The sequence below is a fragment of the Pseudomonas sp. RIT288 genome (assembly GCF_000631985.1).
Taxonomy (GTDB): Bacteria; Pseudomonadota; Gammaproteobacteria; order Pseudomonadales; family Pseudomonadaceae; genus Aquipseudomonas.
Window position 1 is genome coordinate 1 of the sequence record NZ_JFYN01000016.1, and the last position, 56,453, is coordinate 56,453.

The 56,453-nt window shown below is 61.3% G+C and carries 61 protein-coding genes (1 of these 61 running past the window's edge); 15 read left to right on the forward strand and 46 right to left on the reverse strand.

Going from position 1 to position 56,453, the window contains the following annotated elements; all coding sequences use genetic code 11:
• The 8 genes from gcl to BW33_RS15810 all read left to right on the forward strand — a co-directional run.
• On the forward strand, positions 1–1,773 hold a 1,773-nt coding region (gene gcl / locus BW33_RS15775; RefSeq protein ID WP_236645223.1), incomplete at its 5' end, for a glyoxylate carboligase.
• A gap of 156 nt (positions 1,774–1,929) precedes the next feature.
• Complete coding sequence (gene hyi / locus BW33_RS15780; protein ID WP_047599944.1) at positions 1,930–2,712, forward strand: hydroxypyruvate isomerase; 783 nt, start codon at positions 1,930–1,932, stop codon at positions 2,710–2,712.
• 200 nt (positions 2,713–2,912) lie between these two features.
• Complete coding sequence (locus BW33_RS15785; protein ID WP_047599945.1) at positions 2,913–3,803, forward strand: 2-hydroxy-3-oxopropionate reductase; 891 nt, start codon at positions 2,913–2,915, stop codon at positions 3,801–3,803.
• A gap of 179 nt (positions 3,804–3,982) precedes the next feature.
• On the forward strand, positions 3,983–5,257 hold the full coding sequence (locus tag BW33_RS15790; RefSeq protein WP_047599946.1) for a glycerate kinase type-2 family protein: 1,275 nt from the start codon (positions 3,983–3,985) through the stop codon (positions 5,255–5,257).
• Positions 5,254–6,669 (forward strand): pyruvate kinase, encoded by a 1,416-nt coding sequence (gene pyk / locus BW33_RS15795; RefSeq protein WP_047599947.1) that lies wholly within the window; start codon positions 5,254–5,256, stop codon positions 6,667–6,669. Before BW33_RS15790 ends, pyk begins: the two co-directional genes overlap by 4 nt.
• 209 nt (positions 6,670–6,878) lie before the next feature.
• Complete coding sequence (locus BW33_RS15800; RefSeq protein WP_047599948.1) at positions 6,879–7,793, forward strand: urea transporter; 915 nt, start codon at positions 6,879–6,881, stop codon at positions 7,791–7,793.
• Positions 7,794–7,814: 21 nt separating this feature from the next.
• Positions 7,815–8,639 (forward strand): ion transporter, encoded by an 825-nt coding sequence (locus BW33_RS15805; protein ID WP_047599949.1) that lies wholly within the window; start codon positions 7,815–7,817, stop codon positions 8,637–8,639.
• Between the two features lie 111 nt (positions 8,640–8,750).
• A complete protein-coding gene (locus tag BW33_RS15810) occupies positions 8,751–9,749 on the forward strand; it encodes a sulfate ABC transporter substrate-binding protein (RefSeq protein WP_047599950.1) in 999 nt (332 codons plus the stop codon).
• A gap of 159 nt (positions 9,750–9,908) precedes the next feature.
• Here the strand turns inward: BW33_RS15810 and BW33_RS15815 are convergent, their stop codons facing one another.
• Positions 9,909–10,529, reverse strand: a complete 621-nt coding sequence (locus tag BW33_RS15815; protein ID WP_047599951.1) for a DUF5666 domain-containing protein — start codon at positions 10,527–10,529, stop codon at positions 9,909–9,911.
• A gap of 243 nt (positions 10,530–10,772) precedes the next feature.
• Here BW33_RS15815 and BW33_RS15820 point away from each other — a divergent pair, with 243 nt between their 5' ends.
• Positions 10,773–11,960, forward strand: coding sequence for an MFS transporter (locus BW33_RS15820; RefSeq protein WP_047599952.1), 1,188 nt, complete (start codon positions 10,773–10,775; stop codon positions 11,958–11,960).
• A 68-nt stretch (positions 11,961–12,028) separates the two neighbouring features.
• Here BW33_RS15820 and BW33_RS15825 read toward each other — a convergent pair whose 3' ends face one another.
• Positions 12,029–12,433: a type II toxin-antitoxin system HicB family antitoxin gene (locus tag BW33_RS15825; RefSeq protein WP_047599953.1), complete on the reverse strand. Its 405-nt coding sequence runs from the start codon at positions 12,431–12,433 to the stop codon at positions 12,029–12,031.
• Entirely contained in the window at positions 12,433–12,645 is a 213-nt protein-coding gene (locus BW33_RS15830) for a type II toxin-antitoxin system HicA family toxin (protein WP_047599954.1), read from the reverse strand. Before BW33_RS15830 ends, BW33_RS15825 begins: the two co-directional genes overlap by 1 nt.
• A 307-nt stretch (positions 12,646–12,952) precedes the next feature.
• Between BW33_RS15830 and BW33_RS15835 the strand changes: the two genes are divergently transcribed.
• The 3 genes from BW33_RS15835 to BW33_RS15845 all read left to right on the forward strand — a co-directional run bounded on the left by BW33_RS15835 (position 12,953) and on the right by BW33_RS15845 (position 14,963).
• Entirely contained in the window at positions 12,953–13,840 is an 888-nt protein-coding gene (locus tag BW33_RS15835; RefSeq protein ID WP_047599955.1) for a LysR family transcriptional regulator, read from the forward strand.
• A gap of 83 nt (positions 13,841–13,923) precedes the next feature.
• Positions 13,924–14,391, forward strand: a complete 468-nt coding sequence (locus BW33_RS15840) for a helix-turn-helix domain-containing protein (RefSeq protein ID WP_047599956.1) — start codon at positions 13,924–13,926, stop codon at positions 14,389–14,391.
• Entirely contained in the window at positions 14,388–14,963 is a 576-nt protein-coding gene (locus tag BW33_RS15845; protein ID WP_047599957.1) for a PIN domain-containing protein, read from the forward strand. Before BW33_RS15840 ends, BW33_RS15845 begins: the two co-directional genes overlap by 4 nt.
• Positions 14,964–15,021: 58 nt before the next feature.
• On the opposite strand, the gene BW33_RS15850 is transcribed toward BW33_RS15845, so the two are convergent.
• The 10 genes from BW33_RS15850 to ccmA all read right to left on the reverse strand — a co-directional run bounded on the left by BW33_RS15850 (position 15,022) and on the right by ccmA (position 22,404).
• Positions 15,022–15,426 carry a hypothetical protein gene (locus BW33_RS15850; protein ID WP_047599958.1) on the reverse strand — a complete coding sequence of 135 codons (405 nt, stop codon included), beginning with the start codon at positions 15,424–15,426 and terminating at the stop codon, positions 15,022–15,024.
• A 27-nt stretch (positions 15,427–15,453) separates the two neighbouring features.
• Complete coding sequence (gene ccmI / locus BW33_RS15855; protein WP_047599959.1) at positions 15,454–16,656, reverse strand: c-type cytochrome biogenesis protein CcmI; 1,203 nt, start codon at positions 16,654–16,656, stop codon at positions 15,454–15,456.
• Positions 16,653–17,123 carry a cytochrome c-type biogenesis protein gene (locus BW33_RS15860; RefSeq protein ID WP_047599960.1) on the reverse strand — a complete coding sequence of 157 codons (471 nt, stop codon included), beginning with the start codon at positions 17,121–17,123 and terminating at the stop codon, positions 16,653–16,655. Before BW33_RS15860 ends, ccmI begins: the two co-directional genes overlap by 4 nt.
• A complete protein-coding gene (locus BW33_RS15865) occupies positions 17,120–17,656 on the reverse strand; it encodes a DsbE family thiol:disulfide interchange protein (RefSeq protein ID WP_007961670.1) in 537 nt (178 codons plus the stop codon). The genes BW33_RS15860 and BW33_RS15865 overlap by 4 nt, the downstream gene beginning before the upstream one ends.
• A complete protein-coding gene (locus BW33_RS15870; RefSeq protein ID WP_047599961.1) occupies positions 17,653–19,641 on the reverse strand; it encodes a heme lyase CcmF/NrfE family subunit in 1,989 nt (662 codons plus the stop codon). Before BW33_RS15870 ends, BW33_RS15865 begins: the two co-directional genes overlap by 4 nt.
• A gap of 3 nt (positions 19,642–19,644) precedes the next feature.
• Positions 19,645–20,100, reverse strand: a complete 456-nt coding sequence (ccmE, locus tag BW33_RS15875) for a cytochrome c maturation protein CcmE (protein ID WP_007961672.1) — start codon at positions 20,098–20,100, stop codon at positions 19,645–19,647.
• Positions 20,097–20,273: a heme exporter protein CcmD gene (gene ccmD, locus BW33_RS15880; RefSeq protein ID WP_047599962.1), complete on the reverse strand. Its 177-nt coding sequence runs from the start codon at positions 20,271–20,273 to the stop codon at positions 20,097–20,099. Before ccmD ends, ccmE begins: the two co-directional genes overlap by 4 nt.
• Complete coding sequence (locus tag BW33_RS15885; RefSeq protein ID WP_047599963.1) at positions 20,270–21,025, reverse strand: heme ABC transporter permease; 756 nt, start codon at positions 21,023–21,025, stop codon at positions 20,270–20,272. Before BW33_RS15885 ends, ccmD begins: the two co-directional genes overlap by 4 nt.
• 78 nt (positions 21,026–21,103) lie before the next feature.
• Complete coding sequence (ccmB, locus tag BW33_RS15890) at positions 21,104–21,772, reverse strand: heme exporter protein CcmB (protein ID WP_003222942.1); 669 nt, start codon at positions 21,770–21,772, stop codon at positions 21,104–21,106.
• Positions 21,769–22,404 (reverse strand): cytochrome c biogenesis heme-transporting ATPase CcmA, encoded by a 636-nt coding sequence (gene ccmA / locus BW33_RS15895; RefSeq protein WP_047599964.1) that lies wholly within the window; start codon positions 22,402–22,404, stop codon positions 21,769–21,771. Before ccmA ends, ccmB begins: the two co-directional genes overlap by 4 nt.
• A gap of 197 nt (positions 22,405–22,601) precedes the next feature.
• Here ccmA and fliK point away from each other — a divergent pair, with 197 nt between their 5' ends.
• Together fliK and BW33_RS15905 are read left to right on the forward strand one after the other, a co-directional pair.
• Positions 22,602–24,182, forward strand: coding sequence for a flagellar hook-length control protein FliK (fliK, locus tag BW33_RS15900; protein WP_047599965.1), 1,581 nt, complete (start codon positions 22,602–22,604; stop codon positions 24,180–24,182).
• Positions 24,179–24,508, forward strand: coding sequence for an EscU/YscU/HrcU family type III secretion system export apparatus switch protein (locus BW33_RS15905; RefSeq protein ID WP_047599966.1), 330 nt, complete (start codon positions 24,179–24,181; stop codon positions 24,506–24,508). The genes fliK and BW33_RS15905 overlap by 4 nt, the downstream gene beginning before the upstream one ends.
• Before the next feature lie 92 nt (positions 24,509–24,600).
• Here BW33_RS15905 and BW33_RS15910 read toward each other — a convergent pair whose 3' ends face one another.
• From BW33_RS15910 to flhA, 14 genes are all read right to left on the reverse strand, one after another.
• Positions 24,601–24,993 (reverse strand): DUF2802 domain-containing protein, encoded by a 393-nt coding sequence (locus BW33_RS15910; RefSeq protein ID WP_007961680.1) that lies wholly within the window; start codon positions 24,991–24,993, stop codon positions 24,601–24,603.
• Positions 24,994–25,479 carry a chemotaxis protein CheW gene (locus BW33_RS15915; protein ID WP_003222936.1) on the reverse strand — a complete coding sequence of 162 codons (486 nt, stop codon included), beginning with the start codon at positions 25,477–25,479 and terminating at the stop codon, positions 24,994–24,996.
• 90 nt (positions 25,480–25,569) lie between these two features.
• Entirely contained in the window at positions 25,570–26,532 is a 963-nt protein-coding gene (locus tag BW33_RS15920) for a CheW domain-containing protein (protein WP_047599967.1), read from the reverse strand.
• A 148-nt stretch (positions 26,533–26,680) separates the two neighbouring features.
• Complete coding sequence (locus BW33_RS15925) at positions 26,681–27,469, reverse strand: ParA family protein (RefSeq protein ID WP_003222933.1); 789 nt, start codon at positions 27,467–27,469, stop codon at positions 26,681–26,683.
• A 43-nt stretch (positions 27,470–27,512) separates the two neighbouring features.
• Positions 27,513–28,403 carry a flagellar motor protein MotD gene (gene motD, locus BW33_RS15930; protein ID WP_007967837.1) on the reverse strand — a complete coding sequence of 297 codons (891 nt, stop codon included), beginning with the start codon at positions 28,401–28,403 and terminating at the stop codon, positions 27,513–27,515.
• A 15-nt stretch (positions 28,404–28,418) separates the two neighbouring features.
• On the reverse strand, positions 28,419–29,159 hold the full coding sequence (locus tag BW33_RS15935; RefSeq protein WP_007967839.1) for a flagellar motor protein: 741 nt from the start codon (positions 29,157–29,159) through the stop codon (positions 28,419–28,421).
• Entirely contained in the window at positions 29,159–30,301 is a 1,143-nt protein-coding gene (locus BW33_RS15940; RefSeq protein WP_003222928.1) for a protein-glutamate methylesterase/protein-glutamine glutaminase, read from the reverse strand. The genes BW33_RS15935 and BW33_RS15940 overlap by 1 nt, the downstream gene beginning before the upstream one ends.
• Positions 30,302–30,350: 49 nt before the next feature.
• Positions 30,351–32,630: a chemotaxis protein CheA gene (locus BW33_RS15945; protein WP_047599968.1), complete on the reverse strand. Its 2,280-nt coding sequence runs from the start codon at positions 32,628–32,630 to the stop codon at positions 30,351–30,353.
• Positions 32,631–32,684: 54 nt separating this feature from the next.
• Positions 32,685–33,473, reverse strand: a complete 789-nt coding sequence (locus BW33_RS15950) for a protein phosphatase CheZ (protein WP_027613919.1) — start codon at positions 33,471–33,473, stop codon at positions 32,685–32,687.
• A 17-nt stretch (positions 33,474–33,490) separates the two neighbouring features.
• Entirely contained in the window at positions 33,491–33,862 is a 372-nt protein-coding gene (locus BW33_RS15955; RefSeq protein WP_024012118.1) for a chemotaxis response regulator CheY, read from the reverse strand.
• Positions 33,863–34,028: 166 nt separating this feature from the next.
• Positions 34,029–34,769, reverse strand: a complete 741-nt coding sequence (gene fliA, locus BW33_RS15960) for an RNA polymerase sigma factor FliA (protein WP_003222919.1) — start codon at positions 34,767–34,769, stop codon at positions 34,029–34,031.
• Positions 34,766–35,596, reverse strand: coding sequence for a flagellar synthesis regulator FleN (gene fleN / locus BW33_RS15965; protein ID WP_003222917.1), 831 nt, complete (start codon positions 35,594–35,596; stop codon positions 34,766–34,768). Before fleN ends, fliA begins: the two co-directional genes overlap by 4 nt.
• A gap of 116 nt (positions 35,597–35,712) precedes the next feature.
• Positions 35,713–37,053: a flagellar biosynthesis protein FlhF gene (gene flhF / locus BW33_RS15970; protein WP_047599969.1), complete on the reverse strand. Its 1,341-nt coding sequence runs from the start codon at positions 37,051–37,053 to the stop codon at positions 35,713–35,715.
• Between the two features lie 11 nt (positions 37,054–37,064).
• Positions 37,065–39,194, reverse strand: coding sequence for a flagellar biosynthesis protein FlhA (gene flhA / locus BW33_RS15975; protein WP_047599970.1), 2,130 nt, complete (start codon positions 39,192–39,194; stop codon positions 37,065–37,067).
• A gap of 523 nt (positions 39,195–39,717) precedes the next feature.
• Between flhA and BW33_RS15980 the strand changes: the two genes are divergently transcribed.
• On the forward strand, positions 39,718–40,077 hold the full coding sequence (locus BW33_RS15980; RefSeq protein WP_047599971.1) for a DUF6124 family protein: 360 nt from the start codon (positions 39,718–39,720) through the stop codon (positions 40,075–40,077).
• A gap of 143 nt (positions 40,078–40,220) precedes the next feature.
• On the opposite strand, the gene flhB is transcribed toward BW33_RS15980, so the two are convergent.
• The 19 genes from flhB to BW33_RS16075 form a co-directional block, all read right to left on the reverse strand.
• Positions 40,221–41,360, reverse strand: coding sequence for a flagellar biosynthesis protein FlhB (flhB, locus tag BW33_RS15985; RefSeq protein ID WP_047599972.1), 1,140 nt, complete (start codon positions 41,358–41,360; stop codon positions 40,221–40,223).
• A 3-nt stretch (positions 41,361–41,363) separates the two neighbouring features.
• A complete protein-coding gene (gene fliR, locus BW33_RS15990) occupies positions 41,364–42,149 on the reverse strand; it encodes a flagellar biosynthetic protein FliR (RefSeq protein ID WP_047599973.1) in 786 nt (261 codons plus the stop codon).
• Positions 42,150–42,152: 3 nt separating this feature from the next.
• Positions 42,153–42,422 carry a flagellar biosynthesis protein FliQ gene (gene fliQ / locus BW33_RS15995; RefSeq protein ID WP_007920026.1) on the reverse strand — a complete coding sequence of 90 codons (270 nt, stop codon included), beginning with the start codon at positions 42,420–42,422 and terminating at the stop codon, positions 42,153–42,155.
• Complete coding sequence (fliP, locus tag BW33_RS16000; protein ID WP_003222895.1) at positions 42,419–43,177, reverse strand: flagellar type III secretion system pore protein FliP; 759 nt, start codon at positions 43,175–43,177, stop codon at positions 42,419–42,421. Before fliP ends, fliQ begins: the two co-directional genes overlap by 4 nt.
• Positions 43,177–43,629: a flagellar biosynthetic protein FliO gene (fliO, locus tag BW33_RS16005; RefSeq protein WP_047599974.1), complete on the reverse strand. Its 453-nt coding sequence runs from the start codon at positions 43,627–43,629 to the stop codon at positions 43,177–43,179. The genes fliP and fliO overlap by 1 nt, the downstream gene beginning before the upstream one ends.
• The gene (gene fliN / locus BW33_RS16010) at positions 43,630–44,088 is read right to left on the reverse strand and encodes a flagellar motor switch protein FliN (RefSeq protein ID WP_003222891.1); all 459 of its coding nucleotides are present in this window, start codon (positions 44,086–44,088) and stop codon (positions 43,630–43,632) included.
• A 56-nt stretch (positions 44,089–44,144) separates the two neighbouring features.
• The gene (fliM, locus tag BW33_RS16015) at positions 44,145–45,113 is read right to left on the reverse strand and encodes a flagellar motor switch protein FliM (protein WP_003222890.1); all 969 of its coding nucleotides are present in this window, start codon (positions 45,111–45,113) and stop codon (positions 44,145–44,147) included.
• A 9-nt stretch (positions 45,114–45,122) separates the two neighbouring features.
• Complete coding sequence (gene fliL, locus BW33_RS16020; RefSeq protein WP_047599975.1) at positions 45,123–45,626, reverse strand: flagellar basal body-associated protein FliL; 504 nt, start codon at positions 45,624–45,626, stop codon at positions 45,123–45,125.
• A gap of 304 nt (positions 45,627–45,930) precedes the next feature.
• The gene (locus BW33_RS16025; protein WP_047599976.1) at positions 45,931–47,325 is read right to left on the reverse strand and encodes a flagellar hook-length control protein FliK; all 1,395 of its coding nucleotides are present in this window, start codon (positions 47,323–47,325) and stop codon (positions 45,931–45,933) included.
• A gap of 105 nt (positions 47,326–47,430) precedes the next feature.
• On the reverse strand, positions 47,431–47,778 hold the full coding sequence (locus BW33_RS16030; RefSeq protein ID WP_047599977.1) for an Hpt domain-containing protein: 348 nt from the start codon (positions 47,776–47,778) through the stop codon (positions 47,431–47,433).
• Between the two features lie 37 nt (positions 47,779–47,815).
• Positions 47,816–49,513, reverse strand: coding sequence for an ATP-binding SpoIIE family protein phosphatase (locus BW33_RS16035; protein ID WP_047599978.1), 1,698 nt, complete (start codon positions 49,511–49,513; stop codon positions 47,816–47,818).
• 5 nt (positions 49,514–49,518) lie between these two features.
• Positions 49,519–49,824 carry an STAS domain-containing protein gene (locus BW33_RS16040; RefSeq protein ID WP_047599979.1) on the reverse strand — a complete coding sequence of 102 codons (306 nt, stop codon included), beginning with the start codon at positions 49,822–49,824 and terminating at the stop codon, positions 49,519–49,521.
• 158 nt (positions 49,825–49,982) lie between these two features.
• Positions 49,983–50,432, reverse strand: a complete 450-nt coding sequence (gene fliJ, locus BW33_RS16045; protein ID WP_007966242.1) for a flagellar export protein FliJ — start codon at positions 50,430–50,432, stop codon at positions 49,983–49,985.
• A 6-nt stretch (positions 50,433–50,438) separates the two neighbouring features.
• The gene (gene fliI / locus BW33_RS16050) at positions 50,439–51,797 is read right to left on the reverse strand and encodes a flagellar protein export ATPase FliI (RefSeq protein ID WP_047599980.1); all 1,359 of its coding nucleotides are present in this window, start codon (positions 51,795–51,797) and stop codon (positions 50,439–50,441) included.
• Entirely contained in the window at positions 51,787–52,593 is an 807-nt protein-coding gene (fliH, locus tag BW33_RS16055) for a flagellar assembly protein FliH (protein WP_047599981.1), read from the reverse strand. Before fliH ends, fliI begins: the two co-directional genes overlap by 11 nt.
• Before the next feature lie 4 nt (positions 52,594–52,597).
• Entirely contained in the window at positions 52,598–53,617 is a 1,020-nt protein-coding gene (gene fliG / locus BW33_RS16060) for a flagellar motor switch protein FliG (RefSeq protein WP_007920042.1), read from the reverse strand.
• Complete coding sequence (gene fliF / locus BW33_RS16065) at positions 53,610–55,397, reverse strand: flagellar basal-body MS-ring/collar protein FliF (protein ID WP_047599982.1); 1,788 nt, start codon at positions 55,395–55,397, stop codon at positions 53,610–53,612. Before fliF ends, fliG begins: the two co-directional genes overlap by 8 nt.
• A 15-nt stretch (positions 55,398–55,412) precedes the next feature.
• Positions 55,413–55,742, reverse strand: coding sequence for a flagellar hook-basal body complex protein FliE (gene fliE / locus BW33_RS16070; protein WP_025111944.1), 330 nt, complete (start codon positions 55,740–55,742; stop codon positions 55,413–55,415).
• Positions 55,743–55,992: 250 nt separating this feature from the next.
• Positions 55,993–56,453 carry the 3' end of a sigma-54-dependent transcriptional regulator gene (locus BW33_RS16075; protein ID WP_047599983.1) on the reverse strand. It continues 931 nt past the right edge of the window, so the window shows 461 of its 1,392 coding nt (coding positions 932–1,392); the start codon falls outside the window, past its right edge — the gene reads right to left on this strand; it ends in the stop codon at positions 55,993–55,995.

Below are 56,453 nucleotides of genomic sequence, written 5' to 3' on the forward strand. Positions count from 1 at the left end.
GCAAAAATGAGAGCAATCGAAGCCGCCGTTCTGGTGATGCGCCGTGAAGGGGTTGATACCGCTTTTGGCATTCCAGGTGCTGCGATCAACCCGCTGTACTCCGCCCTGCAGAAAGTCGGTGGCATCGATCACGTCCTCGCTCGCCACGTCGAAGGCGCTTCGCACATGGCCGAGGGCTACACCCGCACCAAGGCCGGCAACATCGGCGTGTGCATCGGCACATCCGGCCCTGCCGGTACCGATATGGTCACCGGGCTCTACAGCGCCTCGGCCGACTCGATCCCGATCCTGTGCATCACCGGCCAGGCGCCACGGGCGCGCATGCATAAAGAAGACTTCCAGGCCGTCGACATCACCAGCATCGTCAAGCCCGTGACCAAGTGGGCGACCACGGTTCTTGAGCCGGGCCAGGTGCCTTACGCGTTCCAGAAAGCTTTCTACGAAATGCGATCCGGCCGCCCGGGCCCGGTGCTGATCGACCTGCCGTTTGACGTGCAGATGGCTGAAATCGAATTCGACATCGACGCCTACCAGCCGCTGCCGCTGGCCAAGCCAACCGCGACCCGCGTTCAGGTCGAGAAGGCTCTGGCTTTGCTGGATCAGGCCGAGCGCCCATTGCTGGTAGCCGGCGGTGGCATCATCAATGCCGACGCCAGCGACCTGCTGGTGGAGTTCGCCGAGCTGACCGGTATTCCGGTGATCCCGACCCTGATGGGCTGGGGTACCATCCCGGACGACCACCCGCTGATGGTCGGCATGGTCGGCCTGCAGACTTCGCACCGCTACGGCAACGCGACGATGCTCAAATCCGACGTGGTGCTGGGCATCGGTAACCGTTGGGCCAACCGTCACACCGGTTCGGTCGACGTCTATACCGAAGGCCGCAAGTTCATTCACGTCGATATCGAAGGCACGCAGATCGGCCGCGTGTTCACGCCGGATCTGGGCATCGTTTCCGACGCGGCTGCCGCGCTGACCGTGTTCATCGAAGTCGCCCGTGAATGGCAAGCCGCCGGCAAGCTGAAGAACCGCAGCGCCTGGCAGCAAGACTGCCAACAACGTAAAGCCAGCCTGCACCGCAAGACCCACTTTGACAACGTGCCGGTCAAGCCGCAGCGCGTTTACGAAGAGATGAACCAGGTGTTCGGCAAAGACACTTGCTACGTCAGCACCATCGGTCTGTCGCAGATTGCCGGCGCGCAGTTCCTGCACGTCTACAAACCGCGGCACTGGATCAACTGCGGCCAGGCCGGCCCGCTGGGTTGGACCATTCCGGCCGCACTCGGCGTGGTCAAGGCTGATCCGACGCGCAAGGTCGTGGCGCTCTCGGGCGACTATGACTTCCAGTTCATGATCGAGGAGCTGGCGGTGGGCGCGCAGTTCAAGCTGCCGTACATCCACGTGGTGGTGAACAACTCGTACCTGGGGCTGATCCGTCAGGCTCAGCGCGGTTTCGACATGGACTACTGCGTGCAGTTGTCTTTCGACAACCTCAACGCTCCAGAACTCAACGGTTACGGCGTCGACCACGTCGCGGTCGCCGAAGGCCTGGGTTGCAAGGCGTTGCGGGTGTTCGAACCGGCTCAGATCCAGCCTGCGCTGCGCAAGGCTCAGGAGCTGATCGAAGAGTTCAAGGTGCCGGTGATCGTCGAGATTATTCTGGAGCGTGTGACCAACATTTCCATGGGCACCGAGATCAACGCCGTCAACGAATTCGAAGACCTGGCACTGGTCGGCAACGACGCACCGACGGCGACTTTACTGCTTGACTGATCTGCCAGGATTTGATGGCCGCGGTTACTCCCCTGTAGGAGCTGCCGCAGGCTGCGATCTTTTGATCTTGGTTTTTCAGGATCAAGGTCAAAAGATCGCAGCCTGCGGCAGCTCCTACACAAAGCCATCATCATTAATTCGCAACAGGAGACCACCATGCCGCGTTTCGCAGCCAACCTGTCCATGCTGTTCACCGAACAGGATTTCCTTGCCCGTTTCGACGCCGCCGCCAAGGCCGGTTTCAGTGGTGTGGAATACCTGTTCCCGTACGATTTCAGCTGCGCCGAGATCAAGGCCAAGCTCGATGCCAACGGTCTGACCCAAGTGCTGTTCAACCTGCCGGCCGGTGACTGGGCCAAGGGCGAGCGCGGTATCGCGTGTCTGCCGGATCGGGTCGAAGAGTTCCGCGCCGGGGTCGATCTGGCGATTGCCTACGCGCAAGTGCTGGGCAACACCCAGGTCAACTGCCTGGCCGGTATTCGTCCGCAGGGCATTGATGACGCAACCGTTGAGAAGACCTTCGTCGCCAACCTCAAGTACGCCGCCGACAAGCTACAAGCGGCCGGTATCAAGCTGGTGATGGAAGCAATCAACACCCGCGACATCCCGGGCTTCTACCTGAACAACACGGCGCAAGCCCTGTCGATTCGCGAGCAGGTCGGCAGCGCCAACCTGTTCCTGCAATACGACATCTACCACATGCAAATCATGGAGGGCGATCTGGCCCGCACCCTGCAATCGCACCTGGGCGAGATCAACCACGTGCAGCTCGCGGACAACCCGGGGCGCAACGAGCCGGGCACCGGTGAAATCAATTACCGCTTCCTGTTCGAACACCTGGACCGCATCGGTTATCAGGGTTGGGTGGGTTGCGAATACAAGCCGCTGACCACCACTGAAGCGGGCCTGGGCTGGTTGAAAACTCACAACGCAATTTAAGAACACTGCAACACCCTTGTGGCGAGGGAGCTTGCTCCCGCTCGGCTGCGAAGCAGTCGTAAATCCTGCAAACCGATTTTGTCTGACACACCACAGTGGCTGGTTTTGGGGGGGCTTCGCCCCCCAGCGGGAGCAAGCTCCCTCGCCACACAGTGTGTTCGGCAGATTATTTGGCTACACAAAAACAAGAGGATTTTCTCATGGCTAAAATCGGATTTATCGGCACCGGCATCATGGGCCACCCAATGGCTTCGAACCTGCAGAAAGCCGGTCACAGCCTGTTCCTGTCGGCGCACCACGACGCCGCTCCGGCCGATCTGGTTGCCGCTGGCGCCGTCGCCCTGGCCAACCCGCGCGAAGTGGCGCAGGAAGCTGAATTCATCATCGTCATGGTGCCGGACACCCCGCAGGTCGATGACGTGCTGTTCCGCGCCGACGGCGTCGCGGCAGGCATCGGCAAAGGCAAAGTGGTGATCGACATGAGCTCGATCTCGCCGACCGCCACCAAAGCCTTCGCGGCAAAGATCAACGAAAAAGGCGCGCAGTACCTCGACGCCCCGGTATCCGGTGGTGAAGTCGGCGCCAAGGCCGCGACCCTGAGCATCATGGTCGGCGGCGATGCCGATGCCTTCGAACGCGCCCTGCCGCTGTTCCAGGCCATGGGCAAGAACATCACCCTGGTCGGTGGCAACGGTGACGGTCAAACCGCCAAAGTGGCGAACCAGATCATCGTCGCACTGAACATCCAGGCCGTGGCCGAAGCCCTGCTGTTCGCCTCGAAAAACGGTGCCGATCCAGCCAAGGTGCGTGAAGCGCTGATGGGCGGTTTCGCTTCGTCGAAGATCCTCGAAGTGCACGGCGAGCGCATGATCAAAGGCACCTTCGATCCAGGCTTCCGCATCAGCCTGCACCAGAAGGACCTGAACCTGGCCCTGCAAGGCGCCAAGGAACTGAACATCAACCTGCCAAACACCGCCAACGCCCAGCAAGTGTTCAGCACCTGCGCGGCGATCGGTGGCAGCAACTGGGATCACTCGGCGCTGATCAAGGGCCTGGAACACATGGCCAACTTCTCGATTCGCGATAAGTAGGAGCTGCCGAAGGCTGCGATCTTTTGATCTTCAGCCCGACCGCTCACCGCATGACCCGCTAAAAGATCGCAGCCTGCGGCAGCTCCTACCGGACCCGGTTCATCCAGTTAAAGGGATGTTCCATCCAGAGCTTGCCCAGGCTGCTTTCCTTCCAATAACAAGAATTCCGGGAGCCCGCCATGTCGGTCGATCCGCAACAACTGCTGCGCGAGCTGTTTGCCACAGCCATCGACGCGGCCCATCCGAACCAAGTCCTCGAAACCCATTTGCCTGCCGATCGCAGCGGTCGGGTGATCGTCATCGGCGCCGGCAAGGCCGCAGCCGCCATGGCGCAGGTGGTCGAGCGCTGCTGGCAGGGTGAAGTATCCGGTCTGGTGGTGACCCGTTACGGTCACGGTGCTCCGTGCGAAAAAATCGAAGTGGTCGAAGCCGCGCACCCGGTACCGGACGCTGCCGGTCTGGCCGTGGCCAAGCGTGTGCTGGAGCTGGTCAGCAATCTGACTGAAGACGACCGCGTGATCTTCCTGCTCTCCGGCGGCGGTTCTGCCCTGCTCGCCCTGCCGGCAGAAGGCATTACCTTGGCTGACAAGCAGTCGATCAATAAAGCCCTGCTCAAATCCGGCGCGACCATCGGCGAGATGAACTGCGTGCGCAAGCACCTCTCGGCGATCAAGGGTGGCCGCCTCGGCAAGGCCTGCTGGCCTGCCACTGTGTATACCTATGCGATTTCCGATGTACCGGGCGACCTCGCCACGGTCATCGCCTCCGGCCCGACCGTGGCCGACCCGAGCACTTCAGCCGATGCGCTGGCGATCCTCAAGCGCTACGGCATTGAGGTCCCGGCCTCGGTGCGCAACTGGCTGCAAAGCCCGGAATCGGAAACCGTCAAACCCGGTGATCCGAGCCTGGCCCGCAGCCATTTCCAGTTGATCGCCCGCCCTCAGCAATCGCTGGATGCCGCAGCGGTGAAATGCCGCCAGGCCGGTTTCAGCACGCTGATCCTCGGCGACCTGGAAGGTGAGTCCCGCGAGGTGGCGAAGGTTCACGCCGGCATCGCCCGGCAGATCATTAACCATGGGCAGCCACTCGCTGCGCCGTGCGTGATTCTCTCCGGCGGCGAAACCACGGTGACCGTGCGCGGCAATGGCCGTGGCGGACGCAACGCCGAATTCCTCTTGAGCCTCACCGACAGCCTCAAGGGCCAGCCCGGCGTCTACGCGCTGGCCGGTGACACCGACGGCATCGACGGTTCGGAAGACAACGCCGGCGCGATCATGACCCCGGACAGCTACGCCCGCGCCGCCGCCCTCGGTTTGAGCGCCAGCGACGAACTGGATAACAACAACGGTTACGGCTACTTCGAAGCGCTCGACGCGCTGATCGTCACCGAGCCGACCCGCACCAACGTCAACGACTTCCGCGCCATCCTGATCCTTGAGAACTGCAAATCATGACGCCTGATAAAAAGGTCAAAATCCTCGCCACCCTCGGGCCTGCCGTCGATGGCATCGAAGACATCCGTGAACTGGTCGAGGCCGGGGTCAATATCTTCCGCCTGAACTTCAGCCACGGCGATCACGCCGACCACGCCAAGCGCTATCAGTGGATCCGCGAAGTCGAGCGCCAGCTCAACTATCCGCTGGGCATTCTGATGGATTTGCAGGGGCCGAAACTGCGCGTCGGCAAGTTCGCCGACGGCAAGGTTCAGCTGCATCGAGGTCAGGCGTTTCGCCTCGATCTGGATGCGACACCGGGCGATGAACGCCGGGTGAACCTGCCGCACCCGGAGATCATCGCCGCGCTCGAAGCGGGTATGGATCTGCTGCTGGATGACGGCAAGCTGCGCCTGCGCGTGGTCAGCAAATACACCGACGCGATCGACACCACCGTGCTCAACGGCGGCGAGCTTTCTGACCGCAAAGGGGTGAACGTGCCGCAAGCGGTGCTCGACCTCAGCCCGCTGACCGCCAAGGATCGCCGCGACCTGAGCTTCGGTCTGGAGCTGGGTGTGGACTGGGTGGCGCTGTCGTTCGTGCAACGTCCGCAAGACATTCTCGAAGCCCGCGAACTGATCGGCGACAAAGCCTTCCTGATGGCGAAAATCGAGAAGCCGTCAGCGGTTGAACAACTGCGCGAAATCGCCGAATTGAGTGACGCGATCATGGTCGCTCGCGGCGATCTCGGCGTGGAAGTGCCGGCGGAAAGCGTGCCGCAGATCCAGAAAAACATCATCAGTACCTGCCGCGAACTCGGCAAACCGGTGGTGGTGGCGACGCAGATGCTCGAATCGATGCGCTTCTCCCCGGCGCCGACCCGCGCTGAAGTCACCGACGTCGCCAACGCCGTGGCTGAAGGCGCGGATGCGGTGATGCTTTCTGCCGAAACCGCGTCCGGCGAATACCCGCTGGAAGCGGTGCAGATGATGAGCAAGATCATCCGCCAAGTGGAAAACGGCCCGGATTATCAGACCCAGCTCGACGTCAGCCGACCGAAAGCCGAAGCGACGGTGTCCGATGCGATCAGTTGCGCGATCCGCCGCATCAGCAACGTGCTGCCGGTGGCCGTGCTGGTCAACTACAGCGAGTCGGGGGCCTCGACATTACGTGCGGCGCGGGAACGACCAAAAGCGCCAATTCTCAACCTGACGCCGAACCTGCAGACCGCGCGCCGCTTGAGTGTCGCGTGGGGTATTCACTCGGTGGTCAACGATCGCCTGCGTCAGGTCGATGAAGTGTGTTCAACCGCGCTGGAAATCGCCCAGGCCCAAGGCATGGCCGAGCGTGGCGATACCTTGCTGATCACCGCCGGCGTGCCGTTCGGGCAACCGGGATCGACCAACTCACTGCGGATCGAAACACTGATCTGACCCATATTTTTGATGTGAATACAAAACCTGTGGCGAGGGGATTTATCCCCGATGACTGCGCAGCAGTCACCGCTTTTAAGGGTGTGACGGTTTTCACAGAAAAACCGCACTCACCGATTGGGGGCCGCTTCGCAGCCCATCGGGGATAAATCCCCTCACCACATTTATGCAAGACCTTTTGCTTTTCCAACTGCCCAGATTTTTTCAACATGCCTGCCAATCATTTCAACACCCACTGCCCCGACTGGGCCGAGGCTTTGCTCAACGGTTTCAGTCAGATATTCCTCCAGCGCCACCCGCTGTGCGGCCTGTTGTGCCTGCTGGCGATCCTGCTCACCGCGCCGGTGCTGTTTGCCGGCGCGGTGCTCGGTGCGGTTGCCGGATTGCTCACCGCACAACGGCGCAACTATGCCAAGGCTGATCGCCAGGCCGGATTGTTCAGTTACAACGGCGTGCTGCTTGGTTTGTTGCTGAGCCTGTATTTCCCTTGGTCACCGCTGCTGCCGCCGCTGATTGTGGCGGCCGGCGGTCTCAGTGCGATGGTCACCCAGCAATGGCTCAAACACGTGTACCGCAGCCGATCGATACCGGCTTACACCTCACCGTTCGTGGCAATCGGCTGGATCCTGCTGCTGTTCGCCGAACCGTCGGCGCCGATGCCAGCGATCGAAATGAACACCCTGAATCTACTCGCCGCTGCACTCAACGGCTTCGGTCAGGTGATGTTCCTCGATCATCCGTTGGCCGGCACGTTGATCGGCATCGGTTTGTTGATCGCCGATCGCCGCGCGTTCTGCTGGGCACTGCTGGCCTCGGCCATCGGTCTCGCGTCCAGTCTGCTGCACCACGAAACCGCTGCTGCGTTGCTGGGGCTGGGCAGTTACAACGCGGTGCTCGCGGCCCTCGCCTTCAGTGCGCAACGCCAGCAACCGTGGTTGCCGCTGCTGGGCATCGTCCTCGCGCTGCTGGTCACCCCGCTGTTCGCCGCCCTCGGTCTGGCGACGCTGACCGCGCCGTTCATCCTCGCCGGCTGGCTGATCCGCGCCGGGATCCAGATGCTCGGTAAAGCGGCCGTCGACGCCACGCCTTGCGCGCAGGGGGACAATCAACCTAGGCTGCGCTGATCTTCAATTCAGGCGTTATCCATGGACAGCAGCAACAGTTGGCGTGAACGGCTTTACGTGATGATTTTCCAGAGCGACACCCTCGCCGGGCGGCGCTTCGACGGCACCTTGCTGTTGATCATCCTCGCCAGCCTGGTGGTGGTGATGCTCGACAGCATCGACAGCATTCACCAGAACTACGCCGATGTGCTGGCCTACATCGAGTGGGGCTTCACCCTCATTTTTCTCGGTGAATACATCCTGCGCCTGTATTGCTCACCAAAACCGTTGCGCTACGCCTTCAGTTTCTACGGACTGGTGGATCTGCTGGCGATCGTGCCGGGGATCCTGGCGCTGTATTACAGCGATGCGCAGTACCTGCTGATCATCCGGATCATCCGGATGCTGCGGATCTTCCGGGTGCTCAAACTCAGCCCGTACCTCAAGCAAGCCAACTACCTGATGTCGGCGCTGCGTGGCAGCAAGCAGAAGATCGTGGTGTTTCTGGTCAGCGTCTGCACCCTGGTGACGGTGTTCGGCACCCTGATGTACGTGATCGAAGGCCCGGAACATGGCTTCACCAGCATCCCCAAAGGCATCTATTGGGCTATCGTGACCCTGACCACGGTGGGCTTCGGCGACATCGTGCCGAAGACCCCGCTGGGCCAAGTGATTTCGTCGTTGGTGATGATCACCGGTTACTCGATCATCGCCGTGCCCACCGGTATTTTCACTGCAGAACTGGCCAACGCCATGCGCGGTGAACAACTGCAACACGACTGCCCGGTGTGCAAGAAAAACAGCCATGAACATGGCGCGGCCTTCTGTTCCCGTTGCGGTAATGCGCTGTTCAAGAAACTGGAATAAGCACAGAGCTTTTTAATCTTTAAAGGACTATGCGTGCCCCGTTATAGTCAGTGGCAATTAAACATCACCCCCTGCGGTAGCCCCTACACAAAACAAAACAAGGAATGCGCAGTGAAAAAACTCTTTGGCGCCTCACTTCTCGCCGCCGGTCTTGCCTTTGGCAGCGTGGCTCAAGCCGCACCGACCCTGCTCAACGTCTCGTATGACGTGATGCGCGATTTCTACAAGGACTACAACACTGCGTTCCAGAAACACTGGCAGACCGAACACAACGAAAACATCACCGTGCAGATGTCCTTCGGCGGCTCGAGCAAGCAGGCGCGTTCGGTGATCGACGGCCTGCCGGCCGACGTCATCACCATGAACATGGCGACCGACATCAACGCCCTCGCCGACAACGGCAAACTGGTTCCGGAAAACTGGGTCACTCGCCTGCCGAACAACAGTGCGCCGTTCACCTCAGCCACCGTGTTCATCGTCCGCAAAGGCAACCCGAAAGCCCTGAAAGACTGGCCGGATCTGCTCAAGGACGGCGTGCAGGTGATCGTGCCCAACCCGAAAACTTCGGGCAACGGCCGCTACACCTACCTCTCGGCCTGGGGCTACGTGCTGAAAAATGGCGGTGACGAGAACAAGGCCAAGGACTTCGTCGGCAAACTGTTCAAGCAAGCGCCGGTGCTCGATACCGGTGGCCGCGCCGCGACCACCACGTTCATGACCAACCAGATCGGTGACGTGCTGGTGACCTTCGAGAACGAAGCCGAAATGATCGCACGCGAATTCGGTCGTGATCAGTTCGAAGTGATCTACCCAAGCGTCTCCGCCGAAGCCGAGCCACCGGTGTCGGTGGTCGACAAAGTGGTCGACAAGAAGGGTACCCGCGCCGCCGCCGATGAATACCTGAAATACCTGTGGTCGCCGGAAGGCCAGGAAATCGCCGCCGCCAACTACCTGCGTCCACGGGACCCGGCGGTGCTGGCGAAGTACACCGACCGTTTCCCGAAAGTTGATTTCCTGTCGGTGGAGAAAACCTTCGGCGACTGGCGCTCGGTGCAGAAGACCCACTTCAATGATGGCGGGATCTTTGATCAGATCTATAGCGGCCAGTAAGGCTTAGGCAGTAACGAAAAAGGCGACCTCAACAGGTCGCCTTTTTTATGCCCCCCTGTAGGAGCTGCCGCAGGCTGCGATCTTTTGACTTTGATTTTAAAAACCAAAAGCACAAGATCGCAGCCGGCGGCAGCTCCTACAGGGGCCAGGTGCTGACAGTTACATCGGCGGCGTGACGCCATCCTTGCCGGCGGAAATCGATTGCGCCGTCAACGTGCCGTCGGCGTCCTGGGTAACGAAGCTGACAATCTTCACCCCCACCTTGAGCAAGCTGCGATCCCCCGGCGTCAGGTTGACGATCGGCACATCTTCCGGCACCAGGATCTTCTGCTGCCCGCCCTTGTAGTTGACGGTCAGCACCCGGCCGTTGCTGACCACCAGATCACCGACGCTGCCATTGGTCATGCTGCTGCCCTTGGCCAAATCGAACGGACGGTGGCCATCGCCGCTGCCGGCCAGCTCCGGCGGGAATACGTGCACTTCCATTGCCTTGAGCGTGCCGTCCTCCTGCGGCATGGCGGCCGAGCCGATGTAACTGCCGGGCTTGATGTCCTCGATATTCGCCAGGGTGACGGCGCGGATCCTGGTGTCCGGGTTCAACCGGATCACCACGTGTTCGCCACTGTTGACGTGGACTTTCAGCGAGTCGGCGCTGACCCCGGTGATCTCGCCGCGCACGCCGAGACGCATGCCCGGAGCATCGGCGGCCTGCACCGCAGAAGCGCCGAGCAAGCCGATCAAGGCAATCGTGGTGGTGTGACGCAGCAGCTGGCGCAACATGGCAATCCTCCGGTGATGAACAGTAAAAGCGCAGCGGTAAACATAAGCACGCTATCGAAGAAGATGTAAGTGAATGTATCATCGACGCTCCCCGGCCGGACGCAAGGTTCGCCGATGGACGACACCGCCGTTGAAGCCAATCATTCCGCAACGGAATAACTGATATCGATACAAGGCTTCTACCGCCGCTTCGGTGCGTCCCTTAGCCTCACCGCATTCCCTTTCGCTGGATCGAGAAACCTTATGAACGCCACAACTCACGCAATGACCCGAGGCATGGTGCTGCTGTTCGCCTTCTGCTGCGGCGCGATCGTCGCCAACATCTACTACGCGCAGCCGATCATCGGCCTGATCGCGCCGGACATCGGCCTCTCCGACACCATGGCCAGCTTCATCGTCTCGCTGACGCAGATCGGTTATGCGCTGGGCCTGTTCTTCCTGGTGCCGCTGGGCGACCTGCTGGAAAACCGCCGGCTGATGATCTTCACCACGATGGTGGCGATTGCCAGCCTGCTCGGTGCCGCGTTCACCAGTCAGCCGAATGTGTTTTTGCTGATCTCGTTGCTGGTGGGTTTCAGTTCGGTGTCGGTACAGATCCTGATTCCGCTGGCCGCGCATCTGGCGCCGGAAGAATCCCGTGGCCGGGTGGTCGGCGGGATCATGGGCGGCCTGCTGCTGGGCATTCTGCTGGCGCGGCCGGTGTCGAGCGTCGTCGCTGACCATTTCGGCTGGCGCGCGATGTTCATGATTGCCGCCGCGTTGATGGCAGCGATCAGCGTGGTGCTGGCGTTGACCGTGCCCAAGCGTCAACCCGATCACAGCGCTTCCTATGGCCAGTTGCTCGGCTCGCTGTGGACCCTGCTGCGCCAGCAACCAGTGCTGCGTCAGCGCGCGTTTTATCAGGGCTGCATGTTCGCCACCTTCAGCCTGTTCTGGACAGCGGTGCCGCTGGAACTGGCGCGCAACCATGGTCTGTCGCAAAGCGAGATCGCGATCTTCGCCCTGGTCGGTGCCATCGGTGCCATCGCCGCGCCGATCAGCGGACGCCTGGCTGACGCCGGCCACACCCGCATCGCTTCGCTGCTGGCCATGCTGTTCGCCAGCCTGAGCTTCCTGCCAGCCTTCATCCACCCGGCCTACAGCGTGATCGGCCTGGCCGTGACCGGCGTGGTACTGGATTTCTGCGTGCAGATGAACATGGTCCTCGGCCAGCGCGCAGTCTATTCACTCGACGCCAAAAGCCGTGGTCGCCTGAATGCGCTGTACATGACCAGCATCTTCATCGGCGGCGCCTTTGGCTCGTCGGTTGCCAGTGCGGTGTATGAGCATGGCGGCTGGTTGTGGATCGTGATTGTCGGTAGCGCGTTCCCGCTGCTGGCGTTGTTGCGGTTTTTGAGTGTTTCGCAGCGTGGTTCATTGGCAACGGCGTAGGGCGTCAAAAGCATCGCGAGCAGGCTCGCTCCCACAGGTGCTCACTGGGCCTATGGGAGCGATCACGCTTAATACCGAACCAGCTTTTCCATCGCCGCATCCGCCAGAAAGGAAGAGCGGCTTTTGACATTGTGTTCACGCACATAACGATCAATGCGCTGGATCACATAGCCTGGCAACGTCACGTTGACCTTCTCGGTCTTGCCCATGTACGGCGAGATATCCAGTTCAAGCATCCCCCAGCCCATATCGGCAAACTCCGGATTATTGCGATGCGCCGCTGCCGACGTCGGCATGGGAATCGATTCCCCGTCCGCCGCCATCTCCTGCAGCATGAGATGGGCGACTTCAACAGCGGCGTTATAGGCGTCCTCGAAGGTATCCCCAGCCGTGACGGCGCCGGGAATGTCAGGTATCTGAATGCCGATGGCGGTGTCGTCGTCACCCCATTCGATGCAGATCGGATATTGCATTATGGCTCTCCCTTGTAGCTGGCTGGCGGGTGGAGCAACCCGGCACGCCTCCTGATGCTTTTGACCGTCCCCAGCGGCAAATCCTTTTCAGGGTGAGGAACGGGAATGGTGTACGGGTTGTAATGATGCGTGAAGATGTGATGACTGCCGGTGACTCGATCCAGCGTCCAGCCTGCCTCCTCCAGCTCCTTGATCAATAGCCTGCTTTGCACCTGGCGCCTCCTTGCTCCGGCCGAATAAAAGTAACTCTAGAGTTATCTTTACTCAAGCACATAAGTCTGCAGAACGACGTTCGGTTGTTTTACCGCATGTGATTGATGGCACAGTCTTGTCCACGGATTAAACTCAGCGACTCGCAAAGCTACGTCCTGGCCAGCACCCTGTTCCCCTGTGGGAGCGAGCCTGCTCGCGAAAGCGGTCTGATATTCAACAAATGTGCTGGCTGATCCGACGCCTTCGCGAGCAAGCTCGCTTCCACAGGACTCCTCTGAACGCTTCAAGATTGCCCAAGGATCTGAGATGGACCGCCTCGCCGCCATGGAAACCTTCGTCTACGTCGTCGAAACCGGCTCGTTTTCCGCTGCCGCCCGACGGCTCAATATCGGCCAGCCAGCCGTGTCGAAAACCATCGCCCAGCTGGAAAAACGCTTGGCTGTGAGCCTGCTGCTGCGCTCGACTCGCGGCCTGACCCCGACTGAAGCCGGACTGGCGTTTTTCGAGCGGGCCAGGCGCGCCATCGATGAAGCCAACGAAGCCGATAACGCTGCCCGTGGCAGCGCCAGCGGTTTAAGCGGTAACTTGCGGATCAGCGCTGCAGTGACTTTCGGTCGCCTGCACGTCGTGCCGCAGCTGGGGCCGTTTCTCGATCAGCATCCGCATTTGAACATCGACCTGATGCTCGATGACCGTAATATCAATCTGGTCGAAGAAGGCATCGACATCGCCCTGCGCATGGGCCCGCTCAGCGACTCCAGCCTCACCGCGCGCAAAATCGCCGACTGCCGCCGCGTGGTGCTCGGCAGCCCGGCCTACTTCGCCCGCCACGGCGAGCCGGACCGCCCTGCCGATCTGGATCAGCATCAAGGTATCGTCTACAACCTCAGCGGCGGCGCCACCTGGACCTTCACTCAGGGCAGCGAACAACAGACGCAAACCCTGACCGGCCGCCTGCGGGTCAGCGCCGCCGAGGGCTTGCGTGCAGCCGTGCTGGCCGATCAGGGCCTGACCATCGCCTCGCAATGGATGTTCGCCCCGGAGCTGGCGAGCGGCGCGGTCAGGGCGGTGATGAGTGACTGGGTATTGCCGGATCAGGACTTGTGGGCGGTGTTTCCGACGGGGCGGATGGTCAGTGCGAAGGCGCGGGCGTTTGTGGAGTACATGGAAAATTTGCTGAAACACCTGACCTGAACAGGCTCTTTTTCGTTTATTGCGATTTTCGTTTAATTCGAATAACGTTTCAGCATCCTCTATTCAGAATGCTGGAATCCATTATGTCGATCGTCCTTCATCCCTCTCTCAACCTCCCGGTAGAGCGCGAAGTCAAAGCCGCAATTGAAGGCAAACGCGCGCTCGCCGCCTACCTGGCGACCCAATTCGAAACACAGCACATCCAGATTTTCGACGAACAGAACCAGGCGCATCAGGTCGAGCTGCCGACCTCGGCATTACAACTGCTGATGGATATTCTGGCGGCGCTGGCCGAGGGTAACGCGGTCAAAGTCGTACCGGTGCATGCCGAGCTGACCACTCAGGAAGCCGCCGACCTGCTCAATGTCTCACGCCCGCACCTGATAAAACTGCTGGAAAGTGGCGAGTTGTCCTACCACAAAACCGGCAAGCACCGACGTGTGCGTTTCGCCGATTTGATGGACTATAAAACCCGGCGCGACACCGCCAGCGAGCAAGCAATGGCGCTTCTCGCGGAGCAGGCACAGGCGTTAAGGACAGGATACGAGTGAGGCATTCACCTTTCACCGCTGTATACGATGCATGTGTTTTGTACCCCGCCCCATTGAGAGACTTCCTGATGTGGCTCGCGCTTTCGGGGCGATTTCGGGCCCGATGGACCCAGGAGATTCACCGCGAATGGAAACGCAATTTATTGAAAAACCGAACCGACCTCACGATAGAGCAACTGGATCGCACGTCCGAGCTTATGGACCGTGCGATCCCGGATGCCTGTGTCTACGATTTTGAAGACCTGATCACCGGACTTTCCTTACCCGATACCAACGACCGCCATGTACTGGCCGTAGCCATACGCTGTGGTGCAGGGGTGATCGTGACGTTCAACCTGAAAGATTTTCCCGATCCCTGCCTCGCCCCCTATGGCGTCGAGACCCAACACCCTGATGAGTTTGTCGAAAATCTGTTTCACCTTGATCAGGCAGTTGTTATCGCAGCAGCGCAACGGCAGCGCCAACAACTTAAATTGCCGCCGATAGCCGTTGAGCCGTTTCTGGATCTTTTGCAGCGACAGGGATTGGTTGAGTCAGTTCGGGCGCTAAGCGCCTATCGTGCGATTCTCTGAATAATCATTTTGTGAACACCAGACAAACAAACGGCGATCCAGAGATCGCCGTTTTTCATCACTGCCCGAACTGTTTTCCCAATCCCGGCGGCACGCCGTGGATGTTGGTGTCTTCCCACGGGCCGTTGGGGCTGACCGAGCGGCTCCAGCCGTTGTCCCAGCGGTAGTAGGTGCGCTGGCGGTAGAAGGTGTTGGTCTGGTCGTCGAGGACGTAGACGCCGAGTTTCTGGTCCCAGTGACTGTTGCCGCCCGGTGGCGGGGCGAAGCTGGCCGAGGTGCGTGGGACTGGCTTGGACGGTTTGGCCGGAATGCTTTTGCCCGGGGTCGGCGAGGTCGACGGGGTCGGGCTCGGTTGCGACGGCGGGATCGGCGGCAGGTTGGTGGTCGGTTCCGATCGGTGCACCGCACATGCGCTCATGCTCAAGGCCAATGTGATGACGGTGATGCGGGCGAGGCTGTGCATGGCGGTGCTTTCCTGTGGGTTCCGGGGTTATTTGTCCGGGCTGTCGATGGTCAGTGTTTGCGGCGCGGTGGTGCTGCTGGCCAGCGGGCCGCTGCGACCCACCCACTCCCCGGCGGTCGGTTGACCGGCACGGGAGACGCGCGCAACCAGTTGGACTTCAGGAAAGTTCGACAGTTTCAACTGCGGCATCATCGCGTCGGCATCGCCCAGTTCGACGGTCACCGGCAGATCCGCCACGGTCAGGCGCTTGGCCGCCAGTGGTGCCGGCGGGCCGGAAACGGCGCGGGCGAAGATGAACACGCTGTCGCCCGGTTGCACCTTGCCTTTGAGTTCGCTGGCCAGATCGACACGCACCTTGAGCAGCGCGGCAGCCTTGGCGGCTGGCGCTGCGGCGACCTTGCCGCCGCTGGCTTGCAGGCGCTCGGTGGCGCGCTCGATCCCGCCCTGCAAGGCGGCGCGGGAGTTGTCGTCCGCCGGTAGTTGCGCCAGCAGTCGGTTCCAGTAGTCGATTGCCTGCTGATAACGCTCACCCTCGAACGCGGCGATGCCGAGCAGACCGAGGCTGGTAACTTCTTTCGGATCGGCTTTCAACGCTTCATCGGTCAGAGCCTGGATCTTGTCCGACCACTTTTTGCCATCGGCAAAGTATTGCGCCTGCGCCCACTGGCCGAGCAGCTCCGGCTGGCGACCGGCAAGGTTGGCGGCGCGTTCGAACATCTTCGCCGCGTCTGCGGGACGATCCTGGGCCATGTAGGTGCGACCGAGGAAGTACAGGCCTTCCGCCGAATCCGGCTGCGCCGCAACAGCACGTTCCAGACGCTGGGTCATCTCTTCCATCGACTGCGGCGCCTGGGCGAACTCGCGGGTCAGCTCGACTTTGTCGGCAGCGCCGAAATGCAGATACAGCCCCAGGCCCAATACCGGCACCAATAGCGCCGCCAGCAGCGGCAACGGCTTGCCCAGTTTCGAGACGCGCGGAGCGGCAACGCCTTCGGTATCGGCGAGCAGCTCACGCGCAGCTTCGGCACGGCCGCTGTCCATTTGCGCCGCATCGAGTACGCCTTCAGCCTGCTGCGCTTGCAGCTCGGCGACGCGTTCCTGATACAGCGCAACGTTCAGGGCAGTTCGGTCCTCTTCACGCTGGGCGCGACGGCCACGCAAAACCGGGATCAGCAGAAAACTCAGGGCGACCAGAAGCAACAGCCCTGCGGCAAGCCAGAAATCAATCATTCTTGGTTTTTATCCAACAGTTGGTCGAGGCGCTGACGCTCTTCGGTGGACAGCGATGGCGGGGTTTCGGTGCGTTGTGCCCGGCGTCGGCGAACGATCACCGCGATCACCACCAGGCCGCCGAACAACAGACCCGCCGGGCCGAACCACAGCAAGGCAGTCTTGGCATTGAGCGCCGGTTTGTAGCGGACGAAATCACCGTAGCGATCGACCATGAAATCGATGATCTGCTGATTGTCCTTGCCCTCGCCGAGCATGCGGAAAATCTCTTTGCGCAGGTCGGCGGCAATCGGTGCGTTGGAGTCGGCAATGTCCTGGTTCTGGCACTTGGGGCAGCGCAGTTCCTTGGTCAGTTCACGAAAGCGTTCGCGATCGCCTTCCCTGGCGAACTCGTAAGTGTCGATCGCGGCATGCGCCACACCGGCCAGACTCAGGCCCAAGACCACGGCAGCAATAAAGCGCTTCATGGCTTGGCCTCATCGACCAGCGCCTGATACTTGGCTGCGAGTTTTTCGCGCCAGACCTGCTCGTCGATCACCCCGACGTACTTGTCACGGATGATGCCCTTGGCGTCGATGAAGAAGGTTTCCGGCGCGCCGTACACGCCGAGGTTCAGGCCCAGCGAGCCTTCGTCGTCACGGATATCCAGCACATACGGGTTGTGGAATTCGGCCAGCCACTTCAATGCATCGGCGTTGGTGTCCTTGTAGTTGATGCCGTAGATCACCACGCCGCGCTCGGCCAGTTTGTTCAGCACCGGGTGCTCGACCCGGCAGGAAATGCACCAGGTGCCCCAGACGTTGACCAGCGCCGGTTTGCCGAGAATGTCAGCCTTGGTCAGGGTCTTGTCGCCCTGCACGTTCGGCAGGCTGAATTCCGGGAAGGGCTTGTTGATCATCGCCGACGGCAGCTCCGCCGGATCGAGGTACAGACCGCGATAAAGAAACACCGCCACCAGCAGGAAAATCGCCAGAGGTACCAGCATCAACCAACGTCTCATGCAGCCGCTCCTTGCAGGCCGAGGGCTTCACGCACCTTGGCTTTGACCTTGACTCGATAACGCCGATCCAGTGCCGCCAGCAATCCGCCCAGGCCGGTCAGCAGACCGCCGAACCAGATCCAGCGCACGAACGGTTTGACGTGAACCCGAACCGCCCACGCGCCGTTTTCCAGCGGCTCGCCCAGTGCAACATAGAGATCGCGAGTGAAACCGGCGTCGATCCCGGCCTCGGTCATCATCGAACTCTGCACGGTGTACAGGCGTTTTTCCGGGTGCAGCACACTGACTTCCTTGCCGTCGCGGATCACCCTGATGGTGCCCCGGTCGGAGGTGAAGTTCGGCCCTTCGAAGTGCTTGGCGCCTTCGAAGATGAAGTGATAACCAGCCAGGTCCATCGACTCGCCCGGCGCCAGTCGCAGGTCGCGCTCGGCACTGTTCTGACTCGACAGCACCACGCCGAGGGCGCACACGGCGATGCCGAGGTGAGCGATCTGCATGCCCCAGTAGCTGCGGGTCAGGGTTGGCAGACCTTTGATCAGGCCCTTGTGACGAGTCTTGTCGAAGATGTCGCGCACACCGGCGAGTAACACCCACGCAGCGAGCAGGAACGTCGCGATCACCGCCCAGTTGAAATCGCCGTAAGCGACACCGGCCACCACGGCCAATGCGACGCTGCCGAGCAACACCGGGGTCAGCATGTTCGCCAGCCACTTCACCGGCGTGTCCTTCCAGCGGACGATCACGCCGACCGCCATCACCAGCATCAGCAACGCCATCAACGGGATGAACAGCGCGTTGAAGTACGGCGGGCCAACCGACAGTTTGGCGCCGCTCAAGGCATCGAGTATCAGCGGATACAGGGTGCCGAGCAGAATCATCGACGCCGCCACCACCAGCACCAGGTTGTTGCCCAACAGCAGGGTTTCCCGCGACCACAGGTTGAAGCCGACCTGGCTCTTGACCACTGGAGCGCGCAACGCAAACAGCGTCAGCGAACCGCCGACCACGAACAGCAGGAAGATCAGAATGAACACGCCGCGCTCAGGGTCCGAGGCAAACGCGTGTACCGAGGTCAGCACGCCGGAACGCACGAGGAAAGTCCCGAGCAGGCTCAGGGAGAAAGCAGCAATCGCCAGCAACACTGTCCAGCTCTTGAACACGCCACGTTTTTCCGTGACCGCCAGCGAGTGGATCAGCGCGGTGCCGACCAGCCACGGCATGAACGAGGCATTTTCCACCGGGTCCCAGAACCACCAGCCGCCCCAGCCGAGTTCGTAGTACGCCCACCACGAACCGAGGGTGATACCGATGCCGAGGAAGGCCCAGGCGACAATCGTCCACGGCCGCGACCAGCGTGCCCATGCGGCGTCGAGACGACCACCCAGCAATGCGGCGATGGCGAAGGCAAACGCCACCGAGAAACCGACATAACCCATGTACAGCATCGGCGGATGCACGATCAGGCCGATGTCTTGCAGCAGCGGATTGAGGTCACGACCGTCGGCCGGAATCTGCGGCAGAATCCGCGAGAACGGGTTGGAGGTGAGGATCAGAAACAACAGGAAACCGGTGCTGATCATGCCCATCACCGCCAGTACGCGGGCGAGCATGACTTGCGGCAACTGCCGGGAGAACACCGACACGGCGAAGGTCCAGCCACCGAGAATCAGCGCCCACAGCAGCAGCGACCCTTCGTGGGCGCCCCACACCGCGCTGAACTTGTAGTACCACGGCAAGGCGCTGTTGGAGTTCATCGCCACGTAACCGACCGAGAAATCGTCGGTCATGAACGCATAGGTCAGGCAACCGAAGGCAAACAGCAGGAACGCAAACTGGCCCCACGCCGCCGGCTGGGCCAGCCCCATCCACATGCGGTCGCCGCGCCACGCACCGAACAGCGGCACCACGGCCTGCACCAGCGCAAAACACAGCGCCAGAATCATCGCCAGATGGCCGAGTTCGGGAATAAACAGTGCAGACGTCATCGATCAACCCTCCTTCGCTTGGGTCGGTGCCGATTGACCACTGTCTTTCAGCGCTTTGGTCACTTCCGGCGGCATGTACTTCTCGTCGTGCTTGGCCAGCACTTCATCGGCCACCACCACGCCGTCGGCGTTGAGTTTGCCCAGAGCGACGATGCCCTGCCCTTCGCGGAACAGGTCCGGAAGGATCCCGCGGTAGGTGATGGTCACGGCTTTGTTGAAGTCGGTGACGACGAACTTGACGTCCAGCGAATCCGGCGAACGCTGCAGCGAGCCCTTCTCGACCATGCCGCCGGCGCGGATGCGCGTGTCGTGCGGCGCTTCGCCGTTGGCGATCTGGGTCGGTGTGTAAAACAGGTTGATGTTTTCCTGCAGGGCGCTGAGGGCCAGGCCGACGGCAGCACCGACCCCGACCAGAATCGCCAGAATGAGGGTCAGACGTTTTTTGCGCAGCGGATTCACTTGCCGTTCTCCCGGCGCAGACGACGCGCCTCTTGTTGCAGATAGCGCTTGCGGGCCGCGATCGGGGCGACCACGTTGAGGATCAGCACCGCCAGACAGATGCCGTAGGCCGACCAGACATACAGGCCATGGTGGCCCATGGCGAGGAAGTCGCCGAATGAAGCAAAATTCATCGCGCGGCCTCCAGGCTGTTCTGCACTTCTTCTTTCACCCAACTGGCGCGCGCTTCGCGCTTGAGCACTTCAAGGCGCATGCGCAACAACAGCACGGCACCGAAGAAGCAGTAGAAACCCAGCACCGTCAGCAGCAGCGGCAGCCACATTTCAGCGGGCATCGCCGGTTTTTCCGTGAGGGTGAAGGTCGCACCCTGGTGCAGGGTGTTCCACCATTCCACCGAGTACTTGATGATCGGAATGTTGATCACGCCGACGATCGCCAGCACAGCGCAGGCCTTGGCGGCGCTGTCGCGGTTGCTGATGGCATTGCCCAGCGCGATCACCCCGAAATACAGGAACAGCAGAATCAGCATCGAAGTCAGCCGCGCATCCCAGACCCACCACGAGCCCCAGGTGGGCTTGCCCCAGATGGCCCCGGTGACCAGCGCCACGGCGGTCATCCACGCGCCGATCGGTGCCGCGCATTGCAGGGCGACGTCGGCCAGTTTCATTTTCCACACCAGCCCGACCACGCCGCACACCGCCAGCATCACGTAGATCGACTGCGCCAGCATCGCCGCAGGCACGTGGATGTAGATGATGCGGAAGCTGTTGCCCTGCTGATAATCCGGCGGCGCGAAGGCCAGGCCCCAGACAACGCCAATGCTGATCAGCAGCAACGCGGCAATGCTCAGCCACGGCAGAAACCTGCTGCTGATGCCGTAGAACCACTTGGGCGAGCCGAGCTTGTGAAACCAGGTCCAGTTCATACTGTTTCCATCACGGGTGCCGCTCATCGGTGTGAGCAGTCTCAGGGTCTTTGCTGGTTAAATTTTAACCAGACCTCATTATTCGCCGACGCTGATCTTCAGGCCAGCAGCTATTGCAAAAGGTGTCAGGGTGATCGCCAGGGCGGTCAGGCTACCCAGCCACAGCAGATACCCGGTCGCCGGCATCCCTTGCAAGGCGGCCTGCAAGGCGCCACTGCCAAGGATCAACACCGGGATGTACAACGGCAGAATCAGCAACGCCAGCAACAGGCCGCCACGTTTCAAACCAACCGTCAGCGCCGCGCCCACCGCACCGAGCAAGCTCAGCACCGGGGTACCCAGCAGCAACGACAACAGCAACACCGGCAGGCAGGCGACCGGCAAACCGAGCATCAACGCCAGCAACGGCGAGAGCAGAACCAGTGCCAGTCCCGAGAACAGCCAGTGTGCCAGCACCTTGGCCAGCACCAGTAGTGGCAGCGGGTGCGGCGAAAGGACCCACTGTTCCAGGGAGCCATCTTCGAAATCACTGCGAAACAATCCGTCCAGCGAAAGCAGGACCGACAACAGCGCGGCCACCCAGACTAACCCCGGGGACAGGTTTTGCAAGACTTGAGTTTCCGGGCCGACAGCCAGCGGGAACAACGCGATGACGATGGCGAAGAAAATCAGCGGATTGGCCAGTTCCGCCGGGCGACGAAACAGCAGACGTGACTCACGGGCAACCAGCAGGCCGAAAACACTCATACTGCCCAGTTCCCCAGATCGATATCGCGATAACCGACCGGCATCCGGCTCAGCGTGTGGTGCGTGGTCAGAACCACCAGACCGCCGCGTTCGCAGTGCCCGGCCAAGTGTTCTTCAAGTTGCGCCACGCCCTGTTTGTCGAGCGCGGTAAACGGCTCGTCGAGAATCCACAACGGTGGGTTGTCCAGATACAGCCGCGCCAGCGCCACGCGGCGTTGCTGACCGGCGGACAGGGTGTGGCAGGGAACATCTTCGAAACCGCGCAATCCTACGGCTGCCAACGCTTGCCAGATCGCCTCGCGCTCGGCAGGCCGATGCAGGGCGCAGAGCCAGGACAGGTTCTCTTCCGGAGTCAGCAGGTCCTTGATCCCGGCGGCGTGGCCGATCCACAGCAGGTTGCGCGCCAGTTCGCTCGGCTGGGCGGCCAAGGGCTTGCCGTTGAGCAGCACCTGACCGCTGGTCGGCTGCATCAACCCGGACAACAGGCGCAGCAGACTGGTCTTGCCGCTGCCGTTGGGGCCGCTGATCTGCACCATATCGCCACTGGCCAGTCTTAATTCGAGATTTTCGAAGAGCAGCCGCAGGTCTCGCTCACAGGCAAGGGCAACGGTTTGCAGGACAGGACTGGTCAAGGGATCACGGGCCTTATACGGTTCAAGTCGGCTCTGGCGCGGCCGTTAAAGAGATGCAGGATAAATGCAATGACGGTGCGAACCAGAGAGCTGGATCAAACAATTGCTATGTTTTCTGAACGAAGCGCAAGACGCGCGGCATTATACATGGCGTGCCTTACTCCCAAGAGCGCAATTTCCTCAGGTTGTGTCCGCGTATGACAGGTGAAATGAACATCCTCCCGCTCCCGCCCACCACCCCGGCGAACACTCGCCCGCTGGTGATGAGCGGTGAGTTGCTCAAGCTGCTGACCCCGGTCGAAGGCTTGATCGGCGCCGGGCAAAGCGCCCAGGCCGAGGTGTTGTCACTCAAACAGGCGGATCAGACCTTTCAACTGCTGCTCAAGGTGACCGTCGACGGCGGCCGGCAGACCACCGTGCAGGCCACCAGCACACTGCCGTTGCCGACCGGCACCAACCTGGCCGTCACCCAGCCATCGGCGGGCAATCTGGCGATCACCGTGCAACAGGCGATTGCCAGCAGCGTCGCCACCCTCACCCGCATCGACACCGCGCAGTTGCCGGTCGGCACCCTGCTGCAAGGCAAGGTCCTGACCTCGCAGACACTGCCGCAAGTACCGGGGCAGCCGACGGTGTACCGCTCGCTGGTCAGTCTGCTCAACACCGCGCAGAGCGGTGCCACTCTGGACATCGACAGCCCGACGCCGTTGCGCATCGGCACCCTGCTCTCGGCACTGGTCGAAGACTCGCAAACCCTCAAGTTCGTGCCGCTGAGCAGCCGCCAGGAGCAACTGGCGGTGAGCCAGCAACTGCTCGGCCAACAGAGTCGCCAAGGTTCGCTGGACGGTTTGCTCAACGCCTTGCAAAACCTGCCGGGCGACGACGATCAGACCTCGCAGGATCTGCGCGCTGCCGTCGTGCGCCTGCTCGCCAACCTGCCCGATGTGCAGCAGATGAGCAGCGCCAAAGGCGTCGCCCTGGCGCTGGCCAACAGCGGCGCCTTCCTCGAAGCCAAACTGCTGACCGGACAGAATCCGGCGCTGGCCCCGGACATGAAAGCCGATCTGCTCAAGCTGATCGCACAGCTGTCGCCGGGGGCGCCGGGCAATGCCAGTTTCAACGCGATCATCGCCGCCAACACCCTGGCGCAGGCGCTGCCGAGTTTCGTGCGCAACGCCCTCGGCACCCTCGGCCAGGTCAGCGCCAAACCCGTGCCGAGCAGTTTTCCGCTGCCCGACCGCTTGCTGCAAAGCCAGGACGGTGAAGCTGACCTGGAACATCTGCTGCGCCTCGCTGCAGCCGCCGTGTCGCGCCTGCAAAGCCATCAACTGTCGAGCCTGGAACAGACCGGGGTCACCGACGACGGCCGCCTGCTCAGCACCTGGCAGCTGGAAATCCCCATGCGCAACCTGCAGGACATCGTGCCGTTGCAGGTCAAGTTTCAGCGCGAAGAAGCGCCGGAAAGAGAACCGCAACCCAACGAACGCCGTGACGAGCGCGAACCCAGGCAACAGCTGTGGCGCGTCGATCTGGCGTTCGACATGGAGCCGCTGGGGCCGATGCAGATTCAGGCGCAGTTGATTGCCGGCAGCCTGTCGAGCCAGCTCTGGGCCGAACGCCCGTACACCGCCGACCTGATCGGCAACAATCTGTTCGCCCTGCGCCAGCGCCTGCTTGATCGCGGCCTGAATGTCGGCGATCTCGACTGCCACCTCGGCACCCCGCCGCAAGGCAGTCACACCCGCCTCGAACACCGCTGGGTCGACGAAACCGCATGAACGATTCCACTGCTCCACGCCAGGCCATCGCCCTCAAATACGACGGCAACCACGCCCCGACCCTCACCGCCAAGGGCGACGAGGAACTGGCCGAAGAAATCCTGCGGATTGCCCGCGACTGCGAAGTGCCGATCTATGAAAACGCCGAGCTGGTGCGGCTGTTGGCGCGGATGGAACTGGGCGACAGCATTCCCGAGGAGCTGTACCGCACGATCGCCGAGATCATCGCGTTTGCGTGGAATCTGAAGGGGAAATTCCCGGAGGGGCAGGATCCGGATGCGCCGATGGTCGAGAAGGACGTTACCGCGCGCGGGGATGATTATTAAGCCCTGAAAGCAAAAGATCGCAGCCTGCGGCAGCTCCTACATTGGAATCCGGTTCCCTGTAGGAGCTGCCGCAGGCTGCGATCTTTTGATCTTCAGCTTCTGTGCAGCTTGCGCATCAACTCCGCCTCAGCCTGGGTCAAGCCGCAGGATTGAGTCAGCTCATCGACGCTCGCGCCCATGCCCACCAGTTTCGCCGCCTGGGCGAACGACAGGCTCGACGGGTCGCGCTGTTCCAGCGCGACAATCTTGTCCGGCAACGGACCGACGACCGAGCGCAGCTCGTGCAGGGCTTCGCCCATGCGCACGTTGCCGTTCTGATAGTCGTCGACGCGCTTGGCCAGGTCCTTGATGCGCTGATCACGCAGCGCGTCGCCCTGAGCCTGTTGCGCTGCGATCACCCGCTGCGCCTTGATGTACGCCAGAAACATTGCCAGCGTGCCTGCCCAGAAGAGGAACAGGACAATGACCGCAACCTCGAGAATCAATCAGATGCTCTCCAGTTCCGACCATTCTTCTTCGCTCATCATCTTGTCCAGCTCGACCAGGATCAGCAACTCGTTGTTCTTGTTGCACACGCCCTGGATGAACTTGGCCGACTCTTCGTTGCCGACGTTTGGCGCGGTCTCGATTTCCGACTGACGCAGGTAAACCACTTCCGCCACGCTGTCGACCATGATCCCGACCACTTGCTTGTCGGCTTCGATGATGACGATACGGGTGTTGTCGCTGATCTCGCCGCTGTTCAGGCCGAAGCGCTGACGGGTGTCGATCACGGTGACCACGTTACCGCGCAGGTTGATGATGCCCAGCACGTAGCTTGGCGCACCCGGTACCGGAGCGATTTCGGTGTAACGCAGGACTTCCTGAACGCGCATCACGTTGATGCCGTAGGTTTCGTTGTCCAGCTTGAAGGTCACCCATTGCAGGATCGGATCTTCAGAACCTTTTGCATTCGTCGCCTGACTACTCATACCCTGACCCCTCGAAAAAACCGCACTGGGCGGTGTGTGTTCTGTGTGGAGGCATTGAAAAATGCCCTCGCCTGATTGTTATGTCGGCTGCTATGTCGATTTATGTAGCGGCTTGTTGCCACCCAAGTGCTTTGCCCCGCCACTGGCGATCAACTCGGCCAGCGCGGATACATCAAGCAATGCACACATGTGCTCTATCACCGTGCCGGCGAGCCATGGCCGCTGACCCCGATGACTTCTCCATTTGATTTCATTCGGATCCAGACGCAACGAACGGCTGACCTGATGCACCGCCAGGCCCCATTCGTAACCTTGTACCGAAATCACGTACTGCAGGCCCTGACGGAAGTCATCACGATAGCGATCCGGCATGACCCAACGCGCCGTGTCCAACACCTTCAGATTGCCGGCCTGGCTCGGCAGAATCCCGAGGAACCATTCCGGTTGCCCGAACAGCGGCGTCAACTCGTGGCCGGCCAGCGAATAGATCGAACCGAGGCACACCAGCGGCACCGCCAAGGTAAGCCCGGCAACATCGAATAACAGGCACTCGAAGGCTTCGGCAGCCCAGGCCGGACGGCCATCGGCTTCCACCGGTGGCGGCGTGTTGCTCGGCGGCAGGTGAACTTCCACCACCGGCGGTACCCGCGTCTGCTCGACGGGTGCCGGTGCCACCGGCGCCGGTTCGGCCACGACCGGCTCCGGCGCGGCTTTCAGCAACTGGGTTTGCAACAGCGGTGCGAGTGTCGAAACCGGCGCGCGCGGCGGCTCGGCTTCTTCGATCAGTGCCACCGGTGCCTTGGCGATCGGTGCGGCGGCAGGCGCGACCACCGGTGCGGCAGGCTTGGTAGCCTTCTGCGCATCACGCGCCTGCTCCTCCAATACCGCAGCCTGGAACTCGTCGAGCGCCGCAGCACTTTCGACCACCTCGACCCGCGCCTCGACCTGCACTTCCACTGGCGGCAACTCGTCAGGAATTTCCTGCAGCAAACTGTCCAGATAGGACTGCAAGGCCAACTGCGGTTTCGACGTCAACTTCACCGGCCGATTCATGCGCAACTCCCTGTAGGAGCTGCCGCAGGTTCGGTGCCGCGTTCGGACGATCTTTTGATCTTTTCAGGAGCAACGCCAGGCAAGATCACAAGATCGTCCGAACGCGGCACCGAACCTGCGGCAGCTCCTACACGAATTGAGATCATGCTCAGGCCACCTGCGGAACAAGTTGTTGCGCCAGCAGATGCTTGAGCAGCGCGCGGTAAGCCAGCACGCCACGACTCTTGCCATCGAATTGCGAAGGCGTGACCCCGGCCCGACTGGCGTCGCGCAGACGGGTATCGACCGGGATGTAACCCTGCCAGATCTCTTCCGGGAATTTGTCACGCAGCACGCGCAAGGTGCCCAGCGACGCCTGGGTGCGGCGGTCGAACAGGGTCGGCACGATGCTGAACGGCAGCGCCTGTTTGCGCGAGCGGTTGATCATCGCCAGGGTGTTGACCATGCGTTCCAGGCCTTTGACGGCCAGGTGCTCGGTCTGCACCGGGATCACCAGTTGCTGGCTCGCGGCCAGGGCGTTGACCATCAACACACCGAGCAACGGCGGGCTGTCGATGATCGCGTAATCGAAGTCCTGCCACAGCTGCGCCAGACTCTTGGCGATTACCAGCCCCAAGCCACTCTGCCCCGGCGACTGGCGCTCGAGGGTGGCCAGTGCGGTACTCGACGGCAACAGGGAAATACGTTCGTCGCTGGTCGACAGCAGCAACTGCCCAGGCAAGCCTTGCGGCACACTGCCCTTGTGCAGAAACAGGTCGTAGTTGCTGTGTTCCAGGCTGTCGGGGTCGTAGCCGAAATAGCTGGTCATCGAGCCGTGCGGGTCGAGATCGACCACAACCACGCGCTTGCCCGCCTCCGCCAGCAATCCGGCTAAAGCGATGGAAGATGTGGTTTTACCGACACCACCCTTTTGATTGGCGACTGCCCAGACTCTCATTCGGTTCGTTCCTCCCGGCCGAGATGCTCGACCGAGACATAGCTCAGCGTATTAATGCGGGCGACGGAGAATTGACGGCACTCTCGCGTCCCGGCGTCTTGACCGGGGACGGTGCAGTTTGTGTGCCAGCGCGCTTCAATGCCGCGTCCGGTTGCGCATTGGCGGTACCGGTACCGGTCAGACTGCGGCGCACATCGAGGTTGCGCGACACTACCAACACCACACGACGGTTTTTCGCACGGCCTTCGGCGGTGGCGTTGTTGGCTACCGGCTGAAACTCACCGTAACCCACCGAGGCCAGCCGGCCAGGGTTCACGCCTTGCATCGCCAACATCCGCACGATGCTCGCCGAGCGCGCCGAGGACAATTCCCAGTTGGTCGGGTACTGCGCGGTACGGATCGGCTGATCGTCGGTGAAGCCTTCGACGTGGATCGGGTTGTCGAACGGTTTGAGGATCGCCGCGACCTTGTCGATGATATTGAAGGCGATGTCGCTCGGCATCGCGTCGCCGCTGCCGAACAACAGGCTGGAATTGAGTTCGATCTCGACCCACAACTCGTTGCCGCGCACGGTCATCTGATTGGAGCTGATCAAGTCGCCGAACGCCGCACTGATGTCATCGGCGATGCTTTTCAGCGGATCGCTGGCCCCGGCGATACCGGCGTCAACCTGCTCGCTGTCCTTGACCAGCGGCTTGGCCGGGGTCACGGTCTTTGGCCGCTCCTCACCGATCGGGATCGGCTTGAGCGAGCGATCGGAGTCGGTGAAAACCCCGATCAGCGCCTCGGAAATGACCTTGTACTTGCCTTCGTTGATCGACGAGATCGAGTACATCACCACAAAGAACGCGAACAACAGCGTGATGAAATCCGCGTAGGACACGAGCCAGCGCTCGTGATTAACGTGTTCTTCCTGATGCCTGCGGCGAGCCATAGTCCATTACCCCCATCAATCCATGAAGCCCTGAAGCTTCAGCTCGATAGAGCGAGGGTTTTCACCTTCGGCGATCGACAAAATACCTTCCAACAACATTTCGCGATAACGCGACTGCCGCAACGCGATTGACTTGAGCTTGGCCGCCACCGGCAGCAACACCAGGTTGGCACTGGCCACGCCATAGATGGTCGCGACGAACGCCACGGCAATACCGCTGCCCAGTTGCGTCGGATCAGCGAGGTTGCCCATCACGTGGATCAGGCCCATTACCGCACCGATGATGCCGATGGTCGGCGCATAGCCGCCCATGCTTTCGAAGACTTTGGCAGCCTCGATGTCGCGGGCTTCCTGAGTGTAGAAATCCACTTCGAGGATGCTGCGGATCGCTTCCGGCTCGGCGCCGTCAACCAGCAGTTGCAAGCCCTTGCGCGAGTAGTTGTCCGGCTCGGCATCAGCGACACCTTCCAGGCCGAGCAAGCCTTCCTTGCGCGCGGTGAGGCTCCAGTTGACCACGCGGTCGATGCCGCCGGCCAGGTCCACGCGCGGTGGAAACAGGATCCAGGCGAGAATCTGCATGGCACGCTTGAAGGCGCTCATCGGCGATTGCAACAGCGCTGCACCGATGGTGCCCCCGAGAACGATCAGCGCGGCCGGGCCGTTGGCCAGCGCGCCGAGGTGACCGCCTTCAAGGAAGTTGCCGCCGATGATGGCGACGAACGCCAGGATAATCCCGATAAGGCTTAGAACATCCATCAGATACACGCCTCGACGATGTGCTTGCCGATGTCGTCCAGGCCGTAGACCGCGTCAGCCAGATCGGCTTTGACGATGGCCATCGGCATGCCGTAGATCACACAGCTTGCCTCATCCTGCGCCCACACCGAGCTGCCGCCCTGCTTGAGCAGACGTGCGCCTTCGCGACCGTCGGCGCCCATGCCGGTGAGAACCACCGCCAGAACTTTGTCACCGTAAGACTTGGCCGCAGAACCGAAGGTGATGTCCACGCACGGCTTGTAGTTCAGACGCTCGTCGCCCGGCAGGATCTTCACCGCGCCACGGCCGTCGATCATCATCTGCTTGCCACCCGGGGCCAGCAGCGCCAGGCCCGGACGCAGGATGTCGCCATCCTCGGCTTCCTTGACGCTGATGCGGCACAGTTTGTCCAGGCGCTCGGCAAACGCCTTGGTGAACGCCGCCGGCATGTGCTGGATCAGCACGATCGGCGCCGGGAAGTTCGCCGGCAACTGAGTCAGCACTCGTTGCAGCGCAACCGGGCCGCCGGTCGAGGTACCGATGGCAACCAGTTTGTAGGCTTTGCGTTTCGGTGCCGGCGACGAAGCGCTGGCAGCTGGCGCACGAGCAGGTGCTGGAGCCGGCGCCGGACGCGTCGGAGCAGCAGCGCTGTGGCTGCTGAAACTCGAAGCCGCTGGAGCCGGGGCTGGCGCAGGCGTTGGTGCAGCAGCCGGAGCCGGCGCACTGTAGGCACTGAAACGACGGTTACTGCGCGAGATGCTGTGGACCTTCTCGCACAGCAGTTGCTTGACCTTCTCGGGGTTACGCGAGATGTCTTCGAAATTCTTCGGCAGGAAATCCACCGCACCGGCGTCCAGCGCATCCAGGGTAACCCGGGCGCCTTCGTGCGTCAGCGAGGAGAACATCAACACCGGGGTCGGGCAGCGCTGCATGATGTGCCGCACCGCCGTGATGCCATCCATCATCGGCATCTCGTAGTCCATGGTGATCACGTCCGGCTTGAGGGCCAGGGCCTGATCGATCGCCTCTTTACCGTTGGTGGCCGTGCCGACCACCTGGATGCTCGGATCCGCTGAAAGAATTTCCGAGACGCGGCGGCGGAAAAAACCCGAATCGTCCACCACCAGGACTTTGACTGCCATAAACACTCCATTAGGTGCAGCGGGACGTCATCGCCCCGCCGCCCCGGATTCAAATACGCTTCGTCGCGTAACGCTTGAGCATGCTTGGAACATCGAGAATCAGCGCGATGCGGCCGTCACCGGTGATGGTGGCGCCGGACATGCCCGGAGTGCCCTGCAGCATTTTGCCCAATGGCTTGATGACCACTTCTTCCTGGCCGACCAGTTGATCGACGACGAAGCCGATCCGCTGGGTGCCCACCGAAAGGATCACCACATGGCCTTCGCGCTGCTCTTCGTGAGCGGCGGAGCTGACCAGCCAGCGCTTGAGGTAGAACAATGGCAGCGCCTTGTCCCGCACGATCACCACTTCCTGGCCATCCACCACGTTGGTGGTCGACAGGTCGAGGTGGAAGATTTCGTTGACGTTGACCAACGGGAACGCAAACGCCTGATTGCCGAGCATCACCATCAGGGTCGGCATGATCGCAAGGGTCAGCGGCACCTTGATGACGATCTTCGAGCCCTGGCCCTTGGTCGAGTAGATGTTGATCGAGCCGTTGAGCTGGGAAATCTTGGTCTTCACCACGTCCATGCCGACACCGCGGCCGGACACGTCGGAGATCTCGGTCTTGGTCGAGAAACCCGGGGCGAAGATCAGGTTGTAGCACTCGGTATCGCTCAGGCGATCGGCCGCGTCCTTGTCCATCACACCGCGTTTTACCGCGATCGAACGCAGGACGTTCGGGTCCATGCCCTTGCCGTCGTCGGAGATCGACAACAGGATATGGTCGCCTTCCTGCTCGGCTGCCAGAACCACGCGACCACCACGGGCCTTGCCCGAAGCTTCGCGTTCTTCCGGCGACTCGATGCCGTGGTCGACCGCGTTGCGCACCAAGTGGACCAGCGGGTCGGCCAGGGCCTCGACAAGGTTTTTGTCGAGGTCGGTTTCTTCACCCACCAGTTCCAGGTTGATCTCTTTCTTGAGCTGGCGCGCGAGGTCGCGAACCAGACGCGGGAAGCGCCCGAAGACCTTCTTGATCGGCTGCATCCGGGTCTTCATCACCGCAGTCTGCAAGTCAGCCGTGACCACGTCGAGGTTCGACACAGCCTTGGACATGGCTTCGTCGCCGCTATTGAGACCCAGGCGCACCAGACGGTTACGCACCAGCACCAACTCGCCGACCATGTTCATGATTTCGTCGAGACGCGCGGTATCGACCCGCACGGTGGTCTCGGCTTCGCTCGCCGGTTTTTCCGGTGGTGGCGCAGCGGCGGCACGGGCCGGCGCCGGTGCAGCAGCAGCGGCTGGCTTCGGCGTTTCGGCTTTTGGCTCAGGCTTGGGTGCAGCCTTCGGCGCAGCAGCCGGAGCGGCGGCCTTGGCGGCAGGCGCTGCCACGGTCGATGCGGTGCCAGCAGCCGCGGCGCCAACGTCGGTGAACTTGCCTTTGCCGTGCAACTCGTCGAGCAGCGATTCGAATTCGTGATCGCTGATCAGATCGCTGCCGGCAGCCGCAGCCGCCGGTGCAGCAGGCGCAACCGGTGCCGAGGCGATCGCCGACTCCAGCGCTTCCACGGCGAAGTTGCCCTTGCCGTGCAACTGATCGAGCAGTGCTTCGAATTCGTCGTCGGTGATGTCCGAGCTGTCACCCGCCGCCGGTGCCGCCGGAGCAGCCGCTGCCGGTGCCACGGCATCCGCCGCGAACTGGCCTTTGCCGTGCAGTTGATCGAGCAACGACTCGAATTCGGCGTCGGTGATTTCATCGCTGGCGGCCGCATCGGCAGCCGCCGCAGGTGCAACAGCGCTCGGGGCTTCGGCTTCGGCCTTGACGGCGTTCAGCGAATCCAGCAGCTGTTCGAATTCGTTATCGGTGATGTCGCCCGAATCGCTCGAATCGCCTTCGACGACCAGTTCTTCGATCATCTCGGCCACTGGCGAAGCCGGAGCTTCGTCGGCCGATTGCGGCTCGGCCAGACGCGCCAGCGCGGCCAGCAGTTCCGGGGTTGCAGCAGTGATCGGTGCACGTTCACGGACTTCGCTGAACATGCTGTTCACCGCGTCCAGTGCTTCAAGCACCACGTCCATCAGTTCTGCATCAACGCGACGCTCACCCTTGCGCAGGATGTCGAACACGTTTTCGGCGATGTGACAGCACTCCACCAGCTCGTTGAGCTGAAGGAAGCCGGCGCCCCCTTTTACAGTGTGGAAACCGCGAAAAATTGCGTTGAGCAGATCTGCATCATCCGGGCGGCTTTCCAGCTCGACCAGTTGTTCTGACAGTTGCTCAAGAATCTCGCCGGCCTCAACCAGGAAATCCTGAAGGATCTCTTCATCGGCGCCGAAGCTCATTAATGGGGTGCTCCTACAGGTCTAAAAACCCAAAAAACCTAAAATTCCAAAACTCTAGAATCCAAGGCTGGATAACAAATCGTCCACATCGTCCTGACCGGACACAACGTCTTCTCGTTTATCGGCATGAATCTGCGGACCTTCACCCTGCGAGAGATGTTTTTGTGGATCTTTTTCTGCAAGCATCGCGGCACGGTCATGTTCGATGCCCGCAAAGCGGTCAACCTGACTGGCCATGAGTACGAGTTTGAGCAAATTGCTTTCGACTTCGGTGACCAGTTGGGTCACACGCTTGATCACCTGACCGGTGAGGTCCTGGTAATCCTGAGCCAGCAGGATGTCGTTCAGGTTGCTCGACACCGCACGGTTGTCCGTGCTGCTGCGTGACAGAAAACCGTCGACCCGGCGCGCCAGCTCGCGGAACTCTTCAGCCCCGACCTCGCGACGCATGAAGCGGCCCCAATCGGTGCTCAGCGCCTGGGCTTCTTCAGCCAGGCCATTGACCACCGGGGTGGCGCTTTCCACCAGATCCATGGTGCGGTTGGCCGCGGCTTCGGTCAGCTTGACCACATAGCCCAGGCGCTCGGTGGCGTCGGTGATTTGCGACACTTCCTCGGCCTGCGGCATGTGCGGATCGATCTGGAAATTGACGATCGCACTGTGCAGTTCGCGTGTGAGCTTGCCCACTTCCTGATACAGGCCGCGGTCTCGGGTCTGATTGAGCTCATGGATCAGTTGCACAGCGTCGCCGAACCTGCCTTTTTCAAGGCTCTCGACCAGTTCGACCGCGTGTTTTTTCAGGGTCGACTCGAAATCGCCCTGTGAAGATTCGTTATGCTCCATAGCTCCCCCGCGCGTCATCAGCCGATGCGTTCGAAAATCTTCTCGATTTTGTCTTTCAACGCCTGAGCCGTGAAAGGTTTGACCACGTAGCCGTTCACACCGGCCTGAGCAGCCTCGATGATTTGCTCGCGCTTGGCTTCAGCGGTCACCATCAGCACGGGCAGATGCTTGAGCTTTTCATCGGCACGCACGTGGCGCAGCAAGTCGATACCGGTCATGCCCGGCATGTTCCAGTCCGTCACCAGAAAGTCGATGCTGCCGCTGTTGAGTACCGGAATGGCGGTAGTGCCATCGTCGGCCTCGACGGTGTTGGTGAACCCAAGATCCCGCAGCAGGTTCTTGATGATCCGCCGCATCGTTGAGAAGTCATCAACGATGAGGATTTTCATGTCTTTGTTCAATTCGACCTCCAAGCAGTCTTAAACGCGCCCAGCACCTGGACGCGCCACTTCAATCAATCGGCGCAGCACTCGAAGACTGTCTGGAGCACAACAGAGCAAGACCGGTGCCGTTCATCACCGCACCAGCCTCGTTCGCAGTGTCCCCACACTGCCTTCAGCGCGCTCGCCACTCCCCCAAACGCCCCCGCAAACGGGCCGCGCACTGGCTGTGTAACTGGCTGACCCGCGATTCACTGACGCCAAGGACTTCACCGATCTCCTTGAGGTTCAGCTCTTCGTCGTAGTACAGCGCCAACACCAGTCGCTCACGCTCCGGCAAATTGGCAATCGCGTCCGCCAGCGCCGCCTGGAAGCGTTCATCTTCCAGATCGCGTGACGGCTCAAGATGAGCACTGGCGCCATCCTCGTGCAGCCCTTCGTGTTCGCCGTCCTGCAACAGGTCGTCGAAACTGAACAAGCGGCTGCCCAGGGTGTCATTCAAAATCCCGTAGTAATCGTCGAGACTCAATTGGAGTTCGGCCGCAACCTCGTGATCTTTAGCGTCACGGCCGGTTTTAGCTTCAATTGCGCGAATTGCGTCGCTGACCATACGGGTATTACGGTGAACCGAGCGTGGTGCCCAGTCCCCTTTGCGCACTTCGTCGAGCATCGCGCCGCGGATCCGAATGCCCGCGTACGTTTCGAAACTGGCGCCTTTGCTGGCGTCGTATTTGGTCGAGACTTCGAGCAAGCCGATCATCCCGGCCTGAATCAGGTCTTCAACCTGCACACTCGCCGGCAAGCGCGCCAGCAGGTGATAGGCAATGCGCTTGACCAGTGGCGCGTAACGCTCGATCAACTCGTACTGCGCGTCACGTGCCGATTTCTTGTAGTAGTTCATACCGCTTGCGGTCATAGCACAGGTCCTGCCGTTTGCTGCACGAGGCGCTCGACGAAAAACTCCAGGTGACCGCGCGGGTTGGCAGGCAGCGGCCAGGTATCGACCTTCTGCGCGATCGCCTTGAACGCCAGCGCGCACTTGGAACGCGGGAAGGCTTCATAGACCGCACGCTGCTTCTGCACTGCCTTGCGTACGCTTTCGTCGTACGGCACCGCGCCGACGTATTGTAAGGCGACGTCGAGGAAGCGATCCGTGACCTTGGTCAACTTGGCGAACAGGTTGCGCCCTTCCTGCGGGCTCTGCGCCATGTTGGCCAGCACGCGGAAGCGGTTCATGCCGTAGTCGCGGTTAAGCAGTTTGATCAGTGCGTAGGCGTCGGTGATCGAGGTCGGCTCGTCGCAGACCACCAGCAACACTTCCTGGGCGGCGCGGACAAAACTGACTACCGAGTCACCAATACCCGCAGCGGTGTCGATCACCAGCACATCGAGATTGTCGCCGATGTCGCTGAAGGCCTGAATCAGACCGGCATGTTGCGCCGGGCTCAGGTGAACCATGCTTTGGGTGCCGGAAGCGGCCGGCACGATGCGGATCCCGCCGGGCCCCTGCAACAGCACGTCGCGCAGCTCACAGCGGCCTTCGATCACATCGGCCAGAGTACGTTTGGGGGTCAGTCCCAGCAGAACGTCGACGTTCGCCAGCCCCAGATCGGCGTCCAGCAGCATGACCCGACGGCCAAGCTCTGCCAGCGCCAGAGACAAGTTCACTGACACGTTAGTCTTGCCGACGCCACCTTTGCCGCCGGTCACCGCGATCACCTGTACGGGATGCATGCTGCCCATGTTATTTCTTTACCTTGTCTTGCATAGACGGAGGCCACATTACTGGCTGCGCGTTCTCAACCGGAACAATGCATGGCAGACCATCGATGTAGGTACAAAAACTGTTCATGATTACCTCAGCCAACCTGCTTGGTCGGGCTGTGATAGATATCAGCGAACATGTCAGCCATGGCTTCTTCGCTGGGTTCTTCCTGCATTTGCACGCTGACGGCGCGGCTGACCAACTGATGACGGCGCGGCAGATGCAGATCATCCGGAATCCGTGGGCCGTCGGTCAGGTACGCGACCGGCAATTCATGACTGATCGCCAGGCTCAACACTTCGCCAAGGCTGGCCGTCTCATCCAGTTTAGTCAGGATGCAGCCGGCAAGCCCGCAACGCTTGTAACTGTGATAAGCGGCGGTTAGAACCTGTTTCTGGCTGGTGGTTGCCAGGACCAGATAATTTTTTGAACGGATGCCACGCCCGGCCAGACTTTCCAGCTGCATGCGCAACGCCGGATCGCTGGCCTGCAGGCCGGCGGTATCGATCAGCACCACGCGTTTGCGCAGCAGCGGGTCGAGCGCCTGCACCAGCGACTGGCCCGGATCGACGTGGGTCACCGGCACATTGAGAATCCGCCCCAGCGTCTTCAGTTGTTCCTGAGCGCCGATACGGAAGCTGTCCATGCTGACCAGCGCCACATTCTGCGCGCCGTACTTGAGCACGTAGCGCGCAGCGAGTTTGGCCAGGGTGGTGGTCTTGCCCATGCCGGCCGGGCCGACCATGGCAATCACCCCGCCCTCTTCCAGCGGCTCGACTTCCGGTACGGCAATCATTCGCGCCAGGTGCGCGAGCAGCATGCGCCAGGCCTGACGCGGCTCTTCGATGTCGGTGATCATCGCCAGCAGATCGCGCGACAACGGCCCGGACAGACCGATGCGCTGCAGACGGCGATACAGATTGGCTTGCGCCGGACGGCTGCCTTGCAGCTGATTCCAGGCCAGCGTGCCGAGCTGCACTTCCATCAGCTCACGCAGACTGTTCAATTCGAAACGCATCGAATCCAGCGCTCGCGGATCGACACCAGCGGACGCCGGTGCAGGTGCCGGAGCCGGACGCGCCGGGGCGGTGTAAGTCGGTTCGCTCAACGGTTCGGCAGCGGTCAGCGGCAGGCCGGCCGTCAACGGCAGCCCGGCGAACAACTGGCGATTGGTGTTGCCGTCGGCTTCGCCACGCAGGCTCAGTTCGGCCTGGGCGGTAACGATGCGCGACTGGGTCTTGCGCAGCTCGTCCTCGAGTTCCATGTTCGGAACCCGTGGCGCCAGCGCCGACAATTTGTAATCCAGCGCCGCCGTCAGCTCGACGCCGCCGGCAATGCGGCGGTTGCCAATGATGGCGGCATCAGCGCCCAGCTCATCACGAACCAGCTTCATGGCCTGACGCATATCGGCGGCGAAAAAACGCTTAACTTGCATAAACCACTACCTCAGCCGTTGGGCCCTACTGTCGCAACGATGGTCACTTGCTTGTTGTCCGGAATTTCCTGGTAGGCCAGCACGTGCAGCCCCGGGACTGCGAGGCGACCGAAACGCGAGAGCATCGCGCGGATCGGGCCTGCTACCAACAGGATCACCGGCTGACCTTGCATTTCCTGGCGCTGCGCCGCTTCGATAAGCGAACGCTGCAGCTTCTCGGCCATGCTTGGCTCCAGCAGAACGCCCTCTTCAGAGCCTTGTCCTGCCTTCTGCAGACTATTGAGCAATATTTGTTCCAACCTTGGTTCCAGGGTGATCACAGGCAGCTCGGAGTCAGTGCCTACAATGCTTTGGACGATGGCGCGGGATACGCCGACGCGTACTGCGGCCACCAAGGCGGCGGTATCTTGACTCTTGGCGGCGTTGTTGGCGATAGCCTCGGCAATGCTGCGGATATCGCGCACCGGCACGTGTTCGGCCAGCAGCGCCTGCAACACTTTGAGCAACTGCGACAGCGACACCACACCCGGCACCAGCTCTTCAGCCAGTTTCGGCGAGCTTTTGGCCAGCAATTGCATGAGTTGCTGCACTTCCTCGTGGCCGATCAGCTCGCTGGAGTGCTTGTACAGAATCTGGTTCAAGTGGGTCGCGACCACGGTACTGGCGTCGACCACGGTGTAACCAAGCGATTGTGCCTGCGCACGCTGGCTGACTTCGATCCACACCGCCTCCAGGCCGAAAGCCGGATCTTTGGCGGTAATACCGTTGAGCGTGCCGTAGACCTGCCCCGGATTGATCGCCAGCTCGCGATCCGGGTAGATCTCGGCTTCGGCCAGGATCACCCCCATCAGGGTCAGGCGATAGGCGCTCGGCGCCAGGTCGAGGTTGTCGCGAATGTGCACGGTCGGCATCAGGAAGCCCAGATCCTGCGAGAGCTTCTTGCGCACGCCCTTGATCCGCGCCAGCAACTGCCCGCCCTGGTTGCGATCCACCAGCGGGATCAGGCGGTAACCGACTTCCAGACCGATCATGTCGATCGGCGTCACGTCATCCCAGCCCAGCTCCTTGGTTTCCATGGCGCGGGCCGGCGACGGCAGCAGCTCCTGCTGACGCTGGACCTCTTGCAGCGCCTGCACCTTGGCGACGTTCTGCTTTTTCCAGAACAGGTAGGCGCCACCGGCAGCCAGCGCGGCCATGCTCAGGAACGAGAAGTGCGGCATCCCCGGGACGAGGCCCATGACTGCCATCAGACCAGCAGCCACCGCCAAGGCTTTTGGCGAGGCGAACATCTGCCGGTTGATCTGTTTGCCCATGTCTTCCGAACCGGAAGCACGGGTCACCATGATCGCTGCCGCTGTCGATAACAACAGTGATGGCAATTGCGCCACCAAACCGTCACCGATGGTCAGCAAGGCGTACACCTTGCCCGCGTCGGCGAAGGTCATGTTGTGCTGGAAGATACCGACAGCCATACCGCCGATGAGGTTGATGAACAGGATCAGCAGGCCGGCGATGGCGTCACCCCGGACGAACTTGCTGGCACCGTCCATCGAACCGTAGAACTCGGCCTCTTGTGCGACTTCCTGACGGCGCGCCTTGGCCTGATTCTGGTCGATCAGACCGGCGTTGAGGTCGGCGTCGATCGCCATTTGCTTGCCGGGCATCGCATCGAGGGTGAAGCGCGCGCTCACCTCGGAAATCCGCCCGGCACCCTTGGTCACCACGACGAAGTTGATGATCATCAGAATCGCAAACACCACGATACCGACCACGTAGTTACCGCCGATCACCACTTCACCGAAGGCCTGGATCACCTTGCCGGCAGCGGCGTGGCCGTCCTGACCGTGGAGCATCACCACCCGCGTCGAGGCCACGTTCAACGCCAGCCGCAGCAGCGTCGCCACCAGCAGAATGGTCGGGAACACCGCGAAATCCAGCGGCCGCAGCGCGTACACGCAGACCAGCAGGACGACAATCGACAGGGCAATGTTGAAGGTGAAGAACACGTCGAGCAGGAACGGCGGAATCGGCAACATCATCATTGCCAACATGACCAGCAGCAACAACGGCACGCCCAGATTGCCTCGACTGAGGTCGGCAACATTCGAGCGAGCAGTGTTGAATAACTGAGAGCGATCCACCGGTTTTCCCCGTTCCTTTAAAGCAAACTTTTGACGCCCAAAGCAGGCGCACGGCGGCTACTGCAAGAAGCCTTCCAACTTTTGCGCAGACCAAAAAGATCGCAGCCTGCGGCAGCTCCTACACCGATCCCTGTAGGAGCTGCCGCAGGCTGCGATCTTTTGATTTTGCGTAATCAAGGAATCGCGACGTCTTTAAACCCAAGTGTTTAAAAGACACCTCAAGACACGCCTTGCAGGCTACATATCCTTGCGCCATTGCCTACAGCTACGCCAGAATCCGCCGGCTTGTGCGCCTTGGGGTCGGGCTCTATTGTGGATCGGTCGCTGACGAATCAGCGATCGGGTCTCGCAGCCCGCTGATTTCTAGACGCACAACTTCCGTCCCGTTTTATGGCGGCTGTACGTGGGAGACCTTTGGGTCTGCCGGTTCTAGAGTCCCGGTCTGCGACCCGCGTATAGCTGCCACCTCCCTTTCGTATCGCAGCGAAATGTGGCAGCTCCGTCGACTCTAGGAGCTTTACCGATGATCAAACCAACGCCAAACCCACCCGAAACCGACGCCACCTCCCCCTACGAATCCCTCGACTCGAAAAAGCTCCACGAAGCGGCCGACCGCGCCCTCGACCACTACCTCTGTCCGCCCGGCGCGACTGCGATTCAACGTAAAACCCGCTCGATGTACGCCGTGACCGCAGACTTCAAAAACGAGGAACTGCTGGCCGATGCCTGCGAAACACTCGCGTCAGCCAGAACCATCGCCAATGACTTCGCCCACCTCATACCGGCATCGCAGCGCAGGACGCTGCTGGGCATCGCGCAACTGATCATGCTCGGCGAGCTGGCGGTGAATCGGGCGCTGGATAACCTGCAATTGCCGCAGTAGAAAGCTTCTCTGACCTCTGTAGGAGCTGCCGCAGGCTGCGATCTTTTGATCTTGTTTTTAAGATCAAGATCAAAAGATCGCAGCCTGCGGCAGCTCCTACAGGGAGGTATCTGTGTTCGGGGCGGCGTTTTTTATCGGCGGGCTCAGGAATCGCGACGCAGATCCGGCGGGATCGGCAGGTCGTCCTTGAGTGGGTCCGGGCGTTTGCCCTTGCCGGCGCGGTACTGGCGGATCTGGTAGACGTAGGCCAGCACCTGGGCGACCGCCAGGTACAGGCCGCCGGGGATTTCCTGCTCCAGCTCGGTGGAGTAATAGATCGAACGCGCCAGCCCCGGTGACTCAAGGAGCATGACGTTGTTGGCAACGGCGATTTCGCGGATCTTCAGTGCGAGGAAGTCGCTGCCCTTGGCCAACAGAACCGGCGCGCCGCCCTTCTCCGAGTCGTACTTGAGCGCGACGGCGTAGTGGGTCGGGTTGGTGATGACCACATCGGCGTCGGGAATCGCGGCCATCATCCGCCGCTGCGACATCTCGCGCTGGGTCTGTCGGATGCGCTGCTTGACCTCCGGCCGGCCTTCCTGATCCTTGTGCTCGTCGCGCACTTCCTGCTTGGTCATCAGCAGTTTCTTGTGCGCTTCCCAGAGCTGCACCGGCACATCGACGGCAGCGATGATGATCAGGCCGCAGGCCAGCCACAACGTACTCCAGCCGACCAGCGTGACGCTGTGAATGATCGCCATTTCGAGCGGCTCGTGGGCGATACGCAACAAATCATCGACGTCCGCCGACAACACGACCAACGCCACCCCCAGGGTGATCAGAAACTTGGCCAGCGCCTTGAGCAGTTCGACCACTGCCTTGAACGAAAACATCCGCTTCAAGCCCGAGGCCGGGTTCATCCGGCTGAATTTGGGCGCCATGGAGCCGGCGGTAAACAGCCAGCCACCGAGAGAGATCGGCCCGATCAGCGCCGCCAGCAACAGGGTGATCATGATCGGCTGGATCGCCAACAGCGCCATCTGGCCCGACTGCAACAGGAACCTGCCCATGGCCCCCTGATCCATGATCGCTTCGCGCGAGAGGGTGAAGTTCAGGCGCATCAGCTCCATCAGGTCTTCGGCCAGCATGCCACCGAACACCAGCAGCGCACCGGCACCGGCCATCATCACGGCGAGGGTGTTGAGCTCCTTGGACCGGGCAATCTCGCCCTTCTCACGAGAGTCCTTTTTCCGTTTGTCCGTGGGGTCTTCTGTTTTGTCCTGACCGCTTTCGCTCTCTGCCATGACTCAGCGCGCCCGTGCCAGTTCGCGTAACAGTTGCAAGGCCTCGCTGGCCAGCGGCTGATACTGATTGAGAATGTCCGCCAACCCGACCCAGACAATGAACAGGCCGAGCACCAGGGTCAGCGGGAAACCGATGGAGAAAATGTTCAGTTGCGGCGCGGCGCGGGTCATCACGCCGAACGCGATGTTGACCACCAGCAGCGCAGTGACTGCCGGCAGCACCAGCAACAACGCCGCCCCGAGGACCCAGCCGAGTTTGCCGGCCAGCTCCCAGTATTGCGCCGTCATCAACCCGCCGCCGACCGGCAGCGTGGTGAAGCTCTCGGTGAGCACTTCGAATACCACCAGGTGGCCGTTCATCGACAGGAACAGCAAGGTCACCAGCATGGTGAAGAACTGGCCGATCACCGCCACCGAGACGCCATTGGCCGGGTCAACCATCGAGGCGAAACCCATGCCCATCTGGATCGCGACAATCTGCCCGGCCACGGCAAACGCCTGAAAAAACAGTTGCAGGGAAAACCCCAGCACCGCACCGACCAGAATCTGCTCGGCAATCAGCAACAGGCCACTCAGGTCCAGCGGGCTGACCGCTGGCATCGGCGGCAGGCTCGGCGCAATGCACACGGTAATGGCCACGGCGAAATACAGGCGTATCCGCCGCGACACCAGCGTGGTGCCGAACACCGGCATGACCATCAGCATCGAGGCGACGCGAAACAGTGGCAACATGAACGACGCCACCCAGGTACTGATCTGGGTGTCGGTCAGCTGAAGCAGCGACTGCATGGCTTAGCCGATGACCATCGGAATGTTTTTGTACAGCTGAATGATGTATTCCATGAACGTCTGCACGATCCACGGGCCGGCGACGATCAGGGTCACCAGCATCACCAGCAGACGCGGCAGGAAGCTCAGGGTCTGTTCGTTGATCTGCGTCGCCGCCTGAAACATCGCCACCAGCAAACCGACCAACAGGCTCGGCACCACCAGGATCGCGACCATCAAGGTGGTCAGCCACAGCGCTTCACGAAAGATATCGACCGCCACTTCCGGCGTCATGGCGAAACACCTCCGAAGCTACTGGCCAAGGTGCCGATGATCAGCGCCCAGCCATCCACCAGTACGAACAGCATGATCTTGAACGGCAGCGAAATGATCAGCGGCGAGAGCATCATCATCCCCATCGCCATCAGCACACTGGCCACGACCAGGTCGATGATCAGAAACGGAATGAAGATCATGAAACCGATCTGGAAGGCGGTCTTCAACTCGGACGTCACGAAGGCCGGTACCAGAATGGTCAGCGGCGCCTGATCCGGGGTGGCAATATCAGTGCGCTTGGACAAGCGCATGAACAGCTCCAGATCGCTGGTGCGGGTCTGGGCGAGCATGAAGTCCTTGATCGGCACCTGGGCCTTTTCCACCGCTTGCTGGGCGGTGAGTTTTTCCGCCAGATACGGCTGCAGCGCATCGTTGTTCACCCGATCGAACACCGGGGCCATGATGAACATGGTGAGGAACAGCGCCATGCCGGTGAGGATCTGGTTCGACGGCGTCTGCTGCAGACCGAGGGCCTGACGCAGAATCGAGAAGACGATGATGATCCGGGTGAAACTGGTCATCAGGATCACGGCCGCCGGAATGAAGCTCAGGGCGGTCATGATCAGCAGGATCTGCAGGCTGACCGAATACTCCTGCGCGCCGTCGGCGTTGGTGCCCAGCGTGATCGCCGGGATCGACAACGGATCGGCGGCGAACGCCAGCGGCGCGGCCAGCATCAGGGCCAGCGTCAAGACGATGCGTAGCGCACCCATTACTTCTTATCCTTCTGATCCTTGCCGAGAATCTTCAGCAGATGCTGGGCAAATTCCGGGGTCGCTTTTTCGCTGCTGCTCGGCACTTGCACCGGCTCCTTGAGCACGTGCAGCGCCGTGATGGTGCCGGGGCTCAAGCCCAACAGAATCTGCTCGTTGCCGACCTGCACCAGCATCAAGCGGTCACGCGGACCGAGTGCGCGGGAGCCGATCAGCTCGATCACCTGCCCCTTGCCGGCCGGTCCGGCCTGCTGCACCCGGCGCAGCAGCCAGGCGAGGAAGAAGATCAAGCCCAGCACCAGCAACAGACCGAACACCAGTTGCGTCAGTTGCCCGGCCACGCCGCTGTTGACCATCGGCGCGGTGGCAGCAGGCACGGCAGTCGCCGTCGACGGCTCGGCGGCCAGCACGCTCAATGGCAGTGCCAGCAATGCCCAGAGAAACCGTTTCACTCAGCGCAGCTTCTTGATGCGTTCGCTTGGGCTGATCACGTCGGTCAGGCGGATGCCGAACTTCTCGTTGACCACCACCACTTCGCCGTGCGCGATCAGGGTGCCGTTGACCAGTACGTCCAGCGGCTCGCCGGCCAGACGATCGAGCTCGATCACCGAGCCCTGGTTCAGTTGCAGCAGGTTGCGGATGTTGATGTCGGTGCTGCCCACTTCCATCGAGATCGACACCGGAATGTCGAGGATCACGTCCAGGTTCGGACCGTCCAGGGTCACCGGATCGTTGTTTTTCGGCACGCTGCCGAACTCTTCCATCGGCAGACGGTTGGAGCTTGCAGCGCCAGCGTCGGCGGCCAGCAGCGCGTCGATGTCGGCCTGGCTGCCATCACCGGTCTCTTCCAGGGCCGCAGCCCATTCGTCGGCCAGTGCCTGATCGTCCTGGGCGTTCATTTCGTCGTTCATCATTTGTCCTCGGCGGGCAACAATTCAGTTAAATGCGTGGGGGTGAGAGCGGCGCTTCAGCGACGCTCGATCGGCTCGATAACCTGCAACGCGAGGTTGCCTTTGTGCGAGCCCATCTTGACCTTGAAGGCCGGTACGCCGTTGGCGCGCATGATCATGTCTTCCGGCATCTCGACCGGGATCACATCCCCCGGCTGCATGTGCAGGATGTCGCGCAGCTTCAACTGGCGGCGGGCCACGGTGGCGCCGATCGGCACATCGACATCGAGCACGTCCTGACGCAGGGCGTTGACCCAGCGCTCGTCCTGATCGTCGAGGTCCGACTGGAAACCGGCGTCGAGCATTTCGCGCACAGGCTCGATCATCGAGTACGGCATGGTCACGTGCAGGTCGCCGCCACCGCCGTCGAGTTCGATGTGGAAGGTAGAGACCACGATCGCTTCGCTCGGGCCGACGATGTTGGCCATGGCCGGGTTCACTTCCGAGTTGATGTACTCGAAATTGACTTCCATGATCGCCTGCCAGGCTTCCTTCAGATCGACGAAGGCCTGCTCCAGCACCATGCGCACCACACGCAGTTCGGTCGGGGTGAATTCACGCCCCTCGATCTTGGCGTGACGGCCGTCGCCGCCGAAGAAGTTGTCCACCAGCTTGAACACCAGTTTGGCGTCGAGGATGAACAGCGCGGTGCCGCGCAACGGTTTGATCTTGACCAGATTGAGGCTGGTCGGCACGTACAGCGAGTGCACGTACTCGCCGAACTTCATCACCTGCACGCCACCGACGGCAACGTCCGCCGAGCGGCGCAGCATGTTGAACATGCTGATGCGGGTGTAACGGGCAAAACGCTCGTTGATCATTTCCAGAGTCGGCATGCGTCCACGGACGATGCGATCCTGGCTGGTCAGGTCGTAGCTTTTGACACTGCCGGGTTCGGCAGCGTTATCGGTCTGTACCAGACCATCGTCGACGCCATGCAACAGCGCGTCGATTTCATCCTGGGACAGCAGATCCTGCACGGCCATGTCGTGTTCCTACTGCAGTACGAAATTAGTGAAAAGCAACTGTTCGATCACCACTTTGCCCAGCTCTTTCTGCGCCACTTCCTGGACGCTGGCTGTAGCCTTCTGGCGCAACATCTCCTGCCCGACCGGGGTCGCCAGCGTGGCGAAATCCTGACCGGAGAAGAGCATCACCAGGTTGTTGCGGATCACCGGCATGTGCACTTTGAGCGCTTCCAGATCGGCCTGGTTACGCGCCAGCATGGTGATGCTCACCTGCATGTAGCGCTGACGGCCGTTCTGGTTGTAGTTGGCGACAAACGCCGGCGCCATCGGCTCGAAAATCGCCGGTTGCTTGCCGACCGGCGCGGCCTCGGCCGCTGCGGCAGGCTTGCTCTGAGCACTGTGCATGAAGTACCAGGTCGCGCCCACGGACACACCGATCGCCAGCAGCAGAGCCACCACGATCAGGATGATCATCTTGAGTTTGCCTTTGGTCGCGGGGTCTTTTACAGCTGCTGCTTCGCTCTTCGCCATGCCAATAATCCGTCACTAATCGGGTTTTCACAGTCGCACGGCAAGGCAAGAGCAAGTGTTATGCCAGAAGTGTCGGCGATAGGGCCGGGAGGAAATCAGAGCGAGCCAAAAGCAAAAGATCGCAGCCTTCGGCAGCTCCTACAAGGGGAGGTGTACACCCTGCCGAAGGCTGCAATAGAAAGCACCACAAAACCAATGTGGGAGCGAGCCTGCTCGCGAAGACGATTTAACAATCAACATTGAAGTCGACTGTTATAGCGCTTTCGCGAGCAGGCTCGCTCCCACTAGGGTGATCAGCGCTTGCTCAGGCGTAATAGTCGACGGCGCTGCTGCCAATGACGCTGGTGGCTTGCGCAGCGGCTTCAGCCACCGCCGCCGGCGTCAGCTCTTCTTCCGCCGAATCCAGACGTCCACCTGCGGCGCTGGTGCGGCCGCTCTGGCCCTGCTGCGCCTGCTCCTGACCCTGCTGACCCTGCCAGCCACGGCTCTGGTCGGAGACATTGACGTCGACCTGGCCCATACCCTGCTGGGTGAACATGTCACGCAGACGATGCATCTGACCGTCGAGCTCTTCGCGCACGCTTGGGTGCGCGCTCATGAAGGTCACTTGGGTCTGCTGGTCCGGAACCATGTTCACCCGAATATCCAGACGCCCGAGTTCTGCCGGCTGCAATTGAATATCCGCCGCCTTCAGATTGGCGCTGGACAGGTACATGACACGGTTGACGATTTCTTCGGTCCAGCCGCTCTGATGCATGGCGATCGGCTGATTCACCGGCACCGCGTTCGCGGTTTTGGGTGTGGCTGCCTGAGTCAGCGCCGCCAGACGGTTGGCGAAATCATCGACACGGGTATCGCTGGTGGCCGCTTTCAGATCTTTCAGGCCATCGTCGATCAGGCCGCTGAAGGCTTTTTCGCCATTCTGACTGGTGCTGTCCTTGTCGGCCTGCACGTCGAGCATGCTGGCCATGCCGGCAGCGAAGTTCTGTGCCGCAGTCAATTCACCGTCGGCCTGAGCCTGGGCCGGTGTAGCTTTGGGTTGGGCCTGGCTGCTGGCGGAAATGTGCCCGCCCTGCTCCATCGCCATGCGCAGCGCCGGCAACGAGTCGAGTGGATCGGCCGCCGGGTCAAACGCGCTATCGGTCGATGCCGCCGGATCTTTGACCACGGCTGGCGCGACGGTTGCGGCCACGACCGGTGTTTCGGCCTTGACCGGCTCCGGTGTTGCAGCGACTGGCGCAGCCACCACCGGCGCGGTCACCAGCGGTTGCACGGTTTGCGCCAGGGCCGGATCCAGCGCCGGATCCACCGGGGGGGTGTCCGCCACTGGGGTCTGCGCGCTGTCAGCGGCCGCATCGGCGGCGGCCTTGTCAGCGGCTGCCTGATCATCAGAGGTGGTCGAAGCAGTCTTGTCGGCAGGCAAGGCATTGCCGCTATCGGCAACGGTCTGTTGCGTGGCGGCAGACTTGTCCTTGCCGAGATCTTTCTTGTCGCTGTTGTCGGCAACCTTGTCGCGCGCCGGTTTCAACGAACTGTCAGAGCCCGGAAGAGATTTTTTCGGGCCTTGGTCGGCGAACACCTGAGCGAAGCTTGAGGCCTTGTCCCCGGTGTCTGCGGCCATGACCGGCGTTTTGGCAGCAGCGGCTTGCGCCTTGGCCTGGGCGGCAGATTGAAGAAGAACATTGGGGGTCGCAGGCATGACACGGTCTCCGCTGCACTGGGATCGTAGGTACAGTTGACGGGGATTATTGCAAGTGTCGGGCCAGTTTTGTCCGGCGCTTGCGAAAAGCGCCGGACGGCAGGATCAATGCATGTGCGCGTGGTGTTTTTCGTTTTCGTAAACCGGGCGAACTTCGGCGAATTCAACGCTGATCTCAGCGACCAGTTTGACGATTTCCTCCGGGCTCTTGTCTTTGGCGCCCGATTCCAATTCCCTGCAAAGCTCGGCCAGGCGAACGGCGCCCATATTGCTGGCGCTGCCTTTAAAGCTATGGGCGACTTCAGACAAAGCCTTGGTATCCGCCGTTTTCTGCAGCTCAGCCAAGCGAATTTCGGAATCTGCCAGAAAGGTATCCAGAAGCTCCGGATAACCCTCCTCCATGACTTCGCGCAGTACGCTCAGCGCCTCGCGATCAATATGTGTGTCAGTCACTTGTTCACTCCTTGATCAAGAATCCGCGAATTATGCCTCAACCCTCCCAGAAAAACTCCACGCAAGCACTGCGACCTTCGTCCGACCAACTGGCGTTATGCCCTAACTGGCGGATCAGACTGACCCCGCGCCCCGACAGACGGACGCCGTCCAGCGGCCGCTCCATCACGCGCGCGACGTCAAACCCCTTGCCGCTGTCCTCGACGCGGATGACCAGGCAGCCCCCGGCACCTTGCGGCTTGATCTGCAGATGCACGCGCACGTAACCGTCCTGCAAGGCTTCCAGCCGCTCGTTGCGCATCTCATAGTAGCGAGCGAAGCCGGCCGCATCGCGCTTGAGGCTGGAATCGAGACCCAGCACGCCATGCTCCAGCGCATTGGAGTACAACTCGGCGAGCACGCTGTAGATCGCCCCGCCCTGAGTGCGCAAGCCGTGTACTTCCAGCAACAATTGCAGCAGATACGGCAAAGGATTGAAGCGTTTGAGCGTAGCCCCACGAAACTCGAAGCTCACCGACCAGTCCAGCGGGCTCGACTGGCCGCTGTCGGAATACACCGGCGCCGGCGGCACGACATGCGCCGCCTCAAGCAGGCTGACCTCGACCATGCTGACATCGTCGCGGGGCTCGCCGCGAAATGCGTGCAAGGCCTGCGCGATCTCGGCGAACAGGTTGTCCGGCTCATGGTTGGCGGCGAACAGTTGCTGCAAACGCTCGACACCAAACAACCGGTCATCGGCGTCAGTGGTGTCGATCACGCCGTCCGACAGCAGGAACACTCGATCCCCGACCGTCATGGCCTGCACTTCGGTGCGATCGTCAAACGCCTGCGGGTTGAGCACCCCCAACGGCAAATGCCGTGCAGGCAGCGGCACTCGTTCGCCCGTGGCGATCCGGTGCAGATAACCGTCGGGCATGCCGCCGTTCCACACCTCCACGGTACGCCGCTGAAAGCTCAGGCAAAGCATGGTCGCGCAGCAGAACATGTCCACCGGCAGGATGCGCTTGAGCTTGGCATTCATCTCGCGCAGGGTTTCGGCCAGGCCGTAGCCCTTGGCGGTCATGCCGTAAAACACTTCGGCCAGTGGCATTGCTCCCACCGCCGCCGGCAAGCCGTGGCCGGTGAAATCACCGAGCAGCACATGCATGTCGCCAGCCGGGGTATAGGCCGCCAGCAGCAGGTCGCCGTTGAACAGTGCATAGGGTGATTGCAGATAACGAATATTCGGCGCACTCAGGCAACCGGAATGGGCCACCTTGTCGAACACCGCTTTGGCCACGCGCTGTTCATTGAGCAGGTAATCGTGATGTTTGGCGATCAGGTCGCGCTGTTGCAGCACCGTGGCCTGCAAGCGGCGCAAGCGATCCATCGCCTTGATTTTGGCGGCGAGGATCACCTGGTTGTAGGGCTTCGCCAGAAAGTCGTCACCACCTGCCTCCAGACAACGGGCAAGGGCTTCACTTTCGGTCAGTGAGGTCAGGAAGATGATCGGCACCAGGGTTTCCCCGGCCAGTGCCTTGATCTGCCGCGCCGCTTCGAAGCCGTCCATCACCGGCATCATCGCGTCCATCAGCACCAGATGCGGTGCCTGACGCCGAAACACCTCCAGCGCTTCGGCGCCATTGGTCGCCGTCAGTACTTCATGCCCCTGCCGCCGGACGATGGTCGACAGCAGTAGCCGGTCGGCGGCACTGTCTTCGGCGATCAGGATCGTCAGCGGCTCTTGCGCCTGCATGGCCGTCAACTGATGTCGAAGAGTTTGTCGAAGTTGGAGATGGCGAGAATCTTGCGCACGTCGGAGTTGCTGTTGACCACCCGTACGTCCGAATCATCACCACCGGCGTGATCGCGCAGCAGGAGCAGCATGCCCAGCGCGGAGCTGTCGAGGTAGGTGGCGTCCTTGAGGTCTACCACAATGGACCCGGGCTTTTTATCAACCCGCTCATAGGCCTCGCGAAACTCCTGATGGCGTCCAAAATCGAACCGCCCCTTGACCGAAATCGTCAGTTTTTGACCATCCTGAGAGACTTCTGTAACGACTGACATTGACTGGCTTCCTTGTCATTGACGAACGTGTACAAGGTTTAGCACTTGGACAGGGTTGGGGCAAGGTGCAGAGCAAAGTCAAAAGATCGCAGCGTACCGCAGCTCCTACACCGATCACCTGCAGGAGCTACCGAACGCTGCGATCTCTTGACCTGGTTTTAGAAAGGATCGTGCCGCGGCAAGCGCTGCGACAACTCGTCCAGCAGCTTCTGCTCACGCTTGTCTTCGAGGCGTTGCGCCTCTTCGCGGTAGCGCTGCACCAGTTTGCGCAAGCCTTCGACCTTGGCAAACGCCTCCTGCCAGGCGTCCCGCGCCTTGATCAGGTTGTTCTGGTGCCAGACCAGGCTTTGCCGCTGCTGGTCGATCGCGGTGTCCAGTTGCGCCAGAAAGCCGTGATACCCCAGCAGCCATTGCCCGGAAACCCCGTCGCTGCCGCGCACGATCCACTGCTCCTGATAATCCAGACGAAAGGCGTCGAGGTCGGCGAGCTTGCTTTCGGCCACTTTGACCTGGCCCTGAAAGTAACCCAGGCGCTGCACGGCGGTTTTCTCGGCCTGTTCGGCCATCTCGACCACCGGTGCCAGACGCGCAGCTCGGCTCACGGCCATGGCCGGTTACCCACCCGCCGCAGGCGCGAACAGGGTTTCGAGGTAAGCCTGGCTCTCGCCCATGTTGATCTTGTCGTTCAGCCCCTGCCGCTGGTAGCGGGTCAGTTGCGGTTGCAGCGAGATCGCCAGATCGGTCTCGCGGTCGCCACCGGCGACGTAAGCGCCGACGCTGATCAGATCGCGGCTCTGCTGATAGCGCGACCACAACTGCTTGAAGTACTGCGCGCGCTGCATGTGTTCCGCCGAGACCACGGCCGGCATCACCCGGCTGATCGACGCTTCGATGTCGATGGCCGGGTAGTGCCCTTCCTCGGCCAGACGCCGGGACAACACGATGTGGCCGTCGAGCACGCCCCGCGCCGAGTCGGCAATCGGGTCCTGCTGGTCATCACCTTCGGACAACACGGTGTAGAACGCGGTGATCGAACCACCGCCCTTCTCCGCATTACCGGCGCGCTCCACCAGTTTCGGCAGTTTGGCGAACACCGAGGGCGGATAGCCCTTGGTCGCTGGCGGCTCGCCGATGGCCAGAGCGATTTCCCGCTGGGCCTGGGCGAAACGAGTCAGCGAATCCATCAGCAACAGGACGTTCTTGCCCTTGTCGCGGAAATACTCGGCGATCCGCGTGCAGTACATCGCCGCACGCAGACGCATCAGCGGCGCATCGTCCGCCGGCGAGGCGACCACCACGGAACGCTTGAGGCCTTCTTCACCGAGGATGTGCTCGATGAACTCTTTAACTTCTCGACCCCGCTCACCGATCAGACCGACGACGATAATGTCGGCCTCGGTGAAGCGGGTCATCATGCCCAACAGCACCGATTTACCGACACCGGTACCGGCGAACAGGCCCAGACGCTGACCGCGCCCGACCGTCAGCAAACCGTTGATGCAACGGATGCCGACGTCCAGCGGTTCGTGGATCGGGTCACGGTTGAGCGGGTTGATCGTCGGGCCGTCCATCGGCACCCAGTCTTCAGCCTTCATCCCGCCCTTGCCGTCCAGCGCGCGTCCGGCGCCGTCGAGTACGCGACCGAGCATGCTCATGCCCATCGGCAGGCGCCCGGTTTCAGCCAGCGGCACCACACGGGCGCCCGGGGCAATACCGGCAACGCTGCCAACCGGCATCAGGAATACTTTACTGCCTGAGAAGCCCATGACTTCCGCTTCCACCTGGGACGGGTGATAGCTGTCGTCATTGATGACCAGGCAGCGCGTGCCCATGGCGGCGCGCAGGCCTTCGGCTTCGAGGGTGAGACCGACCATGCGCAGCAGGCGGCCTTCGAGAATCGGCGCGCCGGCGATTTCAGTGGCTTCGGCATAGGTGCTGAGGCGCTTGGCGAAACTGGTGCGTTCAAGGCGCATCGGGGGCGTCCGCAAGCGGCTCTTCAGGCGCAGCCGCCAGTTGGCTTTCTTCAGGAATGTCCAGACTCAGATCCGGCGCAGCCGGGTGCAGAGCCTGTTCGTGCAACTGGTCGAACAGTTTGGCCATGACCTGGGTCACGCGAGTCTCGATGCTGGCGTCGATGCGGCTGTGTTCGGTTTCAACCCGGCAACCGCCCGGCAGCAACGAGTCGTCTTCGACGATGCGCCAGGATTCCTCATGACGTTCGCGCAAGGCCTTGGCCTGCTCGAAGTCCTGCGGATTGACGTACAGACGCACGTTTTCCACGCCCAACGGCAGTAGCTTGAGCGCGTCGCGCATGACCTGTTCGATCTGGCTGGAATCGATGGCCAGCTCGCGCTTGATCACCTGTCTGGTGACGTGTTGCACGAGGTCGACCAGCGACTTTTCGATCTGCGTGTCCTGCTCGGCAATCGGCTCGAACAGGTGGGTCATCAGTTGCTCGAGGCTGGCGAGTTTCGCCGCCAGCGCCACTTCGGCTTCCTGACGCACCTTGAGCGTGGCGCTGTGAAAACCCTCTTTTTCGCCGATGCCAAAGCCCTCGTTGTAAGCCTCCTGACGGATGCTTTCGAGTTCTTCCAGAGTCAGCGGCTGGACTTCTTCCAGCGGCACTTCTTCCATTTCCGGCGGTTCGGGCTCCGGTTCCGGCTCGGGTTCCGGTTTCGGCGGATCGAAGCTGGGCAGCGCCCAGGATTCGAAACCTCGGACATCGCGGGCGCGGATCAGATCCGTCACTGACTCGTCATGCTTGTCCATGGGCTTAGATCATTTCCTCGCCGCCCTTGCCACCGAGCACGATTTCGCCGGCTTCGGCCATGCGACGGGCAATGGTGAGGATTTCTTTCTGCGCCGTTTCCACGTCGCTGACGCGCACCGGGCCTTTGGCCTCGAGGTCGTCGCGCAACAGTTCGGCCGCGCGCTTGGACATGTTCTTGAAGATCTTCTCTTTGACACCTTCGTCCGAACCCTTGAGGGCCAGCACCAGCACGTCGGAGGACACTTCGCGCAACAGCGCCTGGATGCCGCGGTCGTCGACGTCGGCCAGGTTGTTGAACACGAACATGAGGTCTTCGATCTGACCGGACAGGTCTTCGTCGACTTCGCGGATCGAGTCCATGAGCTGGCCTTCGATCGAGCTGTCGAGGAAGTTCATGATGTCCGCCGCACGCTTGATGCCACCCAGAGTGGTGCGCGAGGCGTTCGAGTTGCCGGAGAACTGCTTCTCGAGAATCTGGTTCAGCTCTTTCAGCGCCGCCGGTTGCACGGTGTTCAACGACGAGACGCGCAGGATGATGTCCAGACGCACCTTGTGGTCGAAGTTGCCGAGCACTTCACCGGCCTGATCCGGGTCGAGGTACGCAACCACGATCGCCTGGATCTGCGGGTGTTCGTAACGGATCACGTCGGCAACGGCGCGCGGCTCCATCCATTTCAGGCTGTCGAGGCCGCTGGTGTTGCCACCGAGCAGGATGCGGTCGATCAGGCCGTTGGCCTTGTCTTCACCCAGCGCCTGGGTAAGCATTTTGCGCACGTAGTCGTCGGAGCCGACGCCGAGACTGGTCTGGTCGCCGACGATGTCGACGAACTCGCTCATGACCTGCTCGACCTGCTCGCGATGGACGTTGCCCATCTGGGCCATGGCCACACCGACCCGCTGAACCTCTTTCGGGCCCATGTGGCGCAGCACTTGCGCGGCATCGGTCGAACCTAGGGACAGCAGCAGAATCGCGGCTTTGTCGACCTTGTTCAGTTTGACGGTTGCGGCTCGGTTATCACTCATCTGCGTTAATCCACTCTTTCACGACCTGAGCCACGCGACCCGGATCCTCGGCCACCAAGCTCTTGATTGCATTCAGTTGTGCGTCGTAACCCTCACTCGGGCTCGGCAACAGAATGCTCTGCGGACCACCGAGGCTTACGCGGTCGTTGGCCAGGTCGCCGTCCAGGCCGCCCATGCCACCGAGTTCCACGTCGCTGCCCAGACCGGCCAGCTCCTTGCCTTTGCCGCCGCCGGTGATGTTGTTCAACACCGGACGCAGCACACCAAACACCAGCACCAGGATGAACAACACACCCAGCACTTGTTTGACGATGTCCCAGAACCATGGCTGGGAGTAGAACGGAATATCGGCAACCACTTCACCGCGTTCGGCGGAGAACGGCATGTTGATCACGCTGACGCTGTCGCCACGGCTGGCATCGAAGCCGACCGCGTCCTGCACCAGACGGGTGAAGCGCGCCAATTCATCGGCGCTCCACGGCGCGCGGGTGGTTTCACCGTTGGCCGCATTGACCTTGACCTGATCGTCGACCACCACCGACACCGACAGACGATTCAGGCGACCCTGCTGCTGTTTGGTGTGGCTGATGGAACGGTCGAGCTCGAAGTTCTTGGTGGATTGTTGACGCTTGTCTGCCGGGTACGGCGCGAGCATCGGCTGGCCGGTGGCCGGATCCATGATCTGCTGACCGTTGGCATCCACCAGAGGTTGACCGGGTTGAATCATGCCGGCCGGCGCTGCGGCGCCACCGGTGGTTTGCGGTGCCGAGGCTGGCGCCGGAGGCTGGTTGCTCAGGGCACCCGGCACACCTTGCGGGCCATTGCTGGCGGTGCGTTGCTCGTTAACCGACTGCTCGCTGCGCAACGCCGGTTGGTCCGGGTTGAACTGCTCGGCAGTCGATTCGACGGCACTGAAATCGATGTCGGCCGAGACTTCGGCCTTGTAGCGATCGTTGCCCAGTACCGGCTGCAGAATGTTGTGGACGCGCTGGGTAAGCATGCTTTCCATGCGGCGGCTGTAATCGAACTGCTTGCCGGCCATGGTCATTTCGGAGTTTTCCGCCTGATCGGAGAGCAGGTTGCCCTTCTGATCGACGACGGTGATCTGCGATTTGCTCAGTTCAGGCACGGAGGTCGCCACCAGGTTGATGATCGCGACCACCTGACCCGGTTCCAGTGAACGCCCGGAGTACAACTCGACCAGTACCGAAGCGCTTGGCTTGCGTTCATCACGCACGAACACCGAGCTCTTCGGAATCGCCAGGTGCACGCGGGCGCCCTTGACGTTGTTCAGGCTGGAGATGGTGCGCGCCAGTTCGCCTTCGAGGCCGCGACGGTAGCGCGTCGCTTCCATGAACTGGCTGGTGCCCAGACCTTGTTCCTTGTCGAGGATTTCGAAACCGATGTTGCCGTCGCTGGGAGTGACACCAGCAGCCGCGAGTTTCATCCGCGCACGGGACAGGTCGTCAGCCTTGACCAGCAAGGCGCCGGAGTTCGGCTCGACGGTGTAAGGGATGTCGGCGGAGGCCAGGGTGTCCATGACCTGCTTGGCGTCCATGCCGGCAAGGCTGCCGTACAACGGACGGTAATCCGGCTGCTGCGACCACAGCACCACGGCAAAGCCAATCGCCACGCTCGCAGCCAGGCCGACCAACAGGCCCACCTGACGCAGCATGGTCATCTCGGAGAGGTTTTCCAGGAAGGACAGGCCGAACAGCGGCGGTTTGCCGTCTATCGGGGTGGCCTTGGCCGGAACGTTATCGGCGACTGCTTCTGCCATGACTCAATCTCGTCCTTAAACCGGCATCTGCATGATGTCTTGATAAGCCTGAACCAGTTTATTGCGCACCTGGGTCAGAGCCTGGAACGACACGCTGGCTTTCTGCGAGGCGACCATCACGTCCGTCAGATCGACGCCGCTCTTGCCGATTTCAAATGCGTTGGCCAACTGAGTCGACGCCTGCTGGGTATCGCTGACTTTGTTGATGGCCTGACCGAGCATGTCGGAAAAGCTGCTGCCTGCCAGTTCAGGGACGGCGGCAGTCGATTTCGGCGTGGCCATGGCGTCCATTTTCATGGCCTTCATGTCCATCATCAACCGATTAAATTCAATACCTTGGCTCATGGTCTACTCTCTTGGGCGGCCCGCAATTTTTTGACACTCACTCGGCGGGTACACAGGTATTAGCAACAAGGGTGCCAGCTCGGCTGGTCTTGTTTCATAAAAGCGGCCAGAGGCTGCGGCTCAACTACAAGCACTGCAAAACAACTGTGAGAGCGAGCCTGCTCGTGAAGGCGCCGTGTCAGGCACATAGGCTTCGAATGACACGCCCTCTTCGCGAGCAGGCTCGCTCCCACTTTGTTCGCAGCGAGTTTCAGGTAGCGAACAGATAGCCTTCGACGTCCATCCCGGCATCACGCATCTGCGCCAGCTTGTAACGCAGGGTACGCGGGCTGATACCGAGTTTTTCCGCGGCTTCCTTGCGGCGGCCACGCTCGGTGCGCAGGGTGTCGATGATCATCTGAAACTCCCGGCGCCGCAGGTCATCGCCCAGCGCACCGGCGGATTCGGCCTCGACTTCGATCTCGCGCACCAGCGGTTGCACTGGCGCGATCGCCGGCGCTGCAGTAAACGTCACCGCGCCGGTCAGACAGAAATCCTGCGGCTGGATCAAACCGCCCTGCTGCAGAATCAGCGCCCGTTGAATCGCGTTATCCAGCTCACGCACGTTGCCCGGCCACGGGTAGTGGGTCAGGCAAGCCTGGGCTTCTGGCGAAAGTATCGCCGCCGCATGCTTCATTTTATTGACGTGCTTGTTCAGCAACCGCTCGGCCA

Bases quoted from the DNA above. Each gene is read 5' to 3' on its own strand.
- hyi (WP_047599944.1), top strand. From the start codon at position 1,930: ATGCCGCGTTTCGCAGCCAACCTGTCCATGCTGTTCACCGAACAGGAT.
- BW33_RS15785 (WP_047599945.1), top strand. From the start codon at position 2,913: ATGGCTAAAATCGGATTTATCGGCACCGGCATCATGGGCCACCCAATG.
- BW33_RS15790 (WP_047599946.1), top strand. From the start codon at position 3,983: ATGTCGGTCGATCCGCAACAACTGCTGCGCGAGCTGTTTGCCACAGCC.
- pyk (WP_047599947.1), top strand. From the start codon at position 5,254: ATGACGCCTGATAAAAAGGTCAAAATCCTCGCCACCCTCGGGCCTGCC.
- BW33_RS15800 (WP_047599948.1), top strand. From the start codon at position 6,879: ATGCCTGCCAATCATTTCAACACCCACTGCCCCGACTGGGCCGAGGCT.
- BW33_RS15805 (WP_047599949.1), top strand. From the start codon at position 7,815: ATGGACAGCAGCAACAGTTGGCGTGAACGGCTTTACGTGATGATTTTC.
- BW33_RS15815 (WP_047599951.1), bottom strand. From the start codon at position 10,529: ATGTTGCGCCAGCTGCTGCGTCACACCACCACGATTGCCTTGATCGGC.
- BW33_RS15820 (WP_047599952.1), top strand. From the start codon at position 10,773: ATGAACGCCACAACTCACGCAATGACCCGAGGCATGGTGCTGCTGTTC.
- BW33_RS15825 (WP_047599953.1), bottom strand. From the start codon at position 12,433: ATGCAATATCCGATCTGCATCGAATGGGGTGACGACGACACCGCCATC.
- BW33_RS15835 (WP_047599955.1), top strand. From the start codon at position 12,953: ATGGACCGCCTCGCCGCCATGGAAACCTTCGTCTACGTCGTCGAAACC.
- BW33_RS15840 (WP_047599956.1), top strand. From the start codon at position 13,924: ATGTCGATCGTCCTTCATCCCTCTCTCAACCTCCCGGTAGAGCGCGAA.
- BW33_RS15850 (WP_047599958.1), bottom strand. From the start codon at position 15,426: ATGCACAGCCTCGCCCGCATCACCGTCATCACATTGGCCTTGAGCATG.
- ccmI (WP_047599959.1), bottom strand. From the start codon at position 16,656: ATGATTGATTTCTGGCTTGCCGCAGGGCTGTTGCTTCTGGTCGCCCTG.
- BW33_RS15860 (WP_047599960.1), bottom strand. From the start codon at position 17,123: ATGAAGCGCTTTATTGCTGCCGTGGTCTTGGGCCTGAGTCTGGCCGGT.
- BW33_RS15865 (WP_007961670.1), bottom strand. From the start codon at position 17,656: ATGAGACGTTGGTTGATGCTGGTACCTCTGGCGATTTTCCTGCTGGTG.
- BW33_RS15870 (WP_047599961.1), bottom strand. From the start codon at position 19,641: ATGACGTCTGCACTGTTTATTCCCGAACTCGGCCATCTGGCGATGATT.
- ccmD (WP_047599962.1), bottom strand. From the start codon at position 20,273: ATGAATTTTGCTTCATTCGGCGACTTCCTCGCCATGGGCCACCATGGC.
- BW33_RS15885 (WP_047599963.1), bottom strand. From the start codon at position 21,025: ATGAACTGGACCTGGTTTCACAAGCTCGGCTCGCCCAAGTGGTTCTAC.
- ccmB (WP_003222942.1), bottom strand. From the start codon at position 21,772: ATGAGTGTTTTCGGCCTGCTGGTTGCCCGTGAGTCACGTCTGCTGTTT.
- fliK (WP_047599965.1), top strand. From the start codon at position 22,602: ATGACAGGTGAAATGAACATCCTCCCGCTCCCGCCCACCACCCCGGCG.
- BW33_RS15905 (WP_047599966.1), top strand. From the start codon at position 24,179: ATGAACGATTCCACTGCTCCACGCCAGGCCATCGCCCTCAAATACGAC.
- BW33_RS15915 (WP_003222936.1), bottom strand. From the start codon at position 25,479: ATGAGTAGTCAGGCGACGAATGCAAAAGGTTCTGAAGATCCGATCCTG.
- BW33_RS15920 (WP_047599967.1), bottom strand. From the start codon at position 26,532: ATGAATCGGCCGGTGAAGTTGACGTCGAAACCGCAGTTGGCCTTGCAG.
- BW33_RS15925 (WP_003222933.1), bottom strand. From the start codon at position 27,469: ATGAGAGTCTGGGCAGTCGCCAATCAAAAGGGTGGTGTCGGTAAAACC.
- motD (WP_007967837.1), bottom strand. From the start codon at position 28,403: ATGGCTCGCCGCAGGCATCAGGAAGAACACGTTAATCACGAGCGCTGG.
- BW33_RS15935 (WP_007967839.1), bottom strand. From the start codon at position 29,159: ATGGATGTTCTAAGCCTTATCGGGATTATCCTGGCGTTCGTCGCCATC.
- BW33_RS15940 (WP_003222928.1), bottom strand. From the start codon at position 30,301: ATGGCAGTCAAAGTCCTGGTGGTGGACGATTCGGGTTTTTTCCGCCGC.
- BW33_RS15945 (WP_047599968.1), bottom strand. From the start codon at position 32,630: ATGAGCTTCGGCGCCGATGAAGAGATCCTTCAGGATTTCCTGGTTGAG.
- BW33_RS15950 (WP_027613919.1), bottom strand. From the start codon at position 33,473: ATGGAGCATAACGAATCTTCACAGGGCGATTTCGAGTCGACCCTGAAA.
- BW33_RS15955 (WP_024012118.1), bottom strand. From the start codon at position 33,862: ATGAAAATCCTCATCGTTGATGACTTCTCAACGATGCGGCGGATCATC.
- fliA (WP_003222919.1), bottom strand. From the start codon at position 34,769: ATGACCGCAAGCGGTATGAACTACTACAAGAAATCGGCACGTGACGCG.
- fleN (WP_003222917.1), bottom strand. From the start codon at position 35,596: ATGGGCAGCATGCATCCCGTACAGGTGATCGCGGTGACCGGCGGCAAA.
- flhF (WP_047599969.1), bottom strand. From the start codon at position 37,053: ATGCAAGTTAAGCGTTTTTTCGCCGCCGATATGCGTCAGGCCATGAAG.
- BW33_RS15980 (WP_047599971.1), top strand. From the start codon at position 39,718: ATGATCAAACCAACGCCAAACCCACCCGAAACCGACGCCACCTCCCCC.
- flhB (WP_047599972.1), bottom strand. From the start codon at position 41,360: ATGGCAGAGAGCGAAAGCGGTCAGGACAAAACAGAAGACCCCACGGAC.
- fliR (WP_047599973.1), bottom strand. From the start codon at position 42,149: ATGCAGTCGCTGCTTCAGCTGACCGACACCCAGATCAGTACCTGGGTG.
- fliQ (WP_007920026.1), bottom strand. From the start codon at position 42,422: ATGACGCCGGAAGTGGCGGTCGATATCTTTCGTGAAGCGCTGTGGCTG.
- fliP (WP_003222895.1), bottom strand. From the start codon at position 43,177: ATGGGTGCGCTACGCATCGTCTTGACGCTGGCCCTGATGCTGGCCGCG.
- fliN (WP_003222891.1), bottom strand. From the start codon at position 44,088: ATGAACGACGAAATGAACGCCCAGGACGATCAGGCACTGGCCGACGAA.
- fliM (WP_003222890.1), bottom strand. From the start codon at position 45,113: ATGGCCGTGCAGGATCTGCTGTCCCAGGATGAAATCGACGCGCTGTTG.
- fliL (WP_047599975.1), bottom strand. From the start codon at position 45,626: ATGGCGAAGAGCGAAGCAGCAGCTGTAAAAGACCCCGCGACCAAAGGC.
- BW33_RS16025 (WP_047599976.1), bottom strand. From the start codon at position 47,325: ATGCCTGCGACCCCCAATGTTCTTCTTCAATCTGCCGCCCAGGCCAAG.
- BW33_RS16035 (WP_047599978.1), bottom strand. From the start codon at position 49,513: ATGCAGGCGCAAGAGCCGCTGACGATCCTGATCGCCGAAGACAGTGCC.
- BW33_RS16040 (WP_047599979.1), bottom strand. From the start codon at position 49,824: ATGTCAGTCGTTACAGAAGTCTCTCAGGATGGTCAAAAACTGACGATT.
- fliJ (WP_007966242.1), bottom strand. From the start codon at position 50,432: ATGGCCGTGAGCCGAGCTGCGCGTCTGGCACCGGTGGTCGAGATGGCC.
- fliI (WP_047599980.1), bottom strand. From the start codon at position 51,797: ATGCGCCTTGAACGCACCAGTTTCGCCAAGCGCCTCAGCACCTATGCC.
- fliH (WP_047599981.1), bottom strand. From the start codon at position 52,593: ATGGACAAGCATGACGAGTCAGTGACGGATCTGATCCGCGCCCGCGAT.
- fliG (WP_007920042.1), bottom strand. From the start codon at position 53,617: ATGAGTGATAACCGAGCCGCAACCGTCAAACTGAACAAGGTCGACAAA.
- fliF (WP_047599982.1), bottom strand. From the start codon at position 55,397: ATGGCAGAAGCAGTCGCCGATAACGTTCCGGCCAAGGCCACCCCGATA.
- fliE (WP_025111944.1), bottom strand. From the start codon at position 55,742: ATGAGCCAAGGTATTGAATTTAATCGGTTGATGATGGACATGAAGGCC.